This window comes from Pseudomonas cerasi (assembly GCF_027983475.1).
Classification (GTDB): Bacteria; Pseudomonadota; Gammaproteobacteria; order Pseudomonadales; family Pseudomonadaceae; genus Aquipseudomonas; species Aquipseudomonas cerasi.
Genome location: NZ_JAQJVM010000004.1, coordinates 113,598 through 171,268 on the forward strand (window position 1 = coordinate 113,598; position 57,671 = coordinate 171,268).

Annotated in this window: 46 protein-coding genes and 2 pseudogenes (2 of these 48 cut by a window edge); 23 read left to right on the forward strand and 25 right to left on the reverse strand. The window is 60.1% G+C overall.

Annotated features, from left to right (window positions below; translation table 11 throughout):
* The 9 genes from PI739_RS22255 to bioB form a co-directional block, all read right to left on the reverse strand.
* Positions 1 to 1,612: the 5' portion of an acyl-CoA dehydrogenase C-terminal domain-containing protein gene (locus PI739_RS22255; RefSeq protein ID WP_054081709.1), read on the reverse strand. It extends 167 nt beyond the left edge of the window; the window shows 1,612 of its 1,779 coding nt (coding positions 1-1,612); its start codon is at positions 1,610 to 1,612; the stop codon falls past the left edge of the window.
* A gap of 169 nt (positions 1,613 to 1,781) precedes the next feature.
* Entirely contained in the window at positions 1,782 to 3,080 is a 1,299-nt protein-coding gene (locus PI739_RS22260; protein ID WP_024662884.1) for a GGDEF domain-containing protein, read from the reverse strand.
* Between the two features lie 377 nt (positions 3,081 to 3,457).
* Positions 3,458 to 5,263, reverse strand: a complete 1,806-nt coding sequence (locus tag PI739_RS22265; protein WP_003432609.1) for a phenylacyl-CoA dehydrogenase — start codon at positions 5,261 to 5,263, stop codon at positions 3,458 to 3,460.
* Positions 5,264 to 5,596: 333 nt separating this feature from the next.
* Positions 5,597 to 5,893: a hypothetical protein gene (locus PI739_RS22270; RefSeq protein ID WP_003316196.1), complete on the reverse strand. Its 297-nt coding sequence runs from the start codon at positions 5,891 to 5,893 to the stop codon at positions 5,597 to 5,599.
* Positions 5,894 to 6,046: 153 nt separating this feature from the next.
* The gene (gene bioD, locus PI739_RS22275; RefSeq protein WP_054081710.1) at positions 6,047 to 6,727 is read right to left on the reverse strand and encodes a dethiobiotin synthase; all 681 of its coding nucleotides are present in this window, start codon (positions 6,725 to 6,727) and stop codon (positions 6,047 to 6,049) included.
* Between the two features lie 25 nt (positions 6,728 to 6,752).
* Positions 6,753 to 7,562 carry a malonyl-ACP O-methyltransferase BioC gene (gene bioC, locus PI739_RS22280; RefSeq protein ID WP_054081711.1) on the reverse strand — a complete coding sequence of 270 codons (810 nt, stop codon included), beginning with the start codon at positions 7,560 to 7,562 and terminating at the stop codon, positions 6,753 to 6,755.
* Complete coding sequence (locus PI739_RS22285) at positions 7,555 to 8,286, reverse strand: alpha/beta fold hydrolase (protein ID WP_054081712.1); 732 nt, start codon at positions 8,284 to 8,286, stop codon at positions 7,555 to 7,557. The genes bioC and PI739_RS22285 overlap by 8 nt, the downstream gene beginning before the upstream one ends.
* Positions 8,279 to 9,469 carry an 8-amino-7-oxononanoate synthase gene (bioF, locus tag PI739_RS22290; protein WP_003432604.1) on the reverse strand — a complete coding sequence of 397 codons (1,191 nt, stop codon included), beginning with the start codon at positions 9,467 to 9,469 and terminating at the stop codon, positions 8,279 to 8,281. The genes PI739_RS22285 and bioF overlap by 8 nt, the downstream gene beginning before the upstream one ends.
* Before the next feature lie 64 nt (positions 9,470 to 9,533).
* Entirely contained in the window at positions 9,534 to 10,592 is a 1,059-nt protein-coding gene (bioB, locus tag PI739_RS22295; RefSeq protein WP_003372416.1) for a biotin synthase BioB, read from the reverse strand.
* Positions 10,593 to 10,682: 90 nt separating this feature from the next.
* On the opposite strand from bioB, the gene PI739_RS22300 reads away from it, so the two are divergent.
* From PI739_RS22300 to PI739_RS22310, 3 genes are all read left to right on the forward strand, one after another.
* Complete coding sequence (locus PI739_RS22300) at positions 10,683 to 11,417, forward strand: ComFC family protein (protein WP_003372417.1); 735 nt, start codon at positions 10,683 to 10,685, stop codon at positions 11,415 to 11,417.
* 138 nt (positions 11,418 to 11,555) lie between these two features.
* On the forward strand, positions 11,556 to 12,320 hold the full coding sequence (locus PI739_RS22305; protein WP_054081713.1) for a TOBE domain-containing protein: 765 nt from the start codon (positions 11,556 to 11,558) through the stop codon (positions 12,318 to 12,320).
* An 81-nt stretch (positions 12,321 to 12,401) separates the two neighbouring features.
* Positions 12,402 to 14,318: a PhoX family protein gene (locus PI739_RS22310; protein ID WP_054081791.1), complete on the forward strand. Its 1,917-nt coding sequence runs from the start codon at positions 12,402 to 12,404 to the stop codon at positions 14,316 to 14,318.
* Between the two features lie 264 nt (positions 14,319 to 14,582).
* Here the strand turns inward: PI739_RS22310 and PI739_RS22315 are convergent, their stop codons facing one another.
* Genes PI739_RS22315 through PI739_RS22340 form a run of 6 tightly spaced genes read right to left on the reverse strand, consistent with a single transcriptional unit; the run spans position 14,583 to position 20,134 of the window.
* The gene (locus PI739_RS22315; protein WP_003432597.1) at positions 14,583 to 15,416 is read right to left on the reverse strand and encodes a phosphodiesterase; all 834 of its coding nucleotides are present in this window, start codon (positions 15,414 to 15,416) and stop codon (positions 14,583 to 14,585) included.
* Positions 15,417 to 15,441: 25 nt separating this feature from the next.
* Positions 15,442 to 16,473, reverse strand: coding sequence for an ABC transporter ATP-binding protein (locus PI739_RS22320; RefSeq protein ID WP_046720088.1), 1,032 nt, complete (start codon positions 16,471 to 16,473; stop codon positions 15,442 to 15,444).
* Entirely contained in the window at positions 16,470 to 17,264 is a 795-nt protein-coding gene (locus tag PI739_RS22325) for an ABC transporter permease (protein ID WP_003432594.1), read from the reverse strand. The genes PI739_RS22320 and PI739_RS22325 overlap by 4 nt, the downstream gene beginning before the upstream one ends.
* Complete coding sequence (locus tag PI739_RS22330) at positions 17,261 to 18,130, reverse strand: ABC transporter permease (protein WP_054081714.1); 870 nt, start codon at positions 18,128 to 18,130, stop codon at positions 17,261 to 17,263. The genes PI739_RS22325 and PI739_RS22330 overlap by 4 nt, the downstream gene beginning before the upstream one ends.
* Positions 18,130 to 19,131, reverse strand: a complete 1,002-nt coding sequence (locus PI739_RS22335) for an ABC transporter substrate-binding protein (RefSeq protein WP_054081715.1) — start codon at positions 19,129 to 19,131, stop codon at positions 18,130 to 18,132. The genes PI739_RS22330 and PI739_RS22335 overlap by 1 nt, the downstream gene beginning before the upstream one ends.
* On the reverse strand, positions 19,115 to 20,134 hold the full coding sequence (locus PI739_RS22340) for a LacI family DNA-binding transcriptional regulator (protein WP_003372438.1): 1,020 nt from the start codon (positions 20,132 to 20,134) through the stop codon (positions 19,115 to 19,117). The genes PI739_RS22335 and PI739_RS22340 overlap by 17 nt, the downstream gene beginning before the upstream one ends.
* 194 nt (positions 20,135 to 20,328) lie before the next feature.
* On the opposite strand from PI739_RS22340, the gene PI739_RS22345 reads away from it, so the two are divergent.
* The 3 genes and pseudogenes from PI739_RS22345 to PI739_RS22355 form a co-directional block, all read left to right on the forward strand.
* On the forward strand, positions 20,329 to 21,303 hold the full coding sequence (locus PI739_RS22345) for a serine/threonine protein kinase (protein ID WP_003432591.1): 975 nt from the start codon (positions 20,329 to 20,331) through the stop codon (positions 21,301 to 21,303).
* Positions 21,304 to 21,568: 265 nt separating this feature from the next.
* Positions 21,569 to 22,456, forward strand: a complete 888-nt coding sequence (gene rarD, locus PI739_RS22350; protein ID WP_024661745.1) for an EamA family transporter RarD — start codon at positions 21,569 to 21,571, stop codon at positions 22,454 to 22,456.
* Positions 22,457 to 22,720: 264 nt separating this feature from the next.
* Positions 22,721 to 22,918 (forward strand): annotated as a pseudogene (locus tag PI739_RS22355) (type II toxin-antitoxin system RelE/ParE family toxin); the annotation flags it as partial.
* 52 nt (positions 22,919 to 22,970) lie between these two features.
* Here the strand turns inward: PI739_RS22355 and PI739_RS22360 are convergent.
* On the reverse strand, positions 22,971 to 23,489 hold the full coding sequence (locus PI739_RS22360; RefSeq protein ID WP_003432583.1) for a glycine cleavage system transcriptional repressor: 519 nt from the start codon (positions 23,487 to 23,489) through the stop codon (positions 22,971 to 22,973).
* Positions 23,490 to 23,811: 322 nt separating this feature from the next.
* Here PI739_RS22360 and PI739_RS22365 point away from each other — a divergent pair, with 322 nt between their 5' ends.
* Positions 23,812 to 25,989 carry a malate synthase G gene (locus PI739_RS22365; RefSeq protein ID WP_096128355.1) on the forward strand — a complete coding sequence of 726 codons (2,178 nt, stop codon included), beginning with the start codon at positions 23,812 to 23,814 and terminating at the stop codon, positions 25,987 to 25,989.
* 65 nt (positions 25,990 to 26,054) lie between these two features.
* Here PI739_RS22365 and PI739_RS22370 read toward each other — a convergent pair whose 3' ends face one another.
* Positions 26,055 to 26,501, reverse strand: coding sequence for a response regulator (locus PI739_RS22370; protein WP_003372457.1), 447 nt, complete (start codon positions 26,499 to 26,501; stop codon positions 26,055 to 26,057).
* A gap of 231 nt (positions 26,502 to 26,732) precedes the next feature.
* Here PI739_RS22370 and PI739_RS22375 point away from each other — a divergent pair, with 231 nt between their 5' ends.
* Both PI739_RS22375 and PI739_RS22380 read left to right on the forward strand, forming a co-directional pair.
* Entirely contained in the window at positions 26,733 to 28,667 is a 1,935-nt protein-coding gene (locus PI739_RS22375; RefSeq protein ID WP_003432578.1) for a DUF294 nucleotidyltransferase-like domain-containing protein, read from the forward strand.
* On the forward strand, positions 28,664 to 29,377 hold the full coding sequence (locus tag PI739_RS22380) for a 3'-5' exonuclease (RefSeq protein ID WP_054081717.1): 714 nt from the start codon (positions 28,664 to 28,666) through the stop codon (positions 29,375 to 29,377). The genes PI739_RS22375 and PI739_RS22380 overlap by 4 nt, the downstream gene beginning before the upstream one ends.
* A gap of 25 nt (positions 29,378 to 29,402) precedes the next feature.
* Here PI739_RS22380 and PI739_RS22385 read toward each other — a convergent pair whose 3' ends face one another.
* Together PI739_RS22385 and PI739_RS22390 are read right to left on the reverse strand one after the other, a co-directional pair.
* Entirely contained in the window at positions 29,403 to 29,705 is a 303-nt protein-coding gene (locus PI739_RS22385; RefSeq protein WP_003316170.1) for a cell division protein ZapA, read from the reverse strand.
* Positions 29,702 to 29,935, reverse strand: a complete 234-nt coding sequence (locus tag PI739_RS22390; protein WP_003316169.1) for a hypothetical protein — start codon at positions 29,933 to 29,935, stop codon at positions 29,702 to 29,704. The genes PI739_RS22385 and PI739_RS22390 overlap by 4 nt, the downstream gene beginning before the upstream one ends.
* A gap of 436 nt (positions 29,936 to 30,371) precedes the next feature.
* Here PI739_RS22390 and PI739_RS25015 point away from each other — a divergent pair.
* Both PI739_RS25015 and PI739_RS25020 read left to right on the forward strand, forming a co-directional pair.
* Positions 30,372 to 31,127 (forward strand): annotated as a pseudogene (locus PI739_RS25015) (MCP four helix bundle domain-containing protein); the annotation flags it as partial.
* Positions 31,119 to 31,982 carry a methyl-accepting chemotaxis protein gene (locus tag PI739_RS25020; protein ID WP_404944186.1) on the forward strand — a complete coding sequence of 288 codons (864 nt, stop codon included), beginning with the start codon at positions 31,119 to 31,121 and terminating at the stop codon, positions 31,980 to 31,982. The pseudogene PI739_RS25015 and the gene PI739_RS25020, both read left to right, overlap by 9 nt.
* A gap of 266 nt (positions 31,983 to 32,248) precedes the next feature.
* Here the strand turns inward: PI739_RS25020 and gbdR are convergent, their stop codons facing one another.
* Complete coding sequence (gene gbdR, locus PI739_RS22400; protein ID WP_003432573.1) at positions 32,249 to 33,352, reverse strand: choline metabolism transcriptional regulator GbdR; 1,104 nt, start codon at positions 33,350 to 33,352, stop codon at positions 32,249 to 32,251.
* A gap of 781 nt (positions 33,353 to 34,133) precedes the next feature.
* Here gbdR and PI739_RS22405 point away from each other — a divergent pair.
* The 10 genes from PI739_RS22405 (at position 34,134) to fdhA (ending at position 46,240) form a co-directional block, all read left to right on the forward strand.
* Positions 34,134 to 35,081, forward strand: a complete 948-nt coding sequence (locus PI739_RS22405; protein WP_003432571.1) for a choline ABC transporter substrate-binding protein — start codon at positions 34,134 to 34,136, stop codon at positions 35,079 to 35,081.
* Between the two features lie 64 nt (positions 35,082 to 35,145).
* Positions 35,146 to 35,994 (forward strand): choline ABC transporter permease subunit, encoded by an 849-nt coding sequence (gene choW / locus PI739_RS22410; protein ID WP_170846044.1) that lies wholly within the window; start codon positions 35,146 to 35,148, stop codon positions 35,992 to 35,994.
* Positions 35,991 to 37,169, forward strand: a complete 1,179-nt coding sequence (gene choV / locus PI739_RS22415; RefSeq protein WP_003420013.1) for a choline ABC transporter ATP-binding protein — start codon at positions 35,991 to 35,993, stop codon at positions 37,167 to 37,169. The genes choW and choV overlap by 4 nt, the downstream gene beginning before the upstream one ends.
* Before the next feature lie 255 nt (positions 37,170 to 37,424).
* A complete protein-coding gene (gene glyA / locus PI739_RS22420) occupies positions 37,425 to 38,678 on the forward strand; it encodes a serine hydroxymethyltransferase (RefSeq protein WP_003432565.1) in 1,254 nt (417 codons plus the stop codon).
* A 17-nt stretch (positions 38,679 to 38,695) separates the two neighbouring features.
* Positions 38,696 to 39,946 carry a sarcosine oxidase subunit beta family protein gene (locus PI739_RS22425; RefSeq protein WP_003411874.1) on the forward strand — a complete coding sequence of 417 codons (1,251 nt, stop codon included), beginning with the start codon at positions 38,696 to 38,698 and terminating at the stop codon, positions 39,944 to 39,946.
* A gap of 15 nt (positions 39,947 to 39,961) precedes the next feature.
* Positions 39,962 to 40,258 (forward strand): sarcosine oxidase subunit delta, encoded by a 297-nt coding sequence (locus tag PI739_RS22430; protein WP_054081719.1) that lies wholly within the window; start codon positions 39,962 to 39,964, stop codon positions 40,256 to 40,258.
* Complete coding sequence (locus PI739_RS22435) at positions 40,255 to 43,275, forward strand: sarcosine oxidase subunit alpha (protein WP_054081720.1); 3,021 nt, start codon at positions 40,255 to 40,257, stop codon at positions 43,273 to 43,275. The genes PI739_RS22430 and PI739_RS22435 overlap by 4 nt, the downstream gene beginning before the upstream one ends.
* 50 nt (positions 43,276 to 43,325) lie before the next feature.
* A complete protein-coding gene (locus PI739_RS22440) occupies positions 43,326 to 43,958 on the forward strand; it encodes a sarcosine oxidase subunit gamma (protein ID WP_044309127.1) in 633 nt (210 codons plus the stop codon).
* Between the two features lie 175 nt (positions 43,959 to 44,133).
* Entirely contained in the window at positions 44,134 to 44,991 is an 858-nt protein-coding gene (gene purU / locus PI739_RS22445) for a formyltetrahydrofolate deformylase (RefSeq protein ID WP_044309126.1), read from the forward strand.
* Positions 44,992 to 45,040: 49 nt separating this feature from the next.
* Entirely contained in the window at positions 45,041 to 46,240 is a 1,200-nt protein-coding gene (gene fdhA, locus PI739_RS22450; RefSeq protein ID WP_054081721.1) for a formaldehyde dehydrogenase, glutathione-independent, read from the forward strand.
* 33 nt (positions 46,241 to 46,273) lie between these two features.
* Here the strand turns inward: fdhA and PI739_RS22455 are convergent, their stop codons facing one another.
* Together PI739_RS22455 and PI739_RS22460 are read right to left on the reverse strand one after the other, a co-directional pair.
* Positions 46,274 to 47,284, reverse strand: a complete 1,011-nt coding sequence (locus tag PI739_RS22455; RefSeq protein WP_054081722.1) for an RHS repeat-associated core domain-containing protein — start codon at positions 47,282 to 47,284, stop codon at positions 46,274 to 46,276.
* A 119-nt stretch (positions 47,285 to 47,403) separates the two neighbouring features.
* Positions 47,404 to 53,232, reverse strand: a complete 5,829-nt coding sequence (locus PI739_RS22460) for a hypothetical protein (protein WP_054081723.1) — start codon at positions 53,230 to 53,232, stop codon at positions 47,404 to 47,406.
* A 221-nt stretch (positions 53,233 to 53,453) separates the two neighbouring features.
* Here PI739_RS22460 and PI739_RS22465 point away from each other — a divergent pair, with 221 nt between their 5' ends.
* Positions 53,454 to 54,017: a DUF2780 domain-containing protein gene (locus PI739_RS22465; protein WP_003372491.1), complete on the forward strand. Its 564-nt coding sequence runs from the start codon at positions 53,454 to 53,456 to the stop codon at positions 54,015 to 54,017.
* Here the strand turns inward: PI739_RS22465 and PI739_RS22470 are convergent.
* Both PI739_RS22470 and PI739_RS22475 read right to left on the reverse strand, forming a co-directional pair.
* Complete coding sequence (locus PI739_RS22470; protein ID WP_042931147.1) at positions 53,997 to 55,043, reverse strand: RHS repeat-associated core domain-containing protein; 1,047 nt, start codon at positions 55,041 to 55,043, stop codon at positions 53,997 to 53,999. The genes PI739_RS22465 and PI739_RS22470 overlap by 21 nt on opposite strands.
* 71 nt (positions 55,044 to 55,114) lie before the next feature.
* On the reverse strand, positions 55,115 to 56,008 hold the full coding sequence (locus PI739_RS22475; RefSeq protein WP_003432549.1) for a 1-acylglycerol-3-phosphate O-acyltransferase, YihG family: 894 nt from the start codon (positions 56,006 to 56,008) through the stop codon (positions 55,115 to 55,117).
* Positions 56,009 to 56,201: 193 nt separating this feature from the next.
* Between PI739_RS22475 and rloA2 the strand changes: the two genes are divergently transcribed.
* Positions 56,202 to 56,705, forward strand: coding sequence for a retropepsin-like aspartic peptidase RloA2 (gene rloA2 / locus PI739_RS22480; RefSeq protein WP_003432546.1), 504 nt, complete (start codon positions 56,202 to 56,204; stop codon positions 56,703 to 56,705).
* Positions 56,706 to 57,095: 390 nt separating this feature from the next.
* On the opposite strand, the gene PI739_RS22485 is transcribed toward rloA2, so the two are convergent.
* On the reverse strand, positions 57,096 to 57,671 hold the 3' portion of the coding sequence (locus PI739_RS22485) for a glutathione S-transferase family protein (protein ID WP_024661874.1). It continues 54 nt past the right edge of the window; only the last 576 of its 630 coding nucleotides appear in the window; its start codon lies off the right edge, out of view; the stop codon is at positions 57,096 to 57,098.

The window sequence follows — 57,671 nt, forward strand, 5'->3', positions numbered from 1 at the left end:
TCATGGCCCACATGTAGGCATACGCCGTGTAACCGAACAGATGCAGATATTCCACAGAGGCTGCGCCAATTTCATTGGGGTTGTTACGCGAGCGATCCAGCACCCAGCCGGTCAGCTCATCCAGCATGTTCAAGGCTTTGCTCAGCGGCTGAGTAAACTCGCCGAGCGCGTTGTCCGAGCCGCTGATGAACTGGCGGACTTCATCGGAAAACAGCTGATAGAACGCGCCATTCGAACCGACGATCTTGCGCCCGACCAGGTCCAGCGCCTGAATGCCGTTGGTGCCTTCGTAGATCTGCGTGATACGCACGTCACGCACCAGTTGCTCCTGGCCCCACTCGCGGATGTAACCGTGGCCGCCGAATACCTGCTGACCATGCACGGTGGTTTCCAGACCGATATCACTCAGGAACGCCTTGGAGACGGGCGTCAGCAGCGCTACCAGATCATCGGCACGCTTGCGCGCGGCATCGTCTTCGCTGAACTTGGCAATATCCAGTTGTAGAGCCACGTAGCTGGAAAACGCCCGACCGCCTTCGTTGAAGGCTTTCATGGTCAACAGCATACGACGCACGTCAGGATGGACGATGATCGGGTCAGCGGCCTTGTCCTTGTTCTGTGCGCCGGTCGGGGCACGGCTCTGCAGACGGTCCTGCGCATACTCGACGGCGGCCTGATAAGAGCGCACGCCAGAGGCCAGGCCCTGGATACCGACGCCGAGGCGCTCGTAGTTCATCATCGTGAACATCGCCGCCAGCCCTTTGTTCGGCTCACCGATCAGGTAACCGGTGGCGGCGTCGAAGTTCATCACACACGTTGCAGACGCCTGGATGCCCATCTTGTGCTCGATCGAGCCACAACTGACCGTGTTGCGCTCGCCGATGCTGCCGTCGTCAGCGACCATGAACTTGGGCACCAGAAACAGCGAGATGCCTTTCGGGCCAGGCGGTGCATCCGGCAACTTGGCCAGCACCAGATGGATGATGTTTTCGGTCAGGTCGTGTTCGCCACCGGTAATGAAAATCTTGCTGCCGGTGATCTGGTAAGCGCCGTCCGCCTGGGGTTCGGCGCGGGTGCGAATCATGCCCAGATCCGTACCAGCGTGGGCCTCGGTCAGGCACATCGACCCGGCCCAGACGCCTGAATACATATTGGGCAGAAATTTGTTCTTGAGCGCTTCGCTGGCGTGGGTGTCTATCGATACGCAGGCGCCGGACGTGAGCATCGCGTACAGACCGAACGCCAGGCTGGCAGAGTTGAGCATCTCTTCGACCTGAGCCGACACCACCTTGGGCATGCCCATGCCGCCAAACTCGGGGTTACCGCCTACACCGACCCAGCCGCCCTCAGCGTAGGTCTTATAGGCCTCGGGGAAACCTGCAGGTGTGGTGACGACGGTGTCCTTCCAGTGGCAACCCTCCTCGTCACCGTTGCGGCTCAGCGGCGCAATGGTCTTGCTGGTCACTTTACCGGCTTCTTCGAGAATGGCTTCGACCGTTTCAGCGTCGACGGTTTCGGCCAGCTCGGGCAGTTGAGCCCAGAGCTTTGAAACCTCGAAGACTTCATTGAGGACGAAGCGCATATCGCGCAGTGGCGCTTTATAGTCAGCCATGGCAAACCTCGTGAACACGGATCGAAATGCTTTGGGAAGCCGATCGATGCATCCAGCGACGCAGATCAGCAGTCGAGTTCCACGAGTCTAACCGAACAACATTTCAGAGACATAGGGTCGTGTCATGACTGAATAGTCATAACAGGTCACGGGAAGTGTAAGGGCTTGCTCAGGTTGCCGCTTCAGTTGTGCGGACAGCGCCACGTCGGTTCAACTGCCCGTAAGCCACCACACAATTGCGCCCGGCGCCCTTGGCCGCATACAGCGCCTGGTCGGCGCATTTGAGCACCTCTTCGGGCGTACGATGCTCCGGCTGGCGTTCGGCAACGCCGATACTCACCGTCACCGACACACTGCCTGACTGCGCCCCGCTGCGGCGCTGCCGGCCTTGCTGATCGTCCTGAGGGCGACTGTCCTTGTTGCGCAGCTGAATCTCGTAATTGGCGATGGTCTCGCGGATGGCTTCCAGGTGCGGCATGCACTCATCGATAGTCTTGGCGGCGAACACAATGGCGAACTCTTCGCCACCATAACGATAGGCCTTGCCACCGCCGCTGGTGATTTTCGACAGTTTGCTGGCCACCAGACGCAACACCTGATCTCCCACATCATGGCCGTGGGTATCGTTGAATTTCTTGAAGTGATCCACGTCGCTCATCGCCAGCACATAGTTGCGACCCAGACGCTGCATGCGCTCATTGAGCGCCCGTCGCCCAGGCAACCCGGTGAGCTCGTCGCGGAAGGCCATCTGATAGGCCTCATGAGCGACAGCAGCGGCAATCATCAGCATCACCTGGCTGCATAGGATGTTCAGGGTGAACGGCAGTATGAAGGTCTTGGGCAATGCCCAGAACAAACCCAGCAGGCCGACAATCTGCGCCGCATGCAGCGGTCGCGGCTTTTCCAGGTATTGCCAGATCAGCACCCCGAATGACACGAGGAACATCGCGTAAGACAACTGGATCAGGCTCATCCATGCGCCATGCAGAGCAGGCCAGCGAATGTCGGCCAGCCAGACTTGCAGCTCGACCGGATAGCTCTGCTCAAGCCCCACCGCCACGCCACCCAGCGCTACCAGCACCGCGAGCCGCGCGACCATGTCCTGGAACAGATGCGTTCGCTCCTCCCATGCTGCATACAGCCCGAACAGCAGCGGCAGCAGCAGGCAGACCAGGTGAAAGATCACCGCCGCATCTTCGCGGACCTTGCCGTGGTCACGGTAGTAATCGGTCTGAGTATCGAGCAGGTAGTAGGCGATATACACCGTGAGCATCAGAAACAGCTCGCGCTGACGTCGGTAAACACAGCAGTACGCGCCGCCCAACAACAGAACCAGGGTTGGAAGCACGTTGAACAGCGAGGTGAAGAAGACGTTCAGGTCCTTTACGTACGCAGCCGCAAGCCCCGCCACCAGCAAGCCCAGTGAAGGCAGAAAATGACTCAAGCGTGCAGCTGATGGACGCAACAAAAGGGGTTATCTCCTACCCGGCATCTGGATGACTGGCTGGCCTGATGGCATTGTGCCCCTCCCCAGCAAACAATGCATCGGCAGGATCAACAAACAACTTAATTTCTGTAACGGCAGGAAGCGGGAAATGTTTATTGCGGGCTTCTTGCGTCCATGCGCCGCGTCGGCATGCGTTGGGTGACACAGAGCGTCACGAACTGCATTCCCACGCGGAGCGTGAGGAGCGAGAGGTGTCCTGAAGAACATCTTGACTATGCAAGGGGCCTGAACGCCTTCCCAGGTCTCGCCGGGGATTCGAATACAGCGATGCGCTAAAACGCACCCATAAAAAAACCGCCTGATCAGCGATCAGGCGGTTTTCATGACGCCAGCGAAGCTTAGTAAGCCAGGCCGAAATCTTCTTCCTTCATGTCCATCAGGTTGGCAGCGCCCGACAGAATGGCCGCCACGTGGGTACGGGTGCGCGGCAGGATGCGCTGGAAGTAGAAGCGCGCGGTCTGGATCTTGGCGCGGTAGAACGCCTCGTCAGACGTACCGGCCGCCAGTTTCTCGGCCGCAACACGCGCCATGTCGGCCCAGAAGTACGCCAGGCAGGCATAGCCGGAGAACATGACGTAGTCCACCGATGCAGCACCCACTTCTTCGCGATCCTTCATCGCCGCCATACCGACTTTGAGGGTCAGGTCGCCCCACTCCTTGTTCAGCGCAGCCAGTGGCGTCACAAACTCCTGAACGACTTCGTTGCCTTCATTGCTCTGGCAGAACTTGTGAACGATCTTGGTGAAGCCCTTGAGTGCTTCGCCCTGGGTCATCAGCACCTTGCGGCCCAGCAGATCGAGCGCCTGAATACCGGTGGTGCCTTCGTACAGCATCGAAATCCGGCTGTCGCGAACGTTCTGCTCCATGCCCCACTCCGCAATGAAGCCGTGGCCGCCGTAGATCTGCACGCCGTGGTTGGCGGCTTCAAAGCCCACTTCCGTCATGAACGCCTTGGCAATCGGGGTCATGAACGCCAGCAGCGCGTCAGCGGCTTTCTTTTGCTCCGGGTCTTCGCTGTACTTGACGATGTCGACCTGTTTGGCCGTGAAGTACACCATGGCACGCGTGCCTTCGGCGAACGCCTTCATGGTCAGCAGCATGCGACGCACATCAGGGTGAACGATGATCGGATCGGCGGCTTTTTCCGGTGCCTTGGGGCCGGTCAGCGAGCGCATTTGCAGGCGGTCACGGGCATATTGCAGGCCGCCCTGGAAGGCGACTTCGGCGTGCGCCAGACCTTGCAGTGCAGTCCCCAGACGTGCGGTGTTCATGAACGTGAACATGCAGTTCAGGCCCTTGTTCGCCGGCCCGATCAGGTAACCGGTAGCGCCATCGAAGTTCATCACGCAGGTGGCGTTGCCGTGGATGCCCATCTTGTGCTCGATGGAGCCGCAGTTCACGGCGTTGCGCTCACCGATGCCGCCATCGGCAGCCGAGAGAAACTTGGGCACGATGAACAGCGAAATGCCTTTGGTGCCAGCCGGTGCGTCCGGCAGGCGGGCTAGCACGATGTGGACGATGTTATCGGCCATGTCGTGTTCGCCAGCGGAAATGAAAATCTTGGTGCCGGTAACCTTGTAGGTCCCGTCAGCCTGAGGCTCTGCTCTGGTGCGCAGCATGCCCAGGTCGGTACCGCAATGCGACTCGGTCAGGCACATGGTGCCGGTCCATTCGCCGGACACCAGCTTGGTCAGATACGCTTCCTGCTGCTCGGGCGTGCCGTGCTCGGAGATCGTGTTCATCGCACCGTGCGACAGGCCAGGGTACATGCCCCACGACCAGTTCGCCTCACCGACCATCTCGCTGACCGCCAGGCCCAGCGACTCGGGCAGACCCTGACCGCCGTGCGCAACGTCATGCGCCAGACTTGGCCAGCCGCCTTCGACGAACTGTTTGTAAGCCTGTTTGAAGCCGGTCGGCGTCTTCACGCCCGACTCGCTCCAGGTGCAACCCTCGGTATCGCCCACACGGTTCAGCGGTGCCAGCACCTGCTCACAGAACTTGGCACCCTCTTCCAGAATGGCGTCGACCATGTCCGGAGTGGCGTCATGACAGGCTGGCAGACTCTGATAGTGCGCTTCATAGCCGAGCAGTTCATCACGAACAAAACGAATATCACGCAAGGGGGCCTTGTAGTCAGGCATAGCGATAACCTCTGCTGATGAATCCTGGAACGAATGACCGGGCGGTCGCTGGAGAGATACCCTCAAGCGCCAGACAATCTCGTATGCCTCGCGGTCAAACAGGTGTTTGAAACATACGTTTACGCCCAAACCTTGTCAATAGCGAAGCACGCACCATTCGTCCACGGCCCATGCATAAGCCACGCAGGCGTACGTCGTGCGGGGGCGAGCGAAACGTAAGCAAAAGTCTAGTGGAGGGCGAAACCGGGTGCAGGTGAGATACAGGACAATGGTGCGGAGAAATTCAGAGGGCAACGCCGTGCGCGGATGGCACGGCGGGAATTGACGCGAAAATCAGGCGTAGGTGTCGATCAGCGTGCCGAGCATTTCATTGCTGGCTTTCTGCGCAGCCAGTCCGGCTGCAAACTGATCCTTTCCAGCCTCGAGTTCGACGATGTTGGACGGCAAGTCGGAACGCTGGCTGCGATCAACAGAGCGCAGGTTCTCGAGCTGAAAGTCAGAAGACTGGCTTCTGCCCGACACTTCGATATTGGAGCTGGCAATCTGGGTGGCCGCCTGATCCACACGACTTTGCCCGACCTGCATTGCGCTAAGGCCCGGGTAGAGGGTGTTGTTCATGGTGATTTGCATAAGCCGATCCTCAGTTCAAAAAACGAACACATGCCATTGAACCAGCATTTGCACGGAAATACTCGATAAACAGACTAATGGCACTAGGCCGCACGATAGCCTGAGTCTTGAAAATCCAAAACTGTCTTGCCGGTCAGCGACATAGCGGCGCTGTCAGCTCAACACCTTCAAGTCGAGATACTGCGCCACATTTTCGGCACTCGCCTCGTTCAAGCGAGGCACCCGCCCCAGGCAAGGTGCAGGCAGACGCTCGACCAGCGTGGCGAGGTTTTCTTCAAGCCGCGAGGTGTCGGCATCCACGATGTTGGCCACCCAGCCGGCCAGACGCACCCCGTCACGGGCAATCGCTTCGGCAGTCAACACCGCATGATTGATGCAGCCCAGACGCACGCCCACCACCAGAATCACCGGCAGGTCCAAGGCAATGGCCAGGTCGGACAATGTGCTCTGCCCGGACAGCGGCACGCGCCAACCGCCCGCCCCTTCGATCAGGGTGAAATCGGCCTGTCTGGCGAGCATCTGCCGCATGGGTTGCAGCACCGAATCGACGGTCAACGCGACGCCAGCTTCGCGTGCTGCCAAGTGCGGAGCGATGGCCGGTTCGAAAGCCAGCGGGTTGACTTCAGCGTAATCCAGCTCGACAGAACACTCGGCCAGCAACGCCAGAGCATCCGGGTTGCGCAGCCCCTGTGGCGTGACAAAACAACCGGAGGCAACGGGCTTGCCGGCTGCCGTGCTCAGGCCGGACATTCGGGCAGCATGCAGCAAACCGGCAGCCACCGTGGTCTTGCCAGCGTCGGTATCGGTCCCGGTGATGTAGTAGGCAGCAGTCATCTCAGCAGTCTTTCCTGTCAGTCCGTCAGTTTTTTTCAAGCACCGCGTACAGCACTTGATAGGTAGCGGGCAGTCCGGCGTCCTGGCGGAAGCCTTCATAGGCCTTAACCATGCCCATGATCCGCTCGCGCCCGGTCAGGCCATTGGGTCGTCCGGGGTTGAGATTGTGCGCACCGAGCGCCTTCAACTCGTGCGTCAGGCTGCGCACGTCCGGGTAATGCAGAACCTGCGGGCGAACATCGAGGCTGCGCACTTGCAGGCCGCTCGCTGCGCACAGCTGACGATAGTCATCCTCATGACGAAAACGGTTCACATGCACCCGGCCGTCCACTGCCTGCCAACTGTCGCGCAGCTCGTACAGCGTGCCGACACACAGGCTGGCAAAGGCAAATACGCCGCCTGGTTGCAAAACGCGGTGAGCTTCACTGAGCACCGCCGTGAAATCGGCGCACCACTGCACCGCGAGGCTGGAAAAAATCAGCCCGCAGCTCTGGTCACGCAGCGGCAGGTGCTCGGCATCACCCGCAACAAAGTGCTGTGCGCCACCCAAGGGTCGGGCGTGACGCAACATGCCTTCGGCGATATCCAGTGCAATGCCTTCGCTGCCATTGAAAGCCTGCGCCAGCGCCCGGCTGAAATAGCCGGTGCCGCTGCCTAGATCCAGCCAGCGAGACGGGTTGCATTGCGCAGGCAAACACGTGAGCAGTTCATTACCGACGTTGCGCTGCAGTTCGGCGACGCTGTCATAGCTGCCTGCCGCGCGGGAAAACGACGCGGCGACCTGACGTTTGTCAGGCAAGACAGAAGGTGGTTTGGGGATTGAAAGATCAGTCATCGTCCAGCTCGTGCAGAAAGGCATGGATCGCAGCCGCCACCCCGTGAGGATTTTCCAGCAGGAAGGCATGACTGGCCTGCTCGATCAGCCCCACTTCGACATCCGGCAACAAGGCCAGCAGAGCACTTGCCGCCTCAGCGGGTACGAAGGCATCCAGCCCGGCAAACAGGTGCAGTTGCGGGCCACGATAGGTTTGCAAAGCGCTGCGGGTGTCGAGTTGCCGAAGTATTTTCAGGCCGTCGATCAACGCCGTTTTCGACAGGTGCGGTGCGCCGGCCTTGAGCAGCCGCGCCAGACCGCGCGGGTCTTCTGCGCCTTGCGTGCATAACAGGCTGAAACGCTTGAGGGTCAGGTCCGGATCATCGGCACAGCCAGCCAGAAATGCCTCGAAATCCTGCGCGGGCATTGCGTTCGGCCACGCACCTTGGGTGACGAAACAGGCGTTGCTGGCCAGCGTCAGTAATCCGCAACAACCTTCGCCGCGCCGCGCCGCCAGTTCAGCCGCGAGCATGCCACCCAATGACCAGCCGCCCAGCCAGGCGTCGTCTGGCAGGTTGCTGTCCAGTTCGTCGAGCCAGTCCGGCAAGTCGCAGCTGTCGATATCCGGCAATGGCTCGACTTCAACCCGCAAGTGCTCGTCCAGCCCACGCAGCGCAGCAGCAAGCGGCTCCAGCGGCGAAACGCCAAGGCCCCAGCCTGGCAACAGAATCAGACGATCACGCATGAACAGGCTCCGAGGATTGGCTGGCATCCAGCAGCGGGTAGCACTGCTCCAGAGTGTTCAATAATAGCTGCACGTCGGCTTCGCTGTGCGCGGCAGACAAGGTCACACGAAGTCGCGCGCTGCCCGCAGGCACAGTAGGCGGGCGAATGGCGGTGACCAGCAGGCCACGCTCACGGAGCAACTGCGAGAGGTGCAACGCCCGACCGGCATCACCGATCATGATCGGCTGAATCGGGGTAAAGCTGTCCATCAGTTGCAGCCCGATCTGCTCGGCACCGCGACGAAACTGCTGAATCAGCCGCGTCAGATGCTCGCGACGCCAATGCTCGGTACGCAGCAACTGCAGGCTTTTCAAGGTGGCGCAGGCCAGCGCGGGCGGCTGGCTGGTGGTGTAGATGTAGGGCCGGGCGAACTGGATCAGGGTTTCGATCAACTCTTCACTGCCGGCCACAAACGCCCCGGACGTGCCGAACGACTTGCCCAGGGTGCCGACCAGCACCGGCACGTCATCCATGCTCAGGCCGAAGTGCTCGACGATACCGGCGCCGTTGGCACCCAAGGGGCCGAAGCCGTGAGCGTCATCCACCATCAGCCAGGCCCCTTTGGCCCTCGCCGAACGGGCCAGCGCGGGCAGATCGGCGATGTCGCCGTCCATGCTGAACACCCCGTCGGTGACTACCAGGGTATCGCCCACGGATTTTTCCAGGCGGGCTTCCAGGCTGCTCACATCGTTGTGCAGATAGCGCGAAAACCGTGCACCGCTGAGCAGACCGGCATCCAGTAGCGAGGCGTGGTTGAGACGGTCCTCCAGCACCGTATCGCCCTGCCCGACCAACGCCGTCACTGCGCCAAGGTTGGCCATGTAGCCATTGGAGAACAACAGGGCACGCGGGCGACCGGTCAGCTCGGCCAGCGCTTCTTCCAGTTCATGGTGCGGCGCGCTGTGGCCGATCACCAGATGCGAAGCCCCGCCTCCCACGCCCCAGCGCTCGGCACCTGCCTGCCAGGCGGCGATCACCTCGGGATGATTGGCCAGCCCCATATAATCGTTGTTGCAGAACGCCAGTAACGGCTGGCCGTCGACGATGACCTGCGGCCCCTGCGGACTTTGCAGCAGCGGGCGCTGGCGATAGAGGTGTGCGGCGCGCCGGGCATCGAGGCGCGTGCGGAGATCGAAAGACATGCAGGCCCCGAACCGGAAGATGACAATTCAAAACGGGCCGGAACAGGCCGGCCCATTCAACGGATCAGGCAGAGGCAGCGTCGTAGAACATTGAGCTGCTTTGCTGCTCGACCAGCGCCTGTTCGATGGCGGCCTGATGCACTTCGTCGGCATGCCCTTCGCCTGCTTCGGGCTTGATGCCCAGGCGCGAGAACAGCAGCATGTCCTTGTCGGCCTGCGGGTTGGCGGTGGTCAGCAGCTTGTCGCCGTAGAAAATCGAGTTGGCCCCGGCGAAGAACGCCAGTGCCTGCATTTGCTCGTTCATCGCTTCGCGACCGGCGGACAGACGCACGTGGGATTTCGGCATGAGAATCCGTGCCACGGCGAGCATGCGAATGAAATCGAACGGGTCGACATCTTCGGCGTTTTCCAGCGGCGTACCGGCGACCTTGACCAGCATGTTGATCGGCACCGACTCTGGGTGCTCAGGCAGGTTGGCCAGTTGAATCAGCAGCCCCGCGCGGTCATCGAGGGACTCGCCCATGCCCAGAATGCCACCGGAGCAGATCTTCATCCCTGCATCGCGCACGTAGGCCAGGGTTTGCAGGCGCTCGCTGTAAGTCCGGGTGGTGATGATGCTGCCGTAGAACTCCGGCGAGGTGTCGAGGTTGTGGTTGTAGTAGTCCAGGCCCGCGGTGGCCAGCGCTTCGGTCTGTTCCTGATCGAGGCGGCCCAGGGTCATGCAGGTTTCCATGCCCATGGCTTTCACGCCTTTGACCATCTCCAGCACATAAGGCATGTCCTTGGCGGAAGGATGCTTCCAGGCCGCGCCCATGCAAAAGCGGGTCGAGCCAATGGCCTTGGCACGCGCGGCTTCTTCAAGCACCTTCTGCACTTCCAGCAGCTTTTCTTTCTCGAGACCGGTGTTGTAGTGGCCGGACTGCGGACAGTACTTGCAGTCTTCCGGGCAGGCGCCGGTCTTGATCGACAGCAGCGTGGAGACTTGCACGCGGTTGGCGTCGAAGTGAGCGCGATGCACCGTTTGCGCCTGAAACAGCAGGTCATTGAATGGCTGTACAAACAGCGCCCTGACCTCGGCTAAAGTCCAGTCGTGACGCAAAGTGGCGGTGGTGCTGGCGCTCATCGGGCGGCTCCTTGGTGTTTCTGGGCAATGCGCGAGGGCGGGAAAGACCCCATGCGCTACACGGATGTCGGGCATATTTAAGGAAGAGCCATGCGCTGTCAACCCAGCTACCCGCATGAGGTTTACATCTGGTTAAAAAACAAACAATCCTGTTTGTTATGCGATGAACGCAGTGAGGTGCCCACGCCCATTTGCGTGCCGTGCGAAGCAGAACTGCCGTGGCTGGGCAACGCCTGCGTGTGCTGTGCGCTGCCGTTACCGCGTTCAGGCATGAGCTGCGCGCAATGCTGCAAGCAAACGCCCGGCTTTGCTCAGGTCATCGCGCCCTGGCTGTACGATTTCCCGGTCGACGGTTTGATCACCCGCTTCAAACATAACGGTAAATGGCCCATGGGACGACTGCTGGCGGAACTGTGCGCGCAATACCTGCAGCACCGTTTCGAGGAAGACCTGCCGCGACCCGACTGCCTCATTCCAGTGCCGCTGGCCAACAAACGCTTGCGCCAGCGCGGCTATAATCAGGCGGCAATGCTGGCCGGTTGGCTGGGTAAACAGCTGCAACTGCCCGTCGACGAAGAGCATGTGTTACGCAGCCGGGAGACAACCGCACAACAGGGCCTGGACGCGAAAGCCCGCAGGCGCAACCTGCGCGGCGCCTTTACCCTGGTTGATCCCGATTGGGTACAGGGCAAGCACTTGGCGCTGGTCGATGATGTTCTGACCACCGGTTCGACGGCAGAGGTCATTGCGCGACTGCTGAACAAGGCCGGTGCGCGGCGGGTGGACGTGTATTGCCTGGCTCGCACGCCCAAGCCGGGTGACTAATGGCCCCTACGCGCCTGGTTTAATATCGTTCCCACGCTCCAGCGTGGTAATGCCTTTCGGGACGCTCCGCTTCCGGTTTCGACGCCATGAGCGAGAGCGATCATACTGCCCACTCCTACTCGACCGCCCCGGATTTCCATGGCCCTCCCCACCTTGCTGACGCAACACATGGTCCGTCGCCCGCAACGCATTGCGCTGTTGCAGCATATTGCCGAACAGGGCTCGATCACCCGCGCTGCGAAAAGCGCAGGGCTGAGTTACAAGGCGGCCTGGGACGCGATCGACGAGCTGAACAATCTGGCGCAAAAACCGCTGGTAGAGCGCAGTGTCGGCGGACGCGGCGGTGGCGGCGCGAAGTTGTCGGTCGAGGGCGAGCGAGTGCTGCGTCTCTATCAGCGCGTCCAGGCCTTGCAGGCCCAGGTGCTGGAAGCGGCCGAAGACAGCAGCGACCTTGACCTGCTCAATCGCCTGACCCTGCGTACCAGCGCACGCAATCAGTTGCTGGGGCGGATCGTCAGCATCACCCGCCAGGGGCATAACGATCAGGTTCGCCTGCAATTGGCGGACGAGGTGTTTATCGAAGCACAGGTCACCCATGGCAGCACCCTGCGTCTGGAACTGGAAAACGGCACGGAGGTGGTTGCACTGATCAAGGCCGGCTGGCTGGAACTGCACGCAGACCGCAGCGAAGAAACAAATGGAAACAATTGTCTGATCGGCCGAATCGACAGCGTGACCGACGCTGAATATGGCCCGAGCGAAGTACGCATCACACTCCCCGGCGGCCAGACGCTGTGCGCCCTGGCGACACCTGAGCACCTGCATGCACAACAGTTGAAAACCGGCACCACGGTGCAGGCAAGATTTGCTGCTTCACTGGTACTGCTGGGTATACCGTTGTAAGCGCTGGCAGGTCATCACTACGACACAATTTCGTCATATGCGCGCACTAAGGTGGCTGCCATATTCGAGGGAGCCGTGATGATGAAACTATTAGAAGAAAACCAGACCACTGACCTGGAAAACCTGGTCGGCGCCGACAAGGTCGGCCTCACCCGCCGCGGTTTCATCAGCGCGGGCGCATTGTGCGGCGCTGCGATGTTTCTCGGCGGCAACCTGCTCAGCCGTACCGCTCTGGCCAACAGCGTCAGCGCGGCGTCTGGCAGATTGCTCGGCTTCCAGAGCATTCCTGCTGCCACCGCCGACAGCATCAGCCTGCCAGCAGGTTACACGTCCTCGGTACTGATCAGTTGGGGCCAGCCTCTGCGAGCGGGCGGTCCGGCGTTCGACCCGAGTGGCAAGGGTACCGCCCAGGCTCAGGAGGTGCAGTTCGGCGACAACAACGACGGCATGTGCCTGTTCCCGATGCGGGCTCGCAAAGACCGTGCTTTGCTGGCGATCAACAACGAATACACCAACTACCGCTACCTCTTCGAGCATGGCAAGGAGCCGCAATCGGCAGAAGAAGTGCGCAAGGCACTCGCCGCAGAAGGCGTGTCAGTGATCGAGATACAGCAGAAAAACGGCAAATGGCAGTTCGTGCAGGACTCGCGTTACAACCGTCGCGTGCATGGCAATACGCCGATCAGGCTGAGTGGCCCGGCGGCCGGTCACGAATGGCTCAAGACTGACGCCGACAAGACCGGCACCCGCGTCCTGGGGACTTTCCAGAACTGCTCCAGCGGCCAGACACCGTGGGGCACGTACCTGACCTGTGAAGAGAACTTCACCGACTGCTTCGGCAGCAGCAACCCGGAGCAGCCATTCGATGCGGGCATGAAGCGCTATGGCGTCGTGGCTGCCAGTAAAGAGATCAACTGGCACCCGCACGACCCGCGCTTCGACGTGGCGAAAAACCCCAACGAGGTCAATCGTCATGGCTGGGTGGTCGAGATCGATCCGTTCGACCCCGAATCGACGCCGGTCAAGCGCACGGCACTCGGGCGTTTCAAGCACGAAAACGCCGCCTTCACGCAGACCAGGGACGGGCGCGCCGTGGTGTACATGGGCGACGACGAGCGTGGCGAGTTCATCTACAAATTCATCAGCCGCGACCGGATCGATCGCAAGAACCCGAAAGCCAATCGCGACCTGCTGGACCACGGCACCCTGTACGTGGCGCAATTCGACGCTGGCAACGGCAACCCGGACCATCCGAAGGGCAACGGCCAGTGGATCGAACTGAAATACGGCAAGAACGGCCTCGATGCCGCTGCCGGTTTCGCCAATCAGGCTGAAGTGTTGATTCATGCACGGCTGGCCGCCAGCGTGGTCAAGGCCACGCGCATGGACCGCCCGGAATGGATCGTGGTCAGCCCCAAGGATGGCCAGGTTTATTGCACGCTGACCAACAACATCAAGCGCGGCGACGAAGGTCAGCCGGTTGGCGGGCCGAATCCACGCGCCAAGAACCAGTACGGGCAGATCCTGCGCTGGCGCGAAGGCGGCAACAATGCGTCGGCGATGGCGTTCGAGTGGGACCTGTTTGTGGTCGCGGGCAACCCGACCGTACATGCCGGTACGCCACAGGCCGGGTCGAGCAACATCAACGCGCAGAACATGTTCAACAGCCCGGACGGCCTGAGTTTCGATCGATCGGGTCGGCTGTGGATCCAGACCGACGGCGACTCCAGCAACAAGGGTGACTTCGCTGGCATGGGCAACAACCAGATGCTCTGTGCCGACCCGGCCAGCGGCGAGATCCGCCGTTTTCTGGTTGGCCCGATCGGTTGCGAAATCACCGGCATCAGCTTTGCGCCTGACTACCGGACGATGTTCATCGGCATCCAGCATCCCGGTGAAAACGGTGGCTCTACCTTCCCCGAGCATTTGCCCAACGGTAAACCGCGCTCATCGGTGATGGTCATCACCCGGGAAGATGGCGGCGTTATCGGCGCCTGATCGGCAATCAGGAAGAGGACGCAGATCGCTCATCGTTATATAAAGGTCTGCTATTGATTCTGGCCGGAGGCCATGGGAGCGAACTTGTTCGCGAAGAGGGCTGTATGATCGTCGAAAATGCATCGACTGAAACACCGTCTTCGTGAGCAAGCTCACTCCCACAAGGATCTTTACTCCGCCTGATACTGCGCGTCGAGCCCCGCTTTCCGGGCTCATCAAGACTTGAGTATCACGCCGGGCGCAGAGCGTGGGAGCGATGAGCAATCAATCAATCAACCCGTTCACATCGTAGAACGGGTATGGCCCTTCATAGTCGCCGAACACGGCGTTATGACTGACAAACCCCTGTTCCGAATGCCAGCGATGCAGCACGTAACCTGCCGGTTCCAGATTGAAATGCGCAGGCGCGGCTTCGTCGAGGTCGAGGACGATCTGGTGTGAGGTGCCCGGGCAGATGCTCGCCACGCTGCCTCCGAAACGTCGCTGCATCGGTCGATGCAAATGTCCGCACAGCAAACGCTCCACTTGCGGATGCTGGGCGATCACGCGCTCCAGCGCCGATGCGTTGCCGAAGGATTCGCGGTCCATGTGCCCTATGCCGGTAATGAACGGCGGATGGTGCATGACGATCACGGTCGGCACGTAAGGACGACGGGACAGCTGTGCGTGCAGCCAGTCCAGCTGACAATAATCCAGTTGCCCGCCATGCTCGCCGGGAATGGTCGTGTCCATGCCGATCAGGCGCACCGGGTATTTCTCAACGACCCAGTCCAGAGGACCGCTGGCCGACAACGGCAGGTACACCTGCTCGGCAAACGCGGCCAGCAGGTTGTGCCGATCATCATGATTGCCGGGCACCAGATAGAACGGCATCTGCAGACGTTCCAGTTCGGGCTTGAGCACGGCGTATTCGTCCTCGCGACCGAAGTCCACCAGGTCACCGCTGATCACCACGATGTCGGGGCGCTGCTTGCTGGCATTGATGTGCGCGACCGCGCGGCGCAGCGCCCCCAGGGTATCGACTACGCCATAGGTCAGGCGCCCGTCGGCTTTGAGGTGCAGGTCACTGATCTGAGCAATAAGAAACGGACGATTCAAAATAATCTCTCTACGAAAAACGAGTTCACGAATGCAGGGTAAACAGCACTTGCGGGTCGACGCTCAAGGCAATGACTGCGTTTGCGGCATAAATCACGTTGTCGGTGCTGTCTACCAGCAGCGGCTGCGGGCCACCGACATCGACCAGCAAGCGACTTTGCGCGCCCTGAAAAAACTGCCCGACCAGACGCCCATGAATATGGCCGTTTCCTGACATCAAACGCAGGTGCTCGGGGCGGCAGTAGACCGTGCCCGGTACGTCAGCACCGTGCCACGGTAGCTCGCCGCCGCTCACCTTGAGGCCTGACGGGGTGCGCTCGACCACGCTGAACGCATTCAGATTGCCGACAAACCCGGCGACGAACGCATTGGCAGGCTGTTGATAGATGTCCCTCGGCGTCGCCAATTGCGAGACGCAGCCTTTTTCCATGACCAGAATCCGGTCGCCCAGGGCCATCGCCTCGCCCTGATCGTGGGTGACGAACACCGAGGTGATGCCCAGCCCACGCAGCAACTGGTCCAGCTCACTGCGCAAGCGCTCGCGCAACTGCGCGTCCAGTGCCGCCAGCGGCTCGTCCAGCAACAGCACCCGGGGGCGCGGCGCCAGGGCCCGGGCCAGCGCGACCCGTTGGCGCTGCCCGCCAGACAGCTCGTTGACGCGGCGCTTGCCGTGGCCGGTCAAACCGACCAGTTCCAGCAACTCATCGCAACGCTTGTTGCGCTCGGCAGCCGACAGACCACGAATCTTCAGGCCGTAAACGATATTGCCGGCCACATCGAGGTTGGGAAACAACGCATAGTTCTGAAACACCATGCCCACGTCGCGCCGCTCGATGGGCAGACGTGTCACGTCCTGATCATCGAACAACACCTGCCCGACGTCCGGACGTTCAAGCCCTGCAATCAGCCGCAAGGTGGTGGTCTTGCCGCAACCGGACGGACCGAGAATCGCCAGCGTTTCGCCGGGCTCGATGGTCAGGTGCAGATCCTTTACAGCAACGGTGCCGTCGGCAAATGCCTTGCGGCAGCCTTTCAGGCGAATGGTGGTTCCGCTCATCGGCTCTCTCCACGGGCAAGACGCGCGCTGATGGCCTGCAACGCAATCAGCAGCGGCACAATCAGCAACAGAAAAAGAAGGGTGTAGGCACTGGCGACTTCCAGTCGGGCCGAGGCGTAACTGTCGGCCAGACCGACCGGCAGGGTCTTGGTCATCGGCGTGTGCAGCATCCAGGTCAGGTTGAATTCGCCCAGCGACAGGGTCACGACCATCAGCACACCGGCAAGAATCCCGGCCCGGCAATTAGGCACAACCACACTGAAGAAACGCTTGATCGGCCCGGCGCCCAGACTGGCGGCCGCCTCTTCGAGCACCGGCAGTTGCTGACGCTGCATCACCGCCATGACCGGGCGCACCAGGAACGGCAGGGTGAACAACACGTGGCCGACCAGAATGAACAACCAGCTGCTGCGAAAGCCGCCGAACTGGCCGTAGGTCAGCAGTAACGCGAGGGCGCTGGCCAGACCGGGCATGGCGACGGGCAAGACCATCAATTCCTCGAAGGCCCGGCTGAAGCGATTGTTCATGCGCACCAGCGCATACGCTGCCGGGACGCCCACCAGACACACGCAGATTGCGCACGCCACGGCCAGTTGCAACGACAGCCAGACGGTCGGTGAATAGGCCTGCCAGACCTGCACCAGCCAGTCGAAGGTCAGACCGCTCGACAGGCCCAGAAAATAGTTGCGCGTCAGGCCGGCCAGTAACGACAGCACCACCGGGACCAGCATGAACGCGCAGACCAACAGCGTGAACGCCAGTTGTACTGCAAACAACGGAGAACGTTTCACAAGGGAACTCCCGATTTACCGACCATGCGCCGGGCCAGCAACAACACTGCCCACGTCACCAGCCCGAGGATTACCGACAGCGCTGCGGCCACCGTGAAGTTGGCGTAATTGGTGAACACGTTGTAGATCGCTACCGGCGTGACGTTCAGACGCGTGCCCAGGGTAAAGGCCGTGCCGAATGCGCCCATCGACGTGGCGAAGCAGATCGCGCCGCAGGACACCAGCGCGGGTGCCAGCCCCGGAACGATCACATCGCACACCACGCGCCAATGACCCGCGCCCAGCGAATGCGCGGCTTCTTCAAGGCTGCGATCCAGACTTTCGCAGGCCGCCATGACCGTCAGAATCACTCGCGGAATCGAGAAATACAGATAGCCGATGAACAGTCCGGTCAGCGAATAGGCGAACACCCAGCGCTCGCCCGCCAGGTGCAACCCGAGCGCGGCGAAGATACCTTGGCGACCGGCCAGCAGAATCACCAGAAAGCCGACCACCACACCGGGAAACGCCAGCGGGAAGGTCAGCAAAGCCACCAGCGCAGAGCGTCCGAAGAAGTGGTTGCGGGCCAGAAACACACCGCTGATGCCGCCGACCAGTAACGCCGCGAGCGTCACCACCAGCGCCAGCAGGCAGGTTTGCGCCAGACTGCCCAGGTACTGAGGACTGCTCAGGACCTGCCAGTAACCGCTGCCATTGCCATCGAACCCTTGCGTGCCGAGCATGATCAGGTGGGTCAGCGGCAGCAGCCAGAATGCCAGCAATACGGCCATCGCCGGAGCCAGCGCCACCGCAGCGGTCGGGCGCAGCCGCAGCCTGAAAGATCCGCCCTTGCGCAGAGCCAGCGCTTGTTCCGGCGAGGCCGACATTACTTCACCTCACGCAGATAACGGGCGGCGAAGGCTTCCTGCACGGCGGCCATGTGCTGGTAATCCACCACACCGGCACGGGCGTAATCGCTGTCCGGCAAGAACTGCGCAGCAACATCGGCAGGCATCTTCGAGCGTACCGGGCGCAGATAGGCTTTGGCCCACAGCGCCTGACCTTCATCGGACAGCACGAAATCCAGCACCTTCTCGGCGTTGGCACGATGCGGCGCCTTGGCGACCATGCTCATCACATAGGGAACGCCGATGGTGCCTTCCTTGGGAATCACGAAGGCAACGTTGGCCTTGTCCTTGTAGCGAGCGCGATAGGCGTTGAAGTCATAGTCGACCAGAATCGGCAGCTCGCCGGACAGCACGCGTGCATAGGCGGTTTGCTTGGGCACGATGGGCGAGTTTTTCGCCAGTTTCTGGAAGTAGTCGATGGCCGGACCGAAATTTTCCAGCGTGCCGCCCATGGCCTGGTTGATCGCCACGGCGGACACGTAACCGACGAACGCGCTGGACGGGTCTAGGTAGCCGACCATGCCCTTGTACTCGGGCTTGAGCAGATCCGCCCAGCTTTGCGGCACCGGCAGACCGCCCAGTGCGTCCACGTTGACCATGATGCCGAGGGTCCCGGAGTGAATCGCGAACCAGTGCCCTTCAGGGTCTTTCAAGCCTGCCGGAATCTCGTCCCAGTGTTTGGGTTTGTAGGTATCGACCACGCCGGCCTTCTGCGCCTGCAGGCCAAAGGTCACGCCGTAATAGACCACGTCAGCGACCGGTGCGGCCTGCTCGGCAACGATCTGCGCCAGCGCCTGGCCGGAGTTCTTGTTGTCCAGCGGCACCTGGACACCGGTGCTGTCGGCAATCGCTTTGAGCTGCGTTCCCCAGTCGGCCCATTCGGGCGGGCAGTTGTAGCAGATGGCGGTTTCGGCGGCCTGGGCGAGGCTGGCCGCACCACATAACAGCAGTGCCGCGAGGGTTTTACTGAGGCTGAGCATGAAGCATCTCCTGGTAGGGCTGGGTGCTTTCGCCGGGCCGGATGTGGCACGGCAGACAATGAGAAACAGGTACTGCGCCAGCAATCCGTGCCAGTAATTGGTCGATGACAATGTGCGCCAGCTCGGCGATGGGCTGAACCACGCTGCACAAGGTCGGGTGCATCTGCGTGCCGAGGGCGATGCCGTCGAAGCCGATCACCGACAGGCGCTCGGGAACGCCCCAGCCGTTGCGACGTAATTCGGCAATCAGGCTGATGGCCAGCAAATCGTTGGAACAGACCAGCGCGCTGGGCGCGTCCGGGCCACGTAACAGGGGTTCCAGTGCAGCGAAATCGGCGCTTGTATGAGCAGGCATTTCAATCACTGGTCGCGCTTCAAGCCCACGCTCGGCCATGGCGTCGCGATAGCCTTCATAACGCAGTCGGGCGCGGTCGGACTGCATGGCCGGGCCTGCGACCATGGCGACTCGCTGATGGCCTGCATCGATCAGGTAACGAGTGGCCAGCGCCATGCCCGCCCGGTTATCCACAGACACCGCGCTGTAATCCGGGTTACCGGTCTGGTGATAGGCCAGCACGAACGGAGTGTCTTCATTGATCAGGCTTTGCAGTACCCGGTTGTGCTCGGCGTCGGTCACCGTCAGCACCAGCCCGTCGACCCGCTGACGCAACAACTCCTCAACCACGGCGCTTTCACGCTCTGCGGTGTAGTCGGTGGTTGCCAGCAGCAGGTTATAACCCCGCGCCCGCGCCGCCCGCTCCATGGCCTGAAACTGTTCGGCAAACACCGGGTTGAGCAGGTTGGGCACCACCACGCCAATCAGGTTGGTGGTTTGCAGACGCAACTGGCGGCCCAGCCGATTGGGGCGAAAACCCAAGGCGCGGGCCGCAGCGAATACCCGCTCGCGGGTTTCCGAGCGCACGACGTCGGGGCTTGCGAAGGCACGTGCCGCAGTAGCCCGGGAAACCCCGGCCAGATGCGCTACCTCTTTCAGATCAGTCATTGCCGCTCACTTGAGATCGATCTCATTGACGGCGACTCTAGGCGTCGAACATGGCTATCTCGCTAACGACTCATGACTTTTTGATGACAAAAGAGCCCGAAGGCAGATTAAACGGATGGGGTTTGGCGAAGCGGGACCGGTCTGCGTTACCATCAGCGGTCCGACGCGGCAACCTGCTGCGCGCAGGAGTAGTCATGGCTCACCCGTTTGCAACACTTACTCCCGATCTGGTCCTGGATGCTGTCGAAAGCATCGGTTTTCTCAGCGATGCCCGCATCCTGGCGCTCAACAGTTACGAAAACCGCGTCTATCAGGTCGGTATCGAAGACGGCCAACCGCTGATCGCCAAGTTCTATCGCCCACAGCGCTGGACTACCGAAGCCATCCTTGAAGAGCACAGCTTCACCGCTGAACTGGTCGAGGTCGAAGTGCCCGTGGTCGCGCCCATGGTGCACAACGGCGCAACCCTGTTCGAGCACGCCGGTTTCCGTTTCACGCTGTTCCCGCGTCGCGGTGGACGAGCACCTGAGCCAGGCAATCTCGATCAGTTGTATCGCCTGGGCCAGTTACTGGGGCGTCTGCATGCCGTCGGCTCGACCAAACCGTTCGCGCACCGTGAAGCCCTGGGCGTGAAGAACTTCGGCCATGATTCGGTCAACTATCTGCTGCAAAACGACTGCATCCCGCGCAGCCTGCTGCCGGCTTACGAGTCAGTGGCTCGTGACCTGCTCAAGCGTGTCGAAGACGTTTACGCGGCCACACCGCACACCAACATCCGCATGCATGGCGACTGCCACCCCGGCAACATGATGTGCCGAGACGAGATGTTCCACATCGTCGATCTGGACGATTGCCGCCTCGGCCCTGCCGTCCAGGATATCTGGATGATGCTGGCCGGCGACCGCCAGGAACGTCTGGGTCAGCTGTCGGAGCTGATGGACGGCTACAACGAATTTCATGATTTCGATCCACGCGAACTGGCCCTGATCGAACCGCTGCGTGCCTTGCGCCTGATGCACTACAGCGCCTGGCTGGCCCGGCGCTGGGATGACCCGGCGTTTCCGCACAGCTTTCCGTGGTTCGGCACGGAGCGCTACTGGGGCGACCATATCCTGGCCCTGCGCGAGCAGATGGCCGCACTGAATGAAGAACCGCTGAAACTGTTTTGACCTGATGAGCCCCAGGTTATCGTGCGGCGCAAACCTGTGACGCGGAGCGTCACCCAAGGCATTCCCACGCTGGAGCGTGAGGAACGATAATCTCAACTATCGTGCGGCGCGCTGCGTCCGATCCTGAGCAAGCGGCGCGGCACAGATGTCGTGAATCGGTCGAACCTGTGTATAACATTGAGCGCTCCAGCGTCAGTACAATCAAAACCATCAACCGCATCACCCCACAATAAAACCGGAATTTTCTGCATTTAAGGGACGCTCCATGCAAGCTGCCAATCCACGCCGTGGATACATTCTGGGCCTGAGTGCTTACATCATCTGGGGCCTGTTCCCCATCTACTTCAAAGCCATTGCCGCGGTTCCGGCCATCGAGATCATCATCCATCGCGCGCTCTGGTCGGCGCTCTTCGGCTCGATTGTGCTGATGTTCTGGAAGCATCCCGGCTGGTGGCGCGACCTGCGCGACAATCCGCAACGGCTGGCCGTGCTGGCGCTGAGCGGCACGCTGATCGCCAGCAACTGGATCATCTACGTCTGGGCAGTGAACAACGGGCGCATGCTGGAGGCCAGCCTCGGGTATTACATCAACCCGCTGGTCAACGTGCTGCTCGGCATGTTGCTGCTGGGCGAGCGCCTCAGACGCCTGCAAATGCTGGCAGTCGCTTTCGCCGCGATGGGTGTCGCACAGCAGGTCTGGCACGTCGGCAGCCTGCCGTGGGTGTCGCTGGCGCTGCCACTGACCTTCGCGTTCTATGGGCTGATCCGTAAACAAGCCCCGGTCGCTGCCCTGCCCGGCCTGGTGGTCGAAACCTGGATGCTCGTGCCGCTGGCACTGATCTGGCTGACGCTCAACCCGACGGCCGTGAGCGCCCAGCCGGAATTCTGGACCACCACGCAAGCCATCTGGCTGGCCGCCGCAGGCCCGGTGACGCTGGTACCGCTGGTGTGCTTCAACGCCGCCGCCCGCCATTTGCCGTTCACCACCCTGGGCTTCCTGCAATACATCGCGCCCACACTGGTCCTGCTACTGGCTGTGCTGCTGTATGGCGAACACCTGACCACCAGCACCATCATCACCTTCGCTTTCATCTGGACGGGGCTGGCGATCTACAGTGTGGATATCTGGCTGAAATCCCGCGGCCGTCACTGATCAAAAAACAGACAACATCTTGCAGGCCACGCAAAACGTGGCCTGCAAAGGGTTCTCCAAGGGTTATCCACAGGCAGACTCACCTTATCTGTGCACAAGCCCTTGAAACTGCTGGATTTTTGATCAATCGCCGCCAAGCCACGGCCGACGTGGCGCGCAACGCGATTCCCCCAGGTTATCCACAGGCAGGTGCACGGTTAACTTGGATAACCGAGACAGCTTTCCGAACATTGAATTGTGCACATTTTTTGGCACACACCAATTATGAGTAATCCTCCCCCTATTTTGATCGTTAAGTTTTTCCGAACCGAAACAGGCATTGAGCCTGTACGTGAATGGTTGATTGATCTGCCACGTGATGATCGTAAGGCCGTCGGCACTGATATCAGGACCGTTCAGTTCGGATGGCCAATAGGTATGCCTGTGGTCCGTAAAATGGAGCCAGACCTTGGGGGAGTCAGACGGGTACCGGAGCGAGAAGCAGTCCACAGCTGAATAAAAACAGTGATCGGACTTACTCCTTGGCCCCCAGCACCAACTCCACCATCAAATCATCCGCCAGAGTCTCGAGCGCCGTCTGCAGGTCATCCAGTGAAAGGTCCTGAGGGACGCCCAACACCGCGTCGGCGTGGAACAGCAGTTCGCTGCTCATGGGCGCGGGTGACACGTTGGTAATCAGGTGTTCGACGTTGACGCCCTGCCCGGCCAGCAAACGGGTGATGTCGCGTACGATGCCGGGGCGGTCGTTGCCGACCAGTTCCATGCTGATCATTCGAGTCGTATCGGTGGTCTCGACCACGCTCTCGGCCAGCAACATGCGGATGCCATGGGCTGACAAACCATTCAGGGCCTTGATCAGGTCATCATAGTTTTCTGCCTCGACGCCTACCTTGAGGATCCCGGCAAATTGTCCGGCCATGCGCGACATGCGACTTTCCAGCCAGTTGCCGCCATGCTCGGCGATGCAGCGTGCGATGCGTTCGACCTGACCCGGTTTGTCGGGAGCAACCAGCGTTACGACGAGATGATCCACGGTCAATTCCTCTTTCTGCACAGATGATTTGGAGACAGCGTCGGTCTTACGAGTATATGCATGCCCGAAGGGCAGCTCGCTCGCGGTAAATCGTGTACCGTTTGCCACGCTTTATGGAACAATCCTGAGCGTTTCTGGGAACACGGTGAATATCACCGTGACCCAATATGAATATCCAGTCGTTTAGTGACATATTCAGCGACGTTTTCACGCGATGACGGCTCATGTAGTGTCCCGAACTGCGCACTACATGACACCAAAATCAATAACAGAGCGCTCCCCGAGTGTGCTCGACCCTGCTGAGCAGAGTGAGGCAAGTGCAATGACTGAGTACGTTCAAGTCGGTGACCTGCAAGTCGCCAGAGTCCTGTTCGACTTCGTGCAGAACGAAGCCACCCCCGGAACCGGCGTCGACGCCACTGCGTTCTGGGCCGGTGCGGACCAACTGATCCACGACCTTGCGCCAAAGAACAAGGCACTGCTCGCCAAACGTGATGAGTTACAGGCGAAAATCGACGCCTGGCACCAGTCGCATGCCGGGCAGGCTCACGACGCCTCGGCCTACAAAGCCTTCCTTCAGGAGATCGGTTACCTGCTGCCAGAAGCAGCGGACTTCCAGATCACCACGCAAAACGTCGATGAAGAAATAGCCACCATGGCCGGCCCGCAGCTGGTCGTGCCGGTGATGAACGCCCGGTTTGCGCTGAATGCGTCGAACGCCCGCTGGGGTTCGCTGTATGACGCGCTCTATGGCACCGACGCCATCAGCGAAGAAGGCGGCGCGGAAAAGGGTAAAGGCTACAACAAGGTGCGTGGCGACAAGGTGATCGCGTTCGCTCGTGCCTTTCTTGATCAGGCTGCGCCTCTGGCAGCAGGTTCACATGCAGACTCGACGGCTTACAAACTGATCGACGGCAAGCTGGTCGTCAGTCTCAAGGGTGGCAGCAATACCGGCCTGCACGATGACGCCCAACTGGTCGGTTTTCAAGGCGATGCCCAGGCACCGTTTGCCTTGCTGCTCAAGCACAACGGCCTGCACTTCGAATTGCAGATCGACGCCGCCAGCCCGGTCGGGCAGACCGATCCGGCAGGCGTGAAAGACATTCTCATGGAAGCGGCGCTGACCACCATCATGGACTGCGAAGACTCCATCGCCGCTGTCGATGCCGACGACAAAGTGGTTGTCTACCGCAACTGGCTGGGCCTGATGAAGGGTGATCTGGCCGAATCGGTGTCCAAGGGCGGTGAAACCTTTACCCGCACCATGAACCCGGACCGCGTCTACACCACGCCAGAGGGCGGCGAAGTCACGCTGCATGGTCGCTCGCTGTTATTCATTCGCAACGTGGGTCACCTGATGACCATCGATGCGATACTCGACAAGCATGGCAACGAAGTGCCGGAAGGCATTCTCGATGGCCTGCTGACCAGCCTTGCAGCCATCCATAACCTCAACGGCAACACCTCACGCAGCAACAGCCGCAGCGGCTCGATGTACATCGTCAAACCGAAGATGCACGGCCCGGAGGAAGCTGCATTCACCAACGAACTGTTCGGGCGCATCGAGCAGGTACTGGGCTTGCCGCGTAACACCTTGAAGGTCGGGATCATGGACGAGGAGCGCCGTACCACGGTCAACCTCAAGGCCTGCATTGAGGCCGCCAGTGAGCGCGTGGTGTTCATCAACACCGGCTTCCTCGACCGCACCGGTGACGAAATCCATACCTCCATGGAAGCAGGCCCGGTGGTGCGCAAGGCGCAGATGAAAGCCGAGAAGTGGATCGCTGCCTACGAGAACTCCAACGTCGACATTGGCCTGAAATGCGGCCTGCAAGGTCGCGCACAGATCGGCAAAGGCATGTGGGCCATGCCGGACCTGATGGCCGCCATGCTGGAGCAGAAAATCGCTCATCCACTGGCGGGAGCGAACACCGCCTGGGTTCCCTCACCTACGGCAGCCGCGCTGCACGCCCTGCACTATCACAAGGTCGACGTGTTCGCCCGTCAGGCCGAACTGGCGCAGCGCGAGCAAGCCTCGGTGGATGACATTCTGACCATTCCGCTGGCGCCGAATACTGACTGGACGCCGGAAGAAATCCAGAACGAACTGGACAACAATGCGCAGGGCATTCTTGGCTATGTCGTGCGCTGGATCGATCAGGGAGTGGGGTGTTCGAAAGTGCCGGACATCAACGACATCGGCCTGATGGAAGACCGCGCCACGCTGCGCATCTCCAGCCAGCACATGGCCAACTGGCTGCGTCACGGCGTTGTCAGCGAAGCTCAGGTCCTGGAAAGCCTCAAGCGCATGGCACCGGTGGTGGATCGCCAGAACGCCAACGACCCGCTGTATCGCCCTCTGGCACCCGACTTCGACAACAACATCGCCTTCCAGGCGGCGGTCGAGCTGGTCATCGAAGGCACCCGGCAGCCCAACGGCTACACCGAGCCGGTATTGCACCGTCGCCGCAGGGAGTTCAAGGCCATCAACGGCCTGTAACTCGCCGCCCGGGCAATTGCAGGTTCTGGTCCTTGCCGGGCCAGAACCTGCAAGGGCTCACTGCCTCAACTTATCCCCAATTCCCGCTTGACCAGCTTCACCAATTGCTTGGTATTGAGCGGTTTGAGAAGGAAGTCCACCACGTTCAGGTGCATGGCATCGATGGCATCGCGCACGTTGGCGTCGCCGGACACGATGATGATCGGCAGCTCGGCCCGATCCGACTCACGAACCTTGCGAATCAGATCCAGCCCGTCAAAAGGAGCCATCCGCAAGTCGGTGATCAGCAGTCCGATAGACTGACGCGTGTGGATCATCTGCAGCGCAGTATCGCCACCGGGCGCAGTCATGCAACTGATGTCATTGAGGCTTAGAATTTCGGCCAGCAGCTCTCGCGCGTCGCTGTCGTCATCGACGATCAGGACCCGTTGCGGGGCGTCGCGGGCGGGCGTGAGCATGACCTCATGGAGGGCATCGCGCTCATCGTCGCTCAGAATATCGTGGTCAATCATTGCAGTCTCATCATTCCCTGAACTAATCCGACAGCAGATACGGGTCAATCTGCGATGCATTTCGTCGGCATCCCGGCCGGTCTCCGCTCGCAATCCGTTGCGCTCGTCAAATCAGTTATGTCGCAACCAGCACGACTGTGTCACTGGGTTCAAGGTAAGACTTACGTCCAATGGGCACCTGGCTGCAAGCGGCCGACCATGAGCACCAATAACAAGAACGCGGAACAGGCCATGAGCAAGGCAGATGCTTTCACCCAGGCAGGCAAGACAGCCGTGCTGCAGAACATACACGGCACCATGCAGTTTCTGCAAAAATTCCCGCCGTTCAATCAGATGGAAAACGCTCACCTGGCCTATCTGGTCGAGCAGTGCCAGCTGCGCTTCTACGCTGCCGGTGAAAGCATCATCAAGCCTGGCGACGGACCGGTGGAGCACTTTTACATCGTCAAACAGGGGCGGATCGTCGGCGAGCGTCCGCATTCTGCCAAAGGCGGTACGGAAACGACATTTGAAATAACCACGGGTGAGTGTTTTCCGCTCGCCGCCCTGCTCGGCGAGCGTGCCACCCGCACCGAGCATCTGGCTGCCGAGGACACCTTCTGCCTGCAATTGAACAAGCAAGCGTTCATCAAGCTGTTCGCGCTCTCCACAACCTTTCGCGACTTTGCCCTGCGCGGGGTCAGCAGCCTGCTGGATCAAGTCAATCAGCAGGTCCAGCAGCGCGCCGTCGAAACCCTCGGCACGCAATACTCTCTGAACACCCGGCTGGGTGAACTTGCCATGCGCCATCCGGTGATGTGCAGCCCGGAAACGCCCATGCGCGACGCCGTGAAGCTGATGCATGAGCAGCAGGTAGGCAGCATCGTGATTGTCGACGAGCGGCAGGCGCCGCTGGGTATCTTTACCCTGCGCGACCTGCGTGAGGCGGTTGCCGATGTGAATGCCGACTTCAGCGCGCCGGTCAGGCACACCATGAGTCTGTCACCGTTCCACCTGAGCCCGGACGCCAGTGCGTTCGACGCCGCCATCGCCATGACCGGACGCCATATCGCCCACGTGTGCCTGGTCCGGGACGGGCGGTTGTGCGGCGTGGTGTCGGAGCGGGATCTGTTTTCCCTGCAACGGGTCGACCTGGTGCACCTGGCGCGGACCATTCGCAACGCGCCACGCATCGAAGCGCTCACCGGCTTGCGCGGCGATATCGTCCAGCTGGTCGATCGCATGCTTGCCCACGGCGCGTCTTCGACGCAGATAACCCAGATCATCACCCTGCTCAACGATCACACCGTATGCCGGGTGATCGAGCTGACACTTGCAGAGAGAGGCGACCCTGGCATTGCGTTCAGCTGGCTGTGTTTTGGCAGCGAAGGCCGTCGCGAGCAGACGCTGCATACCGATCAGGACAACGCCATTTTGTTCGAAGCGCGCGATGCCGCAGAGGCAGAGCAGATTCGCAAAGTACTGCTGCCAATTGCCGAACGCATCAACCAGAGCCTGGCGCAATGTGGATTTACCCTGTGCAAGGGCAACATCATGGCCGGCAATCCCGACCTGTGTCTGTCGCAACTTGAATGGTCACAGCGTTTCTCGACATTTATTCGCGAGGCGACGCCGGAGAACCTGCTGGCCTCGAGTATCTATTTCGATCTGCGCGTGGTCTGGGGTGATGAAAGCGGCGGCGAGCAACTGCGCCGCGGCATTCTTGATCAGGTCGCAGACAACCGGCTGTTCCAGCGCATGATGGCCGAGAATGCGCTGCGCCAGCGTCCGCCGGTGGGTCGTTTCAAGGATTTCGTGCTGGCGCGCAAAGGCAGTGAAAAGGACACCCTGGACCTCAAGGTCGAAGGCCTGACGCCCTTCGTCGACGGGGCGCGCCTGCTGGCACTGGCCAACGGTATCGGCGTGAGCAACACGCAGGAACGCCTGCGCCAACTGGTCGAGCGCGAAGTCATCGACCCGCTCGACGGTGCTGCGTATGAGGAGGCCTATCACTTCATTCAGCAGACCCGCATGCAGCAACATCAGCTGCAGAGTCGCCAGAATCTGGCTTATTCCAACCGCATCGACCCCGACACACTCAACCATCTGGACCGGCGCATTCTGCGCGAATCGTTTCGCCAGGCGCAGCGATTGCAAACCAGCCTGACCCTGCGTTATCAACTATGAATCTGTTCGAATGGCTCAAGCCACGGCCGAAAAAAACGCCTTTGCATGCACATCAACTGGAGCGCCTCGAACGACTGCCGGTGTGCGCGAACCTCAGCGGCACACCGCTGCGTGAACAGCGCTGGGTCGTGCTGGATCTGGAAACCAGCGGCCTGAACATGAACCGTGATCAGGTGCTGTCCATTGGTGCGGTGGTGATTGAAGACGGCGCCATCGATCTGGGCCAGCAGTTCGAGCGCACGCTGTTGCGCGTCGACCACAAGATCAGCCCCGCCGTTCTGATTCATGGGCTGGCGCCCAGTGCGATTGCCGCAGGCAGTGAGCCGGTCGAGGCTTTGCTGGACTTCATGGAGTTCGTCGGTGACAGCCCGATCCTCGGCTTTCACGCGCCATTCGATCAGCACATGCTGTCGCGTGCCTTGAAAGAAAGCCTGGGCTATCGCTTGCAGCATCCGTTTTTCGACGCTGCCGAAATAGCTCCGATGCTCTGCGAGCACGCCAACCTGCGTCATGCCGGGCTGGATGACTGGACCCGTTTCTTTGGTCTGCACGCCGAAGAGCGTCACCACGCCAGCGCCGATGCGCTGGTCACCGCAGAACTGGCGCTGATCCTGTTCAGCCATGCCCGTCGCCAGCAGATCGACAGCCCCTTGCGGCTGGAGGAAGCACTCGGGCAATGGCGCAGACGCAGACAGTCGCATTCTTTCTGACTGCGACTGCGTCAGCGCCACACATTCAGTTCGGGGCGATGGTCTTGGCGATCACATCCACCGTCGCTTCGACCTGCTCCCGGTAGCGCTTGAGCTCGACCTTGTGCAATTGCTCAAGCTCGATCTGCTGCGAACAAAGGTTCAGCGCAGCAAGGACCAGCAGACGGTCACCGATCAACGTCGGGTATTTGCGCTTGGTGTCGGCCAGCGACGCATTAAGCATCGCGGCGGCCTTCATGAGGGTCAGGTCTTCGCCAGCCGGCGCCTTGACCGAGTACTCATTGCCCAGAATAGTGAGGACGGTTACACCGCTGCCATCGACGTTCATGCGCCGACAGCACTTGCGCTGGTCGCGCGATCAACCAGTGCCTGGATGCGCGCGGCAGTGCTGCCATGCTTCTCTTCCTGCTCCATCAGACTCAGTTGCAAGTTCTCGTTCTCGTCCTTGGCTTTTGCCAGCTCGGCACCGAGCTGTGCATTTGTTTCCTGAAGGGCCTGGTTCTGCTGCACCAGGTCGCCGACAAGTTGTTCCAATTGGCTAAGGGAGGCTTCCAACATTTTGATTTCTCGAGCAAATTTCAACGGGCGCGTACGATAAAGAAAAGTCGCTGTGCATACCAGCGCTCAGGCTTCGATACCGCTCTGTCATGACATCGACATGTCGATAACGTAGACGCGTAGGGGGCTTGTGACTGCGTATTCGGTATCCGGTTCCTGCTGTTCGTCAGACTGCCTGAAACTGCGACAAATGCGCGCAGCCAATGGGCAGACTGCCATCGCAGAAAAAGCCCTCGCCCCGTCTTTTCAAGGGGTTGCGCCCGATCCGCGAGAGAAATGAAGAATTCGTCACGATTAAGTCACAGGCGATACGTGCCTATTAACTCAAGACTTCAGTCGCACGTCCGATAGGCACCCCACTCACGGCTTTATCCCCGTCTCTAAATCGCATGGAACGCGTAAATGACCCTGGAAGCTTTCTGTGTCCCTGCGAAATATGAACATCGCGCCCCGAGCGTTTCTTGGATTTGCCATGATCGGCACCCTGATGCTGATTCTGGGCGTCTTTGCACTGTCACAGATGAGCAAGATCCGCGGCGCCACCGAGGTGCTGGCCGACAGCAACGTGCCCAGCATCAAGAGCCTCGATCGCTTCGCTGAAGTCAGTATTCGTCTGCGGGTATTGTCCTACCGATTGCTGGTCAATCGCGATCCGGAAACCCAGCAGAAAACCATCGAACTGATGGCGATGCGCAACAAGCAGATCAGTGACGCTCAGACCGTTTACGAAAAGCTGATCAGCGCGCCCGAAGAGCGCAACCTCTATAGCCAGTACGTGCAGTTGCTGGGGCAGTATCGCCAGCTTGAGGATCGTCTGAAGACGCTGAGCCGTGCGAACAACATCGACCAATTGCAGGAGTTGCTCAACAACGAAATGGTCAGCAACTCCGACCAGATGAACGTTGTGCTGCGCAAACTGGTGGAGATCAATACGGCACAGTTGAATGAGGTCAAGGAACAGGCCTCCAGCGAGTACGACTCGGCATTCAATATGGTGATCGGACTGCTGATCGCCGCCACCCTGCTGACCCTCGTGTTTGCCTGGATGCTGATCAAGAGCATTACCACACCGATTGCCACCGCACTGCTTGCAGCAGAGACCATCGCGCAAGGCAATCTGACCCGGCCGATCAGTATCGATGGCACCGATGAAGCCGGTCGTCTGCTGCTGGCCATGAAAACCATGCAGGACAAGCTGCGCGATACCTTGCAGGGTATTTCCGGCTCGGCCACGCAACTGGCCTCGGCAGCCGAAGAGCTGAATGCTGTCACTGACGAAAGCGCACGCGGGCTGGTGCAGCAAAATGATGAAATAGAACAGGCAGCCACTGCGGTCAACCAGATGACCAGTGCCGTGGAAGAAGTTGCACGCAACGCCACCAGCACCTCGCAGGCCTCGCGCAGCGCGGCCACCTCTGCGGGCGATGGCCGCGACCTGGTTCAGGAAACCGTCAGCGCCATCGAACGCATGAGTGGCGACGTGCAAGGCACTGCCGAGCTGATCATCAGCCTGGCCAATGAATCGCGCGATATCGGCAAGGTGCTCGACGTGATTCGCGGCCTGGCCGACCAGACCAACCTGCTGGCATTGAACGCCGCCATCGAAGCCGCGCGCGCCGGTGAAGCAGGACGTGGCTTTGCCGTCGTCGCCGACGAAGTCCGTGCCCTGGCCCATCGCACCCAGCAATCGACCAGCGAAATCGAACGCATGATCAGCAGCATTCAGACCGGCACGGAACAGGCCGTCAGCTCGATGCGCAACAGCACCGAACGCGCCGAATCGACCCTGAACATCGCCAAGGGCGCGGGCCAGGCATTGAACACCATCAACAGCGCCGTGGAGGAAATCAACGAACGCAACATGGTCATCGCCAGCGCCGCCGAAGAACAGGCACAGGTCGCCCGCGAAGTGGACCGCAACCTGGTCAACATCCGCGATCTCTCGGCACAATCCACCAACGGCGCCAACCAGACCAGCGCAGCCAGCACCGAGCTGTCACGCCTGGCAATCGACCTCAACGGCATGGTGGCGCGCTTCGCGCTTTGATTGCAGGCAGGTACCTGACTCTCGTGCCAATGCTCCGTGTTGGCGTGCCTTTCTGGACGCTCGCGTCCTCTTGCGACGCAGAGCGTCGAGAACTGCATTCCCACGCTGGAGCGTGAGGAACGATGCTCTCGACTATCGTGCGACGCAGAGCGTCGGGAACCGCATTCCCACGCTGGAACGTGAGGAACGATGCTCTCGACTATCGTGCGGCGCTCTGCGTCGCATGCCTTTCTGGACGCTCTGCGTCCTCTTGCGAAGCAGGGCGGTTAAAGCCTCACACTCGCAAACGTCGACTCATTACGCGCCTGACTCAAGGCCGACATCGGCCCGGACAACGGGGCGAGCACCAAGGCCTGCGGGATTGGCATCATGGCAACCTGCTGTGCGGTGTTGGACCCTACGCGCTCGTCACGCGGCGGGATGCCGAAGTATTCGCGGTAGCATTTGGAGAAGTGCGGCGTCGACACGAAGCCGCACACCGACGCCACTTCGATGATCGACATCGGGGTCTGCTTGAGCAGTTGTCGGGCGCGAATCAGGCGCAGTTTCAGGTAGTAGCGCGAAGGCGAACAATGCAGGTATTTCTGGAACAACCGCTCCAGCTGCCTGCGTGAAACGGCGACATACACAGCCAGTTCGTCAAGATCGATCGGCTCCTCGAGATTGGCTTCCATCAGCGCCACGATTTCCTGCAGCTTCGGCTGATTGGTACCGAGCATGTGCTTGAGCGGCACGCGCTGATGGTCCTGTTCGTTGCGAATGCGCTCGTAGACGAACATCTCGGAAATGGCTGCCGACAACTCGCGCCCATGATCACGACTGATCAGGTGCAGCATCATGTCCAGTGGTGCGGTGCCACCCGAGCTGGTGAAACGGTTGCGGTCCAGCGTGAACAGCCGGGTGCTCATCGACACCCGTGGAAAGGCTTCCTGCATCGAAGCCAGACATTCCCAATGCACGCTGCACTCGAAACCATCCAGCAGGCCCGCGCACGCCAGCGCCCAACTGCCGGTGCACACCGCGCCCAGACGACGCGACTGACGTGCCTGGCTCTGTAGCCAACTGACGTGTTCACGCGTGACGGAGCGTTGAATACCGACACCGCCGCAGACGATAACCGTGTCGAGCAAAGGAGCCTTGTGCATTGCCGCATCCGGCGTGATCTGCAGACCATCGCTGGCCCAGACCTGTCCGCCGTCGACACTCAGCGTGGTCCAGCGATACAGCTCGCGGCCCGACAACTGATTGGCCATGCGAAGGGGTTCTACCGCCGATGCGAGGGAGATCAGGGTGAAGTTATCCAGCAGCAGAAAGCCGATGGACTGTGGCGCGCGGTTCTGGGGTTGAGTCCCTTGATTGAACGATGTCATCACACTATCTCCTCTCATATGGCAATGGTTGGCCCCAGAACAGGCTCTTCTTGTAGCCCTCGTCATTGCAGGGCCTGGTGATGACATCGCAAATCCCATGCCGGAAATTGATCGCTCATTCAAGAACACCTGAAAACGACGTCGCGAAGCGTCTAACCGGCTGCGACCCACGTACCTGTCAGCGACGCCAAGGCCGCCGCAGGCGCAGTTCGATGAGCAGTTCGGTAGCACTTGGCGGAAACGACCAAGGGGCCTTCGCACGCCAAGTGCTACTCAAGGCACATCCCGATAAAACCCTGCCGAGGGCAGGCGTTCGCGCTAAAAAGTGGCGGCCTGCAGGGCGCGTGATCGAAAAGCGCGCAGCCGCCCAAAATGGCATGCGACCGGGCATGACCACTGCCGGATCTGACCCGATAATGAACTTGTCGGCGTTACCCCCCTCCAAAAGACCGCGTTCGCGCAGGCACCGACCTGCCAACCGACCGCTGCCGAACTGCGCAGCGACTGTGTAACGTACTGGCCGTTTTTTCGCAGTTCCGACACTGCAACCGGGCGTGCGTACGATGCAACGAATCTGTAAGCGACCTTGCGCGCACTGGATACGACGCCTCCTGCACTGGATACGACGCCCCCTGTAGGCGTTTGATTTTCCCTGTTACATGATCGGTTCCGACTCGATCGCCCGGCGCAGTGATGGAGCTTCGCGAAAAGCCTCGCCAACCCATAAGCCGCGTCAGCGTTCACCTGCTGATGACCAGAAGAAACTCACAGGAGTCCACCCATGAAAGGTTCCAAATCGTTGCTGTTGGCCGCCACGCTCTGTATGCCGGTGCTCGCTCAGGCAGCCGAGCCAGAGGCCTGTCATACGGTCAACTTCTCCGACGTAGGCTGGACTGACATTACCGTCACTACTGCGGTAACCAGCGCCGTACTCGAGTCACTGGGTTACAAGACCAAGACCACCATGATTTCCGTACCGGTGACCTACAAGTCGCTGGCTGACGGGAAGAACATGGACGTGTTCCTCGGCAACTGGATGCCGACCATGGAAAACGACATCAAGCCCTATCGCGAAGCAGGGACCGTCGAAACCGTGCGTGCCAATCTGGAGAACGCCAAGTACACCCTGGCTGTCCCGGAAGCGCTCTATAACAAAGGCCTGCATGACTTCGCCGACATCGCCAAATTCAAGAAGGAACTGGGCGGCAAGATCTACGGGATCGAGCCTGGCAACGACGGCAATCGCCTGATCCAGAGCATGATCGACAAGAACGCCTTCGGCCTGAAAGATGCAGGCTTCAAGGTTGTTGAATCCAGCGAAGCCGCAATGCTTTCGCAGGTCGACCGCGCCGTGAAACGCAAGAACGATGTGGTGTTCCTCGGCTGGGAACCGCACCCGATGAACACTCGCTTCAAGATGAAATATCTGACTGGCGGTGATGACTTCTTCGGCCCCAACTATGGCCAGGCGACCATCTACACCAACACCCGCAAAGGCTACAGTCAGGAGTGCAGCAACGTAGGTCAGCTGCTCAAGAATCTGTCCTTCACGCTGGACATGGAAAGCAGCCTGATGGGCAATGTGCTGGACGACAAAATGAAGCCTGATGCCGCCGCCAAGGCGTGGATCAAGAAAAACCCGCAAGTACTCGACACCTGGCTCGCAGGCGTGACCACCGTCGATGGCAAGCCAGGCCTGGAGGCAGCCAAAGCCAAGTTGACCCAGTAAGCCGACAGCAGGCGGGGCTGACCCGCCTGCTGCCCTCTTCACCTTCCGCAAGCGGACACCCGAAATCATGCTGACTGACCATAAAATCCCTCTGGGCGAGTACATCGCCGCATTTGTCGATTGGTTGACGGCCAACGGCGCCGATTACTTCGACGCGATAGCCTCGACACTGGAAATGATGATCCACGGGTTCACTTTCGCGCTGACCTGGTTCAATCCATTCGTACTGATCGGCCTTATCGCCGCCCTCGCGCACTTCATCCAGCGCAAGTGGGGCCTGACGGTTTTCGTCATCCTTTCGTTTCTGCTGATCCTCAACCTGCATTACTGGCAGGAGACCATGGAAACCCTGGCACAGGTGCTCTTCGCCACACTGGTGTGTGTCGTCATCGGCGTGCCGCTGGGCATCATTGCCGCGCACAAGCCGCTGTTCTACACCATCATCCGGCCGTTGCTCGACCTGATGCAGACCGTGCCCACCTTCGTCTATCTGATTCCGACACTCACGCTGTTCGGTCTGGGCGTGGTACCCGGTCTGATCTCGACAGTGGTTTTCGCCATTGCCGCGCCGATTCGCCTGACTTACCTGGGTATCCGTGATGTGCCTCAGGAGTTGCTGGATGCCGGCAAGGCCTTCGGCTCGTCACGCCGCCAGTTGCTGACACGCATTGAACTGCCCTACGCGATGCCCAGCATTGCAGCCGGGATTACCCAATGCATCATGCTGTCATTGTCGATGGTGGTCATCGCGGCCCTGGTCGGCGCCGACGGCCTGGGCAAGCCAGTGGTCAACGCGCTGAACACGGCCGACATCGCGCTCGGTTTCGAAGCCGGTCTGGCAATCGTATTGCTGGCCATCATGCTCGACCGCATCTGCAAACAACCCGAAGCCAAGGTAGGGTCCGACGCATGAGTATCATCAAATTCGACAAGGTAGACGTCATCTTCTCCAAGGACCCGCGTGAAGCCCTCAAGCTGCTCGACGAAGGCCTCACGCGTGACCAGATCCTCAAGAAAACCGGACAGATCGTCGGCGTCGAGAACGCCAGCCTGGATATCGAGAAGGGCGAAATCTGCGTGCTGATGGGCCTGTCGGGCTCCGGCAAATCCAGCCTGTTGCGCTGTATCAACGGTCTCAATACCGTCAGCCGTGGCTCGCTGTTCGTCGAGCATGAAGGCTCACAGATCAACATCGCCAACTGCAGCGCGGCCGAACTGAAAATGATGCGCACCAAGCGCATTGCCATGGTCTTCCAGAAATTCGCCCTGATGCCCTGGCTCACGGTGCGCGAAAACATCAGCTTTGGCCTCGAAATGCAGGGTCGCCCCGAAAAGGAACGGCGCAAGCTGGTGGATGAAAAACTCGAGCTGGTGGGCCTGACCCAGTGGCGCAACAAGAAGCCCGACGAGCTGTCTGGCGGCATGCAGCAGCGAGTGGGCCTGGCGCGGGCCTTGGCGATGGATGCCGACATCCTGCTGATGGACGAGCCGTTCTCGGCGCTCGACCCGCTGATCCGCCAGGGGTTGCAGGACGAACTGCTCGCCCTGCAAACCAAGCTGAGCAAAACCATTGTGTTCGTCAGCCACGATCTGGATGAAGCACTGAAGCTCGGCAGCCGGATCGCCATCATGAAAGACGGCCGCATCGTGCAATACAGCGTGCCAGAGCAGATCGTGCTCAATCCGGCAGACGAATACGTGCGCACCTTCGTTGCACATACCAACCCATTGAACGTGCTGTGCGGTCGCAGTCTGATGCGCACCGTCGACGAGTGCACCCACGTCAACGGTTCGGTGTGCCTGGACCCGAGCGGCGACTCATGGCTCGATCTGGCCGAAGGCAACGTGATCAAAGGCGCGCGGCAAGGTGCCACGGCCCTCGATCTGCAGAACTGGACCCCCGGTCAGGACGTCGCCACCCTGGATCGACGCCCTACGCTTGTGCATTCCAACATTGGCATGCGCGACGCGCTGCAGATCCGCTACCAGACCGGCAACAAGCTGGTCCTGCAGGACGGCAATAAAGTGGTCGGCATTCTGGGTGATACCGAGCTGTATCACGCATTGCTGGGCAAAAACCACGGCTGACAAGGCCTGAAACCGACAAGCCCGCTCGACCGCGCTGGACTCATCCAGCCGGGAGCGGGCTTTTTTCGTCTGCAGCGTTGTCACGGGTAACTCCCTTCCGCTATTTCTGCTCCCTCCGCCGCCATGTCGTAAACGCACCTTTGTGTGGCGTCCATAGGCATTTGGCGTCTTCGGTCCGGCCCTACCATCGCTCTCAGAGGGCTCTGTCAGCCCGAACGACAAGTCAGGCGCCGCGCCGCCGCTGGGAGATCCGCGATGTTCAGCAAGCAAGACCAGATTCAGGGTTATGACGATGCACTGCTGTCGGCGATGAACGCCGAGGAGCAGCGTCAGGAAGACCATATCGAGCTGATCGCCTCGGAGAACTACACCAGCAAACGCGTGATGCAGGCGCAGGGCAGCGGCCTGACCAACAAGTACGCAGAGGGCTATCCCGGCAAGCGTTACTACGGCGGTTGCGAGCACGTCGACAAGGTCGAGCAACTGGCCATCGAACGCGCCAAACAACTGTTTGGTGCCGACTACGCCAACGTTCAGCCGCACTCCGGCAGTCAGGCCAACGCAGCGGTCTATCTGGCGCTGCTCCAGGCCGGCGATACCGTGTTGGGCATGAGCCTGGCGCACGGCGGTCACCTGACCCACGGCGCCAAGGTCAGCTTCTCGGGCAAACTCTATAACGCCGTGCAGTACGGCATCGACACCGCGACCGGGCTGATCGATTACGACGAAGTCGAGCGTATTGCCGTCGAATGCCAGCCGAAAATGATCATTGCCGGCTTTTCGGCCTACTCCAAGACCCTGGACTTCCCGCGCTTCCGCGCAATCGCCGACAAGGTGGGCGCCTACCTGTTCGTCGACATGGCGCACGTTGCCGGTCTGGTTGCCGCCGGTCTTTATCCGAATCCGTTGCCCTACGCAGACGTGGTCACCACCACGACCCACAAGACCCTGCGCGGCCCACGCGGCGGCCTGATCCTGGCCAGGGCCAACGAGGAGCTGGAAAAGAAATTCAATTCCGCCGTCTTCCCCGGTGGCCAGGGCGGCCCGCTGATGCACGTCATTGCCGCCAAGGCGGTATGTTTCAAGGAAGCCATGGAGCCCGCCTTCAAGGCGTATCAACAGCAGGTCATCGACAACGCACAAGCGATGGCGCAGGTGTTCATCGATCGGGGCTTCGATGTGGTCTCCGGCGGCACCGACAACCATCTGTTTCTGGTCAGCCTGATCCGTCAAGGCCTGACCGGCAAGGACGCAGATGCGGCGCTGGGGCGTGCGCACATTACCGTCAACAAGAACTCGGTGCCCAACGACCCGCAGTCGCCGTTCGTGACGTCCGGCCTGCGCATCGGTACACCGGCCGTGACCACACGCGGCTTCAAGGTGACCCAGTGCATCGAGCTGGCAGGCTGGATCTGCGACATCCTCGACAACCTCGGTGATGCCGATGTCGAGGCTGACGTCGCCAGCCAGGTCGCCGCCCTGTGCGCCGATTTTCCGGTTTATCGCTGAGTCAGGAGTAGCCTCACATGCAGCATTACTCAGGCTTCGGCCTTCTCAAGCATTCCCTCAGCCACCATGAAAACTGGCAGCGCATGTGGCGCACGCCGACCCCGAAAAAGGTCTACGACGTGGTCATTGTCGGCGGCGGCGGGCACGGTCTGGCGACGGCCTACTATCTGGCCAAGGAGCACGGCATCACCAACGTGGCCGTGGTCGAGAAAGGCTGGCTGGGCGGCGGCAACACGGCTCGCAACACGACCATCGTGCGCTCCAATTACCTGTGGGACGAGTCTGCCCACCTGTATGAACATGCGATGAAATTGTGGGAAGGCCTGTCCCAGGACCTGAACTACAACGTCATGTTCTCCCAGCGCGGCGTCTACAACCTGTGCCACACCCTGCAGGACATGCGCGACTCCGAGCGCCGCGTCAGCGCCAACCGGCTTAACGGCGTGGACGGCGAATTACTCAACGGCCAGCAGGTCGCCGAGGAAATCCCGTACCTGGACTGCTCGAAAAACACCCGCTATCCGATCATTGGCGCAACGGTTCAGCGCCGTGGTGGCGTCGCCCGTCACGATGCGGTGGCCTGGGGCTTCGCCCGTGCGGCCGACGCGCTGGGCGTTGACCTGATTCAGCAGACCGAAGTCATCGGCTTTCGCAAGGAAAACGGCGTGTGCATTGGCGTCGAAACCAACAAGGGTTTCATCGGTGCCAAACGCGTCGGCGTGGTAACCGCCGGTAACTCCGGGCACATGGCCAAACTGGCAGGCTTTCGTCTGCCGATCGAGTCACACCCTTTGCAGGCACTGGTCTCCGAGCCGATCAAGCCGATTATCGACAGCGTCATCATGTCCAACGCCGTGCACGGCTACATCAGTCAGTCCGACAAGGGCGACCTGGTGATCGGTGCCGGTATCGACAGCTGGGTTGGCTACGGCCAGCGTGGCTCATACCCGGTGATCGAACACACTATTCAGGCCATCGTCGAGATGTTTCCGGTGCTGTCGCGTGTGCGCATGAACCGCCAGTGGGGCGGCATCGTTGACACCACACCGGACGCCTGCCCGATCATTTCCAAAACGCCGGTTCCGAACATGTTCTTCAACTGCGGCTGGGGCACAGGCGGCTTCAAGGCCACGCCGGGCTCGGGCAACGTGTTTGCCGCCAGTCTGGCCAAAGGCGAGATGCACCCGCTGGCCAAACCGTTCTCCATCGACCGTTTCCACAACGGCGCGCTCATCGACGAACACGGCGCTGCAGCCGTAGCCCACTAACAGGAGAACCCGACCATGCTGCATATCTTCTGTCCTCACTGTGGCGAACTGCGCTCCGAAGAGGAATTCCATCCGTCCGGCCAGGCACACATTCCGCGCCCGCTGGACCCCGCTGCCTGCACCGATGAGCAATGGGGCGACTACATGTTCTTTCGCGATAACCCGCGCGGCCTGCACCACGAGCTGTGGATACACGCTGCCGGTTGCCGCCAGTACTTCAACATGACGCGCAATACCGTGACCTACGAGATTCTCGAAACCTATCCGATTGGTACGAAACCGCAGTTCACGGATCAGGGAGACAAGGTATGAGCCAGACCCAGCGCCTGCCCAACGGCGGCCGTATCAATCGCAGCAAGGTGCTCAACTTCACCTTCAACGGCCAGACCTATCAGGGCTTTGAAGGCGACTCGCTGGCCTCTGCCCTGCTGGCCAATGGCGTCGATATCATCGGCCGCAGCTTCAAATACTCCCGCCCGCGCGGCATCTTCGCAGCGGGTTCGGAAGAGCCAAACGCCGTGTTGCAGATCGGCGCGACCGAAGCGACGCAAATCCCCAACGTGCGTGCCACCCAGCAAGCGCTGTACTCGGGGCTGGTAGCCACCAGCACCAACGGCTGGCCAAGCGTTAACACCGACGTCATGGGCATTCTGGGCAAGGTCGGCGGCAAGCTGATGCCACCGGGCTTCTACTACAAAACCTTCATGTACCCGCAATCGTTCTGGATGACTTACGAGAAGTACATCCGCAAGGCAGCGGGTTTGGGGCGCTCGCCGACCGAGAACGATCCGGACAGCTACGACGCGATGAACCAGCACTGTGACGTGCTTATCGTCGGCGCAGGCCCTGCCGGTCTGGCCGCCGCGCTGGCTGCGGGCCGCAGTGGTGCCCGGGTGATCGTGGCGGATGAACAGGAAGAGTTCGGCGGCAGCCTGCTCGACAGCCGTGAAAGTCTCGATGGCAAACCCGCTGCTGAATGGGTGGCTACGGTGGTCGCCGAGCTGAAAAGCCTGCGCAACGTGACATTGCTGCCGCGCGCCACGGTCAACGGCTACCACGATCACAATTTCCTGACCATTCACGAACGTCTGACCGATCACCTCGGTGATCGCGCGCCCATCGGCATGGTTCGCCAACGTATGCACCGGGTACGCGCCACGCGTGTGGTGCTGGCTGCCGGTACTCACGAGCGCCCGCTGGTTTACGGTAACAACGATGTGCCGGGCAACATGCTGGCCGGCGCCGTTTCGACCTATGTCCGGCGTTACGGCGTAGCGCCGGGAAAAAAACTGGTGCTGTCCACCAACAACGACCATGCCTACCGCGTTGCGCTGGACTGGCTCGACGCCAGCCTGCAAGTGGTTGCGATTGCCGATGCGCGGCACAACCCGCGCGGCCCGCTGGTTGAGGAGGCCCGCGCCAAAGGCATTCGCATCCTGACCGGCAGCGCAGTGATTGAAGCGCGTGGCAGCAAACGTGTTACAGCTGCCCGCGTCGCCGCCATCGACGTCAAGGCGCACACCGTCACCAGCCCCGGCGAATGGCTTGAGTGCGATCTGGTGGCCAGTTCCGGCGGCTACAGCCCGATTGTGCACTTGGCCTCGCACTTGGGTGGCAAGCCGGTATGGCGTGAGGACATCCTCGGGTTTGTGCCGGGCGAAGCACCGCAGAAACGTATTTGCGTAGGCGGCGTCAACGGCGTCTACAGTCTTGCAGACAGCCTGGCCGATGGTTTCGAAGGCGGCGTGCGCGCTGCCAGTGAAGCGGGCTTCAAGGTGGTCGAAGGCGTGATGCCCAAAGCCCTCAGCCGTGCGGAAGAGCCGACGCTGGCGCTGTTTCAGGTGCCGCACGAGAAAGGCACCGCTCGGGCACCCAAGCAATTCGTCGACCTGCAGAACGACGTGACCGCAGCGGCCATCGAGCTGGCGACCCGTGAAGGTTTCGAGTCGGTCGAGCACGTAAAACGCTACACCGCGCTGGGTTTCGGTACCGATCAGGGCAAGCTGGGCAACGTCAACGGTCTGGCCATCGCCGCCCGTTCACTGAACGTGTCGATCCCGGAAATGGGCACCACGATGTTCCGCCCCAACTACACGCCGGTCACGTTCGGCGCGATAGCCGGGCGTCATTGCAAACACATCTTCGAACCCGTGCGTTTCACTGCGCTGCACGCCTGGCATGTCAAAAACGGTGCCGAATTCGAAGACGTCGGCCAGTGGAAACGGCCGTGGTACTTTCCGAAAAACGGTGAAGACCTGCCCGCAGCCGTCGCTCGCGAATGCAAGGCTGTGCGCGACAGCGTGGGTCTGCTGGACGCTTCGACGCTGGGCAAGATCGACATTCAAGGCCCGGATGCCCGCGAATTCCTCAACCGCATCTACACCAACGCGTGGACCAAACTGGACGTGGGCAAGGCCCGCTACGGTCTGATGTGCAAGGAAGACGGCATGGTCTTCGATGACGGCGTGACTGCCTGCCTTGCCGACAACCACTTCCTGATGACCACCACCACAGGCGGCGCTGCACGCGTTTTGCAATGGCTGGAAATCTATCAGCAGACCGAATGGCCGGACCTGAAGGTGTATTTCACCTCAGTGACCGATCACTGGGCGACCCTGACGCTGTCCGGCCCCAACAGCCGCAAGCTGCTCAGCGAAGTCACCGATATCGATCTGGGCCGTGAAGCCTTCCCGTTCATGACCTGGAAGGAAGGTCTGGTCGCCGGTGTGCCAGCTCGCGTATTCCGTATCTCGTTTACCGGTGAGCTGTCCTACGAGGTCAACATTCAGGCCGACTACGCCATGGGCGTTCTGGAAAAGATCGCCGAGGCAGGCAAGCAGTACAACCTGACGCCTTACGGCACCGAGACCATGCACGTACTGCGCGCAGAGAAAGGTTTCATCATCGTCGGTCAGGACACCGACGGCTCGATGACGCCCGACGACCTGAACATGGGTTGGTGTGTCGGTCGTACCAAGCCGTTCTCCTGGATCGGCTGGCGCGGCATGAATCGCGAAGACTGCGTGCGTGAACAGCGCAAGCAACTGGTCGGCCTCAAGCCGGTGGACCCTGCCAAATGGTTGCCGGAAGGTGCGCAACTGGTGTTCGACACCAAACAGACGATCCCGATGAGCATGGTCGGCCACGTGACCTCCAGTTACGCGCACAACTCGCTGGGCTATTCGTTCGCGATGGGCGTGGTCAAAGGCGGTCTGGCGCGCATGGGAGAGCGGGTCTTCGCGCCTCTGGCCGATGGCAGCGTGATCGAAGCCGAGATCGTTTCTTCGGTGTTCTTCGATCCGAAGGGCGAGCGGCAGAACGTCGAGTAGTCCGCGGTGAGCCGATCATCCGCAGCACACAGAATTCAAGCAGGTGAATCATGAGCACAGCCAACGTTTACCAGCAGCGCCCGACCACCGACGTCAAAGCCGAGTCGCCGCTGTTCCACGCAAACCTCGACAGCCTGATTGGCAAGGGGCGCGCCAGCCCGGGGGTTTTCCTGCGCGAGAAAAAGCTGCTGGGCCATCTGACGATTCGTGGCAATGCCCACGATCCGGCCTTCGCCGCAGGCGTACACAAGGCGCTGGGCATGGAGCTGCCCGCCGCACTGATGCTGGTCATCAGTGGCGAAAGCTCGCTGCAATGGCTTGGCCCGGATGAGTGGCTGCTGATCGTGCCGAGCGGCGACGAGTTCGCGGCAGAACAGAAGTTGCGTGACGAACTGAGCGGGCAACACATCGCTATCGTCAATGTCAGCGGCGGGCAATCGATTCTCGAACTGAGCGGCCCGAAGGTGCGCCAGGTACTGATGAAGTCCACCAGCTACGACGTGCACCCGGACAACTTCCCGGTGGGCAAGGCAGTCGGCACCGTGTTCGCCAAGTCGCAACTGGTGATCCGCCGGACCGGTGAAGACACCTGGGAGCTGCTGGTCCGCCGCAGCTTCTCGGATTACTGGTGGCTGTGGTTGCAGGATGCGAGTGCCGAGTACGGGCTGAGCATTCAGGCGTGAAGCGCCGGGAACCGGGGCTGAAACCGTAGCGTCGGTCTCAATGAAGACTCTTGGATTATCGTTCCCACGCTCCGCGTGGGAACGCAGTTCCGGACGCTCTGCGTCCTGCCCAAGCCTACAGGCTGGCACTGTCAGTCATATTTGCGGATAACAAATACTCTGGAGCATTGATTCAATGAGCCGCGCGCCCGATACATGGATTTTGACCGCCGACTGCCCCAGCATGCTGGGTACGGTAGACGCAGTGACGCGCTTTCTGTTCGAGCAGGGTTGCTACGTCACAGAACATCACTCCTTCGATGACCGTCTCTCGGGACGCTTCTTCATCCGTGTGGAATTTCGTCAGCCCGAGGCTTTCGACGAGCAGGCGTTCAGGGCCGGGCTGAGCGAGCGCGGTGAAACGTTCGGCATGATCTTCGAACTCACGGCGCCCAACTACCGGCCAAAAGTGGTGATCATGGTCTCGAAAGCCGATCACTGCCTCAATGACCTGCTCTACCGCCAGCGTATCAATCAACTGTCCATGGACGTGGTCGCGGTGGTGTCCAATCACCCTGATCTTGAGCCATTGGCTGGCTGGCACGGCATTCCGTACTACCATTTCCCACTGGACCCGAACGACAAGCCCGCGCAGGAAGCCAAAGTCTGGCAGGTCATTGAAGAGTCTGGTGCAGAACTGGTGATTCTTGCCCGCTACATGCAGGTCCTGTCTCCGGACCTGTGTCGCAAGCTGGACGGCAAGGCGATCAATATCCACCACTCGTTGCTGCCCGGTTTCAAAGGCGCCAAGCCCTACCATCAGGCTTACAACAAGGGGGTAAAACTGGTCGGAGCCACGGCGCATTACATCAACAACGATCTGGACGAAGGTCCGATCATTGCCCAGGGCGTGGAAGTGGTCGATCACAGCCACTATCCCGAAGACCTGATCGCCAAGGGTCGGGACATCGAAGGACTGACACTGGCCCGTGCGGTCGGTTATCACATCGAACGGCGGGTGTTTCTCAACGCCAACAGGACGGTGGTTTTATAGCTGCAACGGCTTCTCTCTGCTCCACCACAATAAAAGCGAGGTGACATGTATGTCTGGTAATCGCGGTGTAGTGTATCTCGGCGCTGGCAAGGTCGAAGTGCAATCAATTCCTTTCCCGAAAATGGAAGACCCACGCGGCAAGCGCATCGAACACGGCGTGATCCTGCGCGTGGTCTCCACCAATATCTGCGGCTCGGACCAGCACATGGTACGCGGCCGTACCACGGCGCAGACCGGGCTGGTGCTCGGTCATGAAATCACCGGAGAGGTGCTGGAAGCCGGTCGCGACGTGGAGCATCTGAAAGTCGGTGATCTGGTTTCTGTGCCATTCAACGTGGCGTGCGGCCGCTGCCGCAGTTGTAAGGAACAGAACACCGGCGTCTGCCTGACGGTCAACCCGGCCCGCCCCGGCGGTGCATACGGCTACGTCGACATGGGCGACTGGGTCGGCGGTCAGGCTGAATACGTGCTGGTGCCTTACGCGGACTTCAACCTGCTCAAACTCCCGGACCGCGACGCGGCGATGGAGAAAATCCGCGACCTGACCTGCCTGTCCGACATCCTGCCCACCGGCTACCACGGCGCAGTGACTGCCGGGGTTGGCCCTGGCAGTACGGTTTATGTTGCAGGCGCCGGCCCGGTCGGCCTGGCTGCGGCGGCGTCAGCACGCTTGCTGGGCGCGGCCGTGGTGATCGTCGGCGACGTCAACCCGACGCGTCTGGTTCATGCCAAGGCTCAGGGCTTCGAAATTGCCAACCTGTCCCAGGACACCCCTTTGCACGAGCAGATCGCTGCCCTGCTCGGCGAGCCTGAAGTGGATTGCGCCATCGACGCCGTAGGCTTCGAAGCACGCGGTCACGGCCATGCTGGCGCTCAGGCCGAAGCACCCGCCACCGTTCTCAACTCGTTGATGGGCGTGGTGCGCGTCGCAGGCAAGATCGGCATCCCCGGCCTGTACGTCACCGAAGACCCGGGAGCCGTGGACGCTGCCGCAAAAATGGGCAGCCTGAGCATTCGCTTCGGCCTGGGCTGGGCCAAATCACACAGCTTCCACACCGGCCAGACCCCGGTCATGAAATACAACCGCCAGCTGATGCAGGCGATCATGTGGGACCGCATCAAGATCGCCGACATAGTGGGTGTCGAGGTGATCAGTCTGGATGAGGCTCCGCGGGGTTATGGCGAGTTTGATTCGGGCGTGCCGAAGAAGTTTGTGATTGATCCGCATGGGTTGTTTGGCGGGGTTTAGATTCATCCAACCGATCAACCTTATACTTAATTATTAAGTTCTATCGATATCACGCCAAGAACCGATTAATGGTTCTCGGCGGATATTGCGAACTTGGGCTACCGGATTAGAAGTGGACGGAAATGGCAATGATTCAGCAAGGTGATAGCTAGGCGGCGGGGACTTCTCTGAAAATACAACACCTTCAACATCATCGAAAATCTTATTAAGTTTATCTCGCTTCTCTATAAAGGAATAAGAAGGTACCTCGCCTCGCGCCAGCTTGTTACTGACCTTCATATCTGCCAACTCCACTTTACGTTCAAGACGCTTATAGTTTTCATACGCGTGATCATAAGCCTCAGAGTACTGAGTGTCTTTTGTGTGATAAATATTCTTATTATACTGGGCCTGCTGCGAAGCTTGATAGGTCGGCGGCTCACTAATAGCTATCACACTTACGATAGGCTCCCCAGATCGCAAGCCATTTGAAACTGTTGTTTGCCGCTCCCTTGGCACGAGACGCCTAAAAAAATTAGATAGATTAAACATATGTCCAGTCAAATCAACCCAATTAACCGGATCCCCCCCACAATACCCATACGCATTCACCCCACCCTCACCAAACGGGCTCAGACTGTCCGGGCTGTTGAACCTCATCAACACCGGGTTAAACGCCCGATACCCATTCCCCAGCAAATAGTGCCCCGTCACCGGGTCAACTCGCTGGCCGGTAAAGCCCGGCAGGCTCGCGGGGCCTGAAGGATGACGATGTCCGTAAGGCGTGTAGGCAAACTCCAACCCCTGAGCGGCAATCACTGACTGCTGTTGATCCGTCGCCAACAACGCGCCGTCGCGCTGATTATTTTCTGTACTCAGGCAAGCAAGCACATGCTCATCCGTGCGCATAAGCGTGTGCTGGACCTGCCCCTGAACCTGCGTAGCCAGATGTGTCTTCTGATAAAAAAGGCGAGTGCTGCTCTGCCCCGCAGGCGCGCAATCGGCCAGGCGATCCAATGGATCGTAGCGGTAGACACAGAGCGCGGATTGCCCGGACGAAGCCATGGTTTCACTCCTTTGAAGTCACCCATGGCAGCAAGTCTGGGCTGAGTCTCTGTTTCCGCCCAGCTAGCAGAACTACTAGGCTGTTCCGCCTGCGGGACGAAAAACGCTGGAGACGTGCCCTACTGACGCACAGGCCTCACCAATACCGAGTAGTAATGCTCCTGCACATAGGCATTGCTATCAGGTTCCGGCACCCCGCGCATGCTGTCGATCGAAGGGAAAAGACCCAGATTCCAGTTCCGTCTGGCGGGCAATTGCGGCGTAACTCCATTTTGATCAGGCTCACGTGCAGGCTCGGACAAGTCCGAGGCCAGCACGCCGGTAATCTGCCCGTTCCGGTCCAGTACTTTCCCCGCCACGAACATGAAATGAAACGGGTAGTCCGATGACGGGCTGCCTTCCAGCCCTCCTCGCTCGATGAAACCGATACCTTCGCCGATCTCGGGAAATGACTGCTCGCCGACAAAATAGTCAGAGTGGCCGCGTGCATTTATCCAGTCATCGAGCGCTGTTGTCGTGATATTCAGGCTCACCAACTGACCATCCTGCCTGGCGACGACCTCGACATTGGGCACCACTGGAGCCGGATCACCCAGGCTCTCGCCCTTGTAATCGAACGCGACTTGCCCTCCGGCATATTTCGATACCAGGAACTCGGTGCTGGAGATGCAGCTTTCAGGCACCGCTGCCCTGGCTTCCAGCCTCACGTAACCGTCACGATCCGCTGCGATGGAGTGGAACAGGCTCGATGGCACATTAAGCTTGCCGGGTACCAGAACGTCGTCGCTCATGATGTGCAGGTCTTCGTGGTGAACCTGAAGCGTTCCGCTCGCTGTGTCATGAGCGGAATGGGACTCGTGAGTTGCCAAACGACCGGCCGGCCGCCGGGTGCGGATGCTGCAGATCATCTGATCGATGAGATTGCCGCCCTTGAGCGCTGGACGGTTGATCAGCGTGAACTCATGTCCGCCGATGTGACGCACCCAGGGCAGTGCCAGGGTCTCGGCGCGCGACCTGCCTTGCGGTGGTACCAGCAGAAACACCCCGTTGCGCTCATCCCAGTCGGCGCGGTAGATCCTGCCGTTATCCAGCTTGATGTAGTCACGTCCCTCAATCGAGTAACTGCCACGCTTTGGCCCGCTGCTGAGCGCTTCTGCACCGGTCAGGTCGACAATCGCGCTGGCAATCCCCACACCTCGGGTCCGCTCGGGATAAAGGGCGTTATCGATGTGCAGTTGCAATTGCGCACCGCTCAGATGTGTATGCTCGTCCGGCTGCTCCAGACTGGTGACCGACTCATAGGTATAGCCGCGCTGCGAGGAGAGAAAAATGCGTCGCGCATCGGCTTCCGGGACGTCATCAAGGGACAGCACGGCGATACGTTCAATTCTCGACGGGTCGGTAAAACAGGCTTCAATATGATCGATGATCGACCCCGCATGACTCAGGTAAAACTCGTCGTGCAGATGCCCCGCCAGCATGCCGAGACGCCTGGCAGGCGAATGGGCGAACCAGGATTTTCCCCCTGACTTCAGGCTGACTTCTGCCATCATCAGGTTGTTGCGGGCCAGCTTCTCCTTAAGCTGACTGACGAAGGCGCTCCGCTCGCTGGCGAGCGGCGGAATGTTTTCCTGAGCAGCCAGAAGCGGCTCGTTCAGACGAAGCTGTCTGAGGATATTTTCCCCCAGGCGTAACTCTCTGGATCTCGATGCCGCTCCCCATTCAACGGTATGGCCCAGCAAGGTATTGGCCAAGGCCGCCTGGTTGCGCGCAGCAAAAAGAATGGCCAGTTCCTCAGGGGTATCGAGTACATAAAACGGATTTTCCACTGTGGTAATGGACGAGGGCAGCCGCGATTTGATTTTGGCCACAGCATCGATGTTCCTGGCGACCCATTGAGGGTTGCGCACATAGGCTTCGTTCGCCGCCTTCGCGCCATAGAACAGCTCCAGCGCAAAGTCATCATGGGCGATGCCGTTGCGATAATCCGACTGGTCGTGCCACAGCTGAGGCAACGCTCGTTTGGGATCGGCGTGCGGGCTGATTTTCTGAAGGCTCAGGGCAACAGGCTGCTGGTCGTGTAACGTCTCGCCCGGCGCCAGCGCCAGGAAGTGCTCGATGGGCAGCGTGCCGCGATAGTGAACGCCGCGATCCGCTTCGATCACCAGTTCCTGTCCGCTGCCATTACTGAGCGTCGCCAGAACACCCGCCACGGTCTTGCTGCCGACCAGACCTTGCAGCGTGTCGCTTATTCGGACGGTCACGAACATGCCTTGAGCCGCGACAATCTGTGCCTGAATTTCAGGCTTGTAGGCCGGTATGGCAGGCAACACCCTGGCGACTTCCATGCGGCTGCCGTCGGCGCGAATGAAGGCGGTCGTCTCAACATCGGTGCCCGCATGTTCGAGTACTTCGACATGACCATTACGCTCGGTGACGTATTTGTGCTCGATCACACCAAGCGCCATGCTCTGCTGGCTTACCCTGCCATCTGCGTCGATGACCCGCACGGAAGCTGTTTCAAGCGCCGCCACGCAGTTGTCATACCAGCTGACTGTGTTGGTGGGAGTCAGAAAACGCTCCGGGCGACCGCTGAAGCCAAGCGGAAAATCCTCGGTGTGGGCAAAACGTGAAAGCTGCGGGGCGTCGACCGTTGACTGCGGGTGCCTGCGCCATTGACCTGCTTCGAGGTCCAGCGCATGCAGAGGTCGCAATTCCGGCCCTGTCAGTCCGCTGACTGTCCGGCAGGCATGGCCGTTGAGCATGTAGATCTTCTCGCTGATTCCACCGAGCAGTACCGCCCGAGCGCCACCTTCGACCATCGCGTTGCCATTCCAGTCGAGGCTCGTGACCTTCCGGCCCGTCGGCAGCTCGGAGATCTGCCCATCCTCCGAGACCCGCCAATAGGAGCTGCTTGTGGATAGGCGACGCCGCGCGAGGTGTGCGCCCTCGGCTTCGCGTTCGATGGCATCGCCGTGCTCGCTGTGTCGGGCCGTTTCGTTCAGATCAGAGCGGTCAGAAACAGCGCGCTCGCTGACGGTCTGTTGATAACGCAGTATCGCGGACCGAAGCCCTTTCACCGCCGATATGCCGCAATGCAGCGCCGAATGCAGACCGACCAGCAGAAAACCGAAGTTCTTCACCGACTCCTCGTAGTCGTTGGCCTTGATCGAATCGCCGAGGGCCTGGACCTGCTGGCTCATCGTCCAGATAGTGGTGCCTTGCAGCATCAGCACACCCGCCACTCTGGGAGGGAGCGTGCGCATTTTGCACAGCACCAGCTCGGCAATGATGTTGAGTGCATCCAGCGCGATGCCGTCATCATTGCCGTCGTAAATATCGAATCCCAGGTTGATGAAGTTGCCCAGCACAGGAATCAGTCCGCCGACCTGATGCACCAGTTGCAGCACATGCTGCGCGCTGGTCGACATGTTCTGAATGTCATCGTCGTTCGCTCGGGCGCTCAACATCTGCCTGAACGCCAGAGCACTGGCTTCAAGCCGGACCTTCTCGTCGGCGCTCAATAACTCGATGCAATGAACCGGCCTGTCACTGTCCGCCAGCGCAATCCCTTCCAGAATCTGCAGGCGCTCGGCGGCAGTACCGGATACCAGCACCAGCCGCTCGGCCTCCAGCATCCGATAGGTTTCGGTCGCCTGAATGGCGTAGGTCTCGGCCTCGAGCCTGAACGCTGCCTGCGGTGCGGTCAGTCGAGCAGGCAGGTGGCCGTTGTTGACGAAGGCAATGTTCGCGTCGAATAAACCCGTCAGCTTCGCTTGCAGCACGTCCAGACTTGCCGTGTAACGTGTTTTAACGGCGAGCGCCTGAGCCAGTTGCCCGAGCCGTTCATCACGATTGTCGGCAAGCGCCAGCTCGCGGCGCAGGTCTTCGTCATACACCACACTCAGCAGGGTTCGATAACCGACCGACTCTTCGTGCCGGAAAAACGTTCCGGTATTGATCCAGCCGGCCCGATAACTGATATCGAACGAAGACCGTGCAATCACCGGCCAGCAGGCTTCATTCAACCCCAGATAACGGCATAGCTCACGCGCCACGAATTCCGGCTGGGTCGGCTGCAGAACGACTTGCAGGCGCTGTTGGTCCTCGAGGTTCTGCGCAATCACTCTGTAGTAGGTGTTGACGGCATCATTCAAGCGCCGGGTATAGGCCGCCTGACGCTGCGCGTGCGGCAACGCCGGCAGGTCCTCCTGGTAATGTGCCAGCAGGTGACGGACCGCACGCAGCAACGTGACAGAGTGGCCGACGTTCCATTGCGCCTCGCGCAACTCATCGGTCAACTCCACGAACCGTGACCTGATGACGTCATAAGCACCCAGCGCCAGGGGATCCACGTATAGAAACGGAGGTTCTTTGCTGCGGATATCGAAGGCTTCGATGTCGATATCGGACAGCGGATAACGACGCTGGACAGGATTGGGCACGATCACTTCCACGATCAGCCGCTCAATATTGATCGCCCCCTCGGCTTCGCCATAGCGAATGGTGTTGATCATGTAAGACGACAGTTCCTGGCGCGCCGCGTCGAAGTATTCCGCAAGGTCCTTCGCGCGCCAGGGATTGACGGTGTGCTGCTCGCGGTAGATGTCGTGGTGGCCATCGCTGTCGTAAACGACCAGTTTCAGCGTGATGCCACCGGTTTGCTGGAGCATTGTCAGCAGCGCGTTTTCGTTGTCTTGCAGCGACGCGCCAAAATGCCGGTAACTGTTCAGCAAGGTGCGGCATCGACCAAGATGCCACTGCATCTCTTTCTTCAGCTCAAGGTCGATGACACCGTAGTCGTCAGTGCCGTGCGCCTGAACCTTGTGCTGCCGAAAGGTGTAGACCTGCGAGGTATCGAGCATGAAACGCTGCTGTTCGGCGAGGGTAAAAGGCAACGCGGGTGCCATCCCCGCAGGATGGGCTTCGCGCTCTCCGGGCAACAGCGCAGTGATCGCCTGCAGCAGATGGTCGCGGGTGGCAGCCAGCGGAATGTCGACGCCGTAGTAATCGAGCAGACCATGCAGTGAGACGGTTTGATCGTCGCGAATGGCCAGGATGCACTTGGCATCTGCCGATTCAAGGTGCGGTACCAACCGGGTCAGGCAGTCGGTGAAACGGATAAATCGGAGGTGCAGGTCAGACAGCGTGGCGTGCGCAGGTTGCCGTCCCTCGGAGATGCCCTGCAGTCGCAGCGAGTGAACCGGCCTGCCTTCATTCATCCTGACATGCAGCACACAGGTGAAAGACTGCCTGAAGTCCACCTGAGACGTGTTGACCAGATCAAGAACGTAGCGCAGGTCTTTACGGCGTACCCCGGGCAACAGATCGTCATCGACCTCGCCAGCCGGACCCGCGCTGGCGATAGCCCTGAGCAACGCCTTGAACCGCTGCAATATCGAACCGCCAAAAGTGACGCCGGCAAACAGCGGCGAGTCGTCGGCCACGGTCATGAATACTCTGTTGGTCATACAGGTGCCGGTCTTCACGTCGCGCATTCGTGCCCGCAGCGTGTTCAGCAACCTACGGTAATCGCCCCGCGTGCGGTCTATGCGCTCGATTCGGATGCTCGGCGAATGTGACTCGCGCTGATGACTCTGCGCAATATCGAGCGCCGCCTTGGCCAGTTCGTGCTCGGGGCCTGCCTCCAAGGCTGGCGAAGCGACGGAACGGGTAACGCGTTCTGCGCTGTCCCTGAGCACGTTCAGTTCATCGTCGAACAGCACTGATTTCAGGGTGTTCAGGAGCTCGATATCGTCGGCCCATCGCCCGAACACGCTGGCAGCCCCAAGTACCTGAATCTCGTCCAGTAGCGTGAAACCTTCAGGCCGCGGCCGTTGCAGAATGGCGGCCAGTTGCTCGCTGCCTTCGGTTGCCAGCATGTGCTGAAGCCTTTCCCGGCCGGCAACTGGCATGGAAGGAAATGATGAGGTGTGGGTATCGGTCATTGCTGATGCTCCGTGCATTCCAAATGACCGACACCATGCTGTTTCGCGGAAAAACGAGGTAATACATAGATGTTTTCGGACGACACGGGCCAGACACCGGGCAAATACAGGCTCTGCCGTTGTTCGCTACCGCGCGCTGGGAACAAGCTTCTGTTCCTCCAGTCAAACCCTGTGCTTCATCGCCCACTCACGGGCGGTTCGAGCTCGATAAAGGTGACGCAATGAAAACTGCACGCGCAATGGCTTTGGCAACGTTGATGGCAGCGGCTGCAAGCCCTGCATTTGCCTTCAATCTGAATGACGCCGCGAACGCGGTCTCCAATGCCACCAATGGCAATCAGAAAGCCACGGCGGCACCCGAAGTCGCGGGGCTGCTCAATACTCTCGGTACGCAGCTCAATGTCACCCCGGAACAGGCGGTTGGCGGGACAGGTGCGCTGCTCGGGCTGGCGAAGAACAAACTGACCAGCACCGATTATTCGCAGTTGGCCAAATCGGTCCCGGGCCTGGAGCAAATGTCCGGCACTTCCGCACTGGAAAGTCTGGGCGGCGCCAACGGGCTGGGCAGCCTGCTAGGCGGCAAGTCGGGCAATAGCTCGATGCTCAACAGCGCGCTGGGCAACGTGCAGAGCATGGGTGATGTGAACAACGCCTTCAAGGCGTTGGGCATGGACAGCACGATGGTCAGCCAGTTTGCCCCGCTGATTCTGCAATACTTGGGGCAGCAAGGTGCCAGTGGCTCGGCGTTGCAGAGTTTGAGTGGGTTATGGGGTGCCGGGAGCTGAAGCGGACCTTATACGTGTAGCGTTCCTCAATATATCTCCGGTCTTGTACTGCTTTTTTTGCACAGCGCCTGAGATCAACGCACCTGCTGAATTGAAGGCCACACCCACCATGGCGGTGCTGCGGTCTTCAGGAAATTGCCTTGCCCATTTGATAGCAGCCGCCCCAAAGGCGGCCGGGTCGCTTTTTTTCCCCGAATACACTTGCGACGCCAGCCCCGCGTAATACTCGGCCTGCTTAAAACTTAACTTTCCGTCTCCGTGAGTCGCAAAATGGCGATTCACTTGACGGAGGTTTTTGATGAAGGAAGACTGGCTGTCATTGAATCGCTCAAGCGCGTCATCAAGCCATTTTCTACTGCCTTGCAGAGGCATCGATGAGCCAACCGCAGGGATCAACCCTTTGCGGGCTGTTTCAATCACGTCGTTAAATTGCTCGCTGATCAGCTTTACAGACTTTATCGTACGCGTACTGAAAACTGCTACAACCACCTTAAATACTCGCCCCGTCGGATCGACATTATTGACAGGGTTTCCTCCACAGTAGGCATAACCATTTATCCTGCCCTCACCAAACGGGCTCAGCGTATCCGGGCTGTTAAAGCGCATCAGCGTCAGGTTGAATGCGCGAAGTCCATTGCCCAGCAAGTAATATCCAGTGATCGGATCAATCGTCTGCCCTGTAAAACCAGGTACGCTCAGTGCGGATGTTTGCAGGGATCGCAGGCCATAAGGGCTGTAGACAAACGCCTGATTGCGCATGGCATCAAGGCTGTGCAGCACCGAGTTGGCTTGATCTGTCGCAAGCAGATCGAACAGGACCTGATCAGATTCCACACGGCGCAACGCCAGTAAAAGACCCTCTGCCTGAACGACAGAATGGTGGGAAGTGCCCTGTATTGCTGTGGTCAGGCGGTTGTTTCGATAGAAACGCCTGACGACCTCCTGCCCCGCAGGGGCGATGCTTGCCAGTCGGTTCAGTGCGTCGTAACGGTATAGGCCGATCGGCGAAACATGGGGCAATGACATGAGAGCGGATTCCGGCAACATTAAAGGCCAGTTTCATCCGCCCGTTTCGCCTCGTCTACCTGTCAGAACTGTCAGTGCCCAGGCAACTCCAGCCGCAACGCCGCAATACGCGCATCCTTTTCGTCCCAGAGCTGATTGACCCAACCCTGCACTTTCTCGCGAAATGCAGGATCGTTTTCGTAATCGCCCTGCCACAGCGCCGGGTCCAGCTCGCGGGTTCGGATGTCGACGATCACGTTGGAAACCCGGCCGCAGAGCATGTCCCAGAAACCGGGAATGCCTGAATCGGGATACACGACCGTCACGTCCAGGATGGCATCGAGTTGCTCGCCCATTGCCGCCAGCACGAAGGCAACGCCGCCGGCCTTGGGCTTGAGCAGATGGGTATAAGGCGAGCCCTGGGCCGCATGTTTGGCCGTGGTGAAGCGCGTGCCTTCCAGGTAGTTGACGATGGTCACCGGCTGGCGCTTGAACAGTTCACACGCGGCCTTGGTGATTTCCAGGTCCTTGCCCTTGAGCTGCGGATGTTTCGCCAGGAACGCCTTGCTGTAGCGCTTCATGAAGGGGTAGTCCAGCCCCCACCACGCGAGGCCCAGCAACGGTACCCAGATCAACTCTTTTTTCAGGAAGAACTTGAAGAACGGCGTGCGCCGGTTGAGTGCCTGGACCAGCGCGGGGATATCCACCCACGACTGGTGATTGCTGATAACCAGGTAGGACGTGTCACCGCGCAGCCCTTCATCGCCACGGATGTCCCACTGCGTCGGTATGCAGGTGGCGAAGATGACCTTGTCGATCTCGGCCCAAGTTTCGGCGATCCACATCACCGCAGCCGAACAGCGATCGCGCATACGGCCTCTGAACAGCAGTTTGAGCAGCGCAAAAATCAATAGCGGACCGATAAGCACCAGCGTATTGATCAGTAACAGCAGGGCAACAAAACAGCCGGTGAACAGACGGCGCATGACGGACTCTTGAAGGTTCAGGGGCGGCAATAATAAAGACCCACGCGTTTTACGCCAATTACACAGGTGCTTACAAATGTTTCACGTCTCGGCCTTTATGCTGACGTCATATTCATCCTGACGAACCTACTGCAGGTTCGCTGTCTAAAAACGGGCGCCAATCAGGCGCTGACTATTGCGAGGAACCTCTCACGTGAAACCGATCCTGGCGCTATTGTCTTTGCTGGCCCTGCCGGTCATGGCCGCTGAACCGACGTTGTATGGTCGCTACGAGAACATTAAGGTTGCGGAAATAGGCCAGACCTTCAAGGCCAAGATGGACACCGGCGCACTGACCGCCTCGCTGTCGGCAAAGGACATCGAGTTGTTCAAACGCGATGGTGATGACTGGGTACGTTTCCGCCTGGCAACCAAGGGTGCGGACGACAAGGTGTATGAGCACAAGGTCTCGCGGATCAGCAAGATCAAGGGACGCGCCGAAGGTGACGACGACGATGACGAAAGCATCAACCCCGCCAAGCGCCCTGTCGTTGACCTGGAACTGTGTCTGGGCGACAAGAAGCGTACGGTCGAGGTCAACCTGGTGGACCGCAGCCACTTCAACTTCCCGCTGTTGATCGGTGCCAAGGCATTGCGTGAGTTCGACGCCGCGGTCAACCCGGCCCGCCGTTATACCGCTGACGAGCCTGATTGCTGAGGTTGTCCACAGTCCTCAGTATCGTGTGACGCTCCGCGCCCGATCCGGGATGTGCGGCGCGGCGCAGATCTGTGACGCAGAGCGTCACCCACGGCATTCCCACGCTGGAGCGTGAGGAACGATCACCTTGTAACTATCGTGCCCATGCTCCGCGTGGGTATGCATTTCTGGACGCTCCGCGTCCTATCCGGAATGTGCGGCGCGGCGCAGATCTGTGACGCAGAGCGTCACACACGGCATTCCCGCGCGGCGCAGATCTGTGACGCAGAGCGTCACACACGGCATTCCCACGCTGGAGCGTGAGGAACGATAGCCGCCCGCAAGAACACCATCGTGCCCATGCTCCGCGTGGGTAGGCCGTTATGAGCGTGAGTCGCGACGCAGATTGACTCAGACCGGCGGCTGGGTCGCGATCATCGACGGGCGTTGACTGACGTCAAGATACCAGGCGGCCAGTCGCGGATAAGTGCTGCGCCAGTTCAGATCCGGCTGGCGGAAATCCAGATATCCAAGTGCAGCGGCGACGCTGATCGATGCGACATCGAAGGACGTGCTGAGCTCGGTGACCGCGTCGCTTTCGAAGTAATGCAGCGAGCGCTCAATCTTCTGCTGCTGGTTGTCCAGCCACTGGTTCCAGTGTTTTTCCTGCGGACGCAAGGCAGTTTCGTAGCGGATCATTACCGCTGCATCCAACACCGCATCGGCCAGCGAAGCCAGGGTCAGGCGCCTCCAGCGTGCCGAGCCTTCCCGGGGGATCAGTGGCAGGCCCACGTGCTGGTGGTCGAGATAATCAAGAATCACCCGGCTGTCATGAATGACGTTGCCGTCAGCCAGCCTTAGCGCGGGAAGTTTACCGGCCGGGTTGTCTTCATTGAGCTCGGCAGACGGGCTGACCGGTGTCAGCACTGTGGTCTGCAACTCGACGCGATCGAGCTGAGCGGTTTCATGCAGCATCACCATCACCTT

What these genes read in the sequence shown, in the direction of transcription:
- purU (WP_044309126.1), top strand. Translation starts at nt 44,134, where the DNA reads ATGAGCCGCGCGCCCGATACATGGATTTTGACCGCCGACTGCCCCAGC.
- PI739_RS22455 (WP_054081722.1), bottom strand. Translation starts at nt 47,284, where the DNA reads ATGGCTTCGTCCGGGCAATCCGCGCTCTGTGTCTACCGCTACGATCCA.
- PI739_RS22475 (WP_003432549.1), bottom strand. Translation starts at nt 56,008, where the DNA reads ATGCGCCGTCTGTTCACCGGCTGTTTTGTTGCCCTGCTGTTACTGATC.
- PI739_RS22435 (WP_054081720.1), top strand. Translation starts at nt 40,255, where the DNA reads ATGAGCCAGACCCAGCGCCTGCCCAACGGCGGCCGTATCAATCGCAGC.
- PI739_RS22440 (WP_044309127.1), top strand. Translation starts at nt 43,326, where the DNA reads ATGAGCACAGCCAACGTTTACCAGCAGCGCCCGACCACCGACGTCAAA.
- PI739_RS25020 (WP_404944186.1), top strand. Translation starts at nt 31,119, where the DNA reads ATGCAGGACAAGCTGCGCGATACCTTGCAGGGTATTTCCGGCTCGGCC.
- glyA (WP_003432565.1), top strand. Translation starts at nt 37,425, where the DNA reads ATGTTCAGCAAGCAAGACCAGATTCAGGGTTATGACGATGCACTGCTG.
- PI739_RS22335 (WP_054081715.1), bottom strand. Translation starts at nt 19,131, where the DNA reads ATGCTCAGCCTCAGTAAAACCCTCGCGGCACTGCTGTTATGTGGTGCG.
- PI739_RS22390 (WP_003316169.1), bottom strand. Translation starts at nt 29,935, where the DNA reads ATGTTGGAAGCCTCCCTTAGCCAATTGGAACAACTTGTCGGCGACCTG.
- bioC (WP_054081711.1), bottom strand. Translation starts at nt 7,562, where the DNA reads ATGACTGATCTTTCAATCCCCAAACCACCTTCTGTCTTGCCTGACAAA.
- PI739_RS22460 (WP_054081723.1), bottom strand. Translation starts at nt 53,232, where the DNA reads ATGACCGATACCCACACCTCATCATTTCCTTCCATGCCAGTTGCCGGC.
- PI739_RS22425 (WP_003411874.1), top strand. Translation starts at nt 38,696, where the DNA reads ATGCAGCATTACTCAGGCTTCGGCCTTCTCAAGCATTCCCTCAGCCAC.
- PI739_RS22430 (WP_054081719.1), top strand. Translation starts at nt 39,962, where the DNA reads ATGCTGCATATCTTCTGTCCTCACTGTGGCGAACTGCGCTCCGAAGAG.
- PI739_RS22340 (WP_003372438.1), bottom strand. Translation starts at nt 20,134, where the DNA reads ATGACTGATCTGAAAGAGGTAGCGCATCTGGCCGGGGTTTCCCGGGCT.
- rarD (WP_024661745.1), top strand. Translation starts at nt 21,569, where the DNA reads ATGCAAGCTGCCAATCCACGCCGTGGATACATTCTGGGCCTGAGTGCT.
- PI739_RS22320 (WP_046720088.1), bottom strand. Translation starts at nt 16,473, where the DNA reads ATGAGCGGAACCACCATTCGCCTGAAAGGCTGCCGCAAGGCATTTGCC.
- bioF (WP_003432604.1), bottom strand. Translation starts at nt 9,469, where the DNA reads ATGTCTTTCGATCTCCGCACGCGCCTCGATGCCCGGCGCGCCGCACAC.
- PI739_RS22405 (WP_003432571.1), top strand. Translation starts at nt 34,134, where the DNA reads ATGAAAGGTTCCAAATCGTTGCTGTTGGCCGCCACGCTCTGTATGCCG.
- PI739_RS22270 (WP_003316196.1), bottom strand. Translation starts at nt 5,893, where the DNA reads ATGCAAATCACCATGAACAACACCCTCTACCCGGGCCTTAGCGCAATG.
- PI739_RS22265 (WP_003432609.1), bottom strand. Translation starts at nt 5,263, where the DNA reads ATGCCTGACTACAAGGCCCCCTTGCGTGATATTCGTTTTGTTCGTGAT.
- gbdR (WP_003432573.1), bottom strand. Translation starts at nt 33,352, where the DNA reads ATGACATCGTTCAATCAAGGGACTCAACCCCAGAACCGCGCGCCACAG.
- PI739_RS22365 (WP_096128355.1), top strand. Translation starts at nt 23,812, where the DNA reads ATGACTGAGTACGTTCAAGTCGGTGACCTGCAAGTCGCCAGAGTCCTG.
- fdhA (WP_054081721.1), top strand. Translation starts at nt 45,041, where the DNA reads ATGTCTGGTAATCGCGGTGTAGTGTATCTCGGCGCTGGCAAGGTCGAA.
- PI739_RS22470 (WP_042931147.1), bottom strand. Translation starts at nt 55,043, where the DNA reads ATGTCATTGCCCCATGTTTCGCCGATCGGCCTATACCGTTACGACGCA.
- bioD (WP_054081710.1), bottom strand. Translation starts at nt 6,727, where the DNA reads ATGACTGCTGCCTACTACATCACCGGGACCGATACCGACGCTGGCAAG.
- PI739_RS22300 (WP_003372417.1), top strand. Translation starts at nt 10,683, where the DNA reads ATGCGCTGTCAACCCAGCTACCCGCATGAGGTTTACATCTGGTTAAAA.
- PI739_RS22370 (WP_003372457.1), bottom strand. Translation starts at nt 26,501, where the DNA reads ATGATTGACCACGATATTCTGAGCGACGATGAGCGCGATGCCCTCCAT.
- PI739_RS22380 (WP_054081717.1), top strand. Translation starts at nt 28,664, where the DNA reads ATGAATCTGTTCGAATGGCTCAAGCCACGGCCGAAAAAAACGCCTTTG.
- bioB (WP_003372416.1), bottom strand. Translation starts at nt 10,592, where the DNA reads ATGAGCGCCAGCACCACCGCCACTTTGCGTCACGACTGGACTTTAGCC.
- choV (WP_003420013.1), top strand. Translation starts at nt 35,991, where the DNA reads ATGAGTATCATCAAATTCGACAAGGTAGACGTCATCTTCTCCAAGGAC.
- PI739_RS22310 (WP_054081791.1), top strand. Translation starts at nt 12,402, where the DNA reads ATGAAACTATTAGAAGAAAACCAGACCACTGACCTGGAAAACCTGGTC.
- PI739_RS22385 (WP_003316170.1), bottom strand. Translation starts at nt 29,705, where the DNA reads ATGAACGTCGATGGCAGCGGTGTAACCGTCCTCACTATTCTGGGCAAT.
- PI739_RS22375 (WP_003432578.1), top strand. Translation starts at nt 26,733, where the DNA reads ATGAGCAAGGCAGATGCTTTCACCCAGGCAGGCAAGACAGCCGTGCTG.
- PI739_RS22330 (WP_054081714.1), bottom strand. Translation starts at nt 18,130, where the DNA reads ATGTCGGCCTCGCCGGAACAAGCGCTGGCTCTGCGCAAGGGCGGATCT.
- PI739_RS22465 (WP_003372491.1), top strand. Translation starts at nt 53,454, where the DNA reads ATGAAAACTGCACGCGCAATGGCTTTGGCAACGTTGATGGCAGCGGCT.
- PI739_RS22285 (WP_054081712.1), bottom strand. Translation starts at nt 8,286, where the DNA reads ATGCGTGATCGTCTGATTCTGTTGCCAGGCTGGGGCCTTGGCGTTTCG.
- PI739_RS22345 (WP_003432591.1), top strand. Translation starts at nt 20,329, where the DNA reads ATGGCTCACCCGTTTGCAACACTTACTCCCGATCTGGTCCTGGATGCT.
- PI739_RS22305 (WP_054081713.1), top strand. Translation starts at nt 11,556, where the DNA reads ATGGCCCTCCCCACCTTGCTGACGCAACACATGGTCCGTCGCCCGCAA.